This is a genomic window from Enterobacter sp. MGH 33, from assembly GCF_000534535.1.
GTDB classification, from domain to species: Bacteria; Pseudomonadota; Gammaproteobacteria; order Enterobacterales; family Enterobacteriaceae; genus Enterobacter; species Enterobacter hormaechei_C.
Genome location: NZ_KI973212.1, coordinates 401520 through 459190, shown reverse-complemented (window position 1 = coordinate 459190; position 57671 = coordinate 401520). Strand labels below are relative to the sequence as shown.

General features: G+C 56.0%; 54 protein-coding genes, 4 tRNA genes and 2 pseudogenes (3 of these 60 running past the window's edge). 17 read left to right on the top strand and 43 right to left on the bottom strand.

What is annotated here, in order from left to right:
- Positions 1-103, top strand: the 3' portion of a protein-coding gene (gene metR, locus L379_RS21630) for an HTH-type transcriptional regulator MetR (RefSeq protein ID WP_015570000.1). The gene continues 851 nt to the left of window position 1, outside the view; the window shows 103 of its 954 coding nt (coding positions 852-954); the start codon falls outside the window, past its left edge; the stop codon is at positions 101-103.
- Here metR and L379_RS21635 read toward each other — a convergent pair.
- The 3 genes from L379_RS21635 to pldB all read right to left on the bottom strand — a co-directional run.
- Positions 1-890 carry the 5' portion of a carboxylate/amino acid/amine transporter gene (locus L379_RS21635; RefSeq protein WP_023295736.1) on the bottom strand. The gene continues 10 nt to the left of window position 1, outside the view, so 890 of the gene's 900 nt are visible here — the first part of the coding sequence; its start codon is at positions 888-890; its stop codon lies off the left edge, out of view. The genes metR and L379_RS21635 overlap by 113 nt on opposite strands.
- A gap of 82 nt (positions 891-972) precedes the next feature.
- Complete coding sequence (yigL, locus tag L379_RS21640; RefSeq protein ID WP_015570001.1) at positions 973-1773, bottom strand: sugar/pyridoxal phosphate phosphatase YigL; 801 nt, start codon at positions 1771-1773, stop codon at positions 973-975.
- A gap of 31 nt (positions 1774-1804) precedes the next feature.
- Positions 1805-2797: a lysophospholipase L2 gene (gene pldB, locus L379_RS21645; protein WP_015570002.1), complete on the bottom strand. Its 993-nt coding sequence runs from the start codon at positions 2795-2797 to the stop codon at positions 1805-1807.
- A gap of 111 nt (positions 2798-2908) precedes the next feature.
- On the opposite strand from pldB, the gene rhtB reads away from it, so the two are divergent.
- A complete protein-coding gene (gene rhtB / locus L379_RS21650) occupies positions 2909-3529 on the top strand; it encodes a homoserine/homoserine lactone efflux protein (RefSeq protein WP_006812363.1) in 621 nt (206 codons plus the stop codon).
- On the opposite strand, the gene rhtC is transcribed toward rhtB, so the two are convergent.
- The 3 genes from rhtC to pldA form a co-directional block, all read right to left on the bottom strand.
- Positions 3526-4146 (bottom strand): threonine export protein RhtC, encoded by a 621-nt coding sequence (rhtC, locus tag L379_RS21655; RefSeq protein ID WP_006179256.1) that lies wholly within the window; start codon positions 4144-4146, stop codon positions 3526-3528. The genes rhtB and rhtC overlap by 4 nt on opposite strands.
- A 61-nt stretch (positions 4147-4207) precedes the next feature.
- Complete coding sequence (recQ, locus tag L379_RS21660; RefSeq protein WP_032620661.1) at positions 4208-6037, bottom strand: ATP-dependent DNA helicase RecQ; 1830 nt, start codon at positions 6035-6037, stop codon at positions 4208-4210.
- A gap of 90 nt (positions 6038-6127) precedes the next feature.
- Complete coding sequence (gene pldA, locus L379_RS21665; protein ID WP_003860803.1) at positions 6128-6997, bottom strand: phospholipase A; 870 nt, start codon at positions 6995-6997, stop codon at positions 6128-6130.
- A 160-nt stretch (positions 6998-7157) separates the two neighbouring features.
- On the opposite strand from pldA, the gene yigI reads away from it, so the two are divergent.
- Positions 7158-7625, top strand: coding sequence for an acyl-CoA thioesterase YigI (gene yigI, locus L379_RS21670; RefSeq protein ID WP_006812366.1), 468 nt, complete (start codon positions 7158-7160; stop codon positions 7623-7625).
- A 51-nt stretch (positions 7626-7676) separates the two neighbouring features.
- Positions 7677-8573, top strand: coding sequence for an EamA family transporter RarD (rarD, locus tag L379_RS21675; protein ID WP_017694744.1), 897 nt, complete (start codon positions 7677-7679; stop codon positions 8571-8573).
- 84 nt (positions 8574-8657) lie between these two features.
- Here the strand turns inward: rarD and corA are convergent, their stop codons facing one another.
- The 8 genes from corA to L379_RS21710 all read right to left on the bottom strand — a co-directional run bounded on the left by corA (position 8658) and on the right by L379_RS21710 (position 15589).
- A complete protein-coding gene (corA, locus tag L379_RS21680; RefSeq protein WP_032608220.1) occupies positions 8658-9608 on the bottom strand; it encodes a magnesium/cobalt transporter CorA in 951 nt (316 codons plus the stop codon).
- 150 nt (positions 9609-9758) lie between these two features.
- Positions 9759-9815 carry a YsgD/CorL family protein gene (gene ysgD, locus L379_RS26180; protein ID WP_212743980.1) on the bottom strand — a complete coding sequence of 19 codons (57 nt, stop codon included), beginning with the start codon at positions 9813-9815 and terminating at the stop codon, positions 9759-9761.
- Between the two features lie 149 nt (positions 9816-9964).
- A complete protein-coding gene (gene uvrD / locus L379_RS21685) occupies positions 9965-12127 on the bottom strand; it encodes a DNA helicase II (protein ID WP_032652150.1) in 2163 nt (720 codons plus the stop codon).
- Between the two features lie 79 nt (positions 12128-12206).
- Positions 12207-12923: a 5-amino-6-(5-phospho-D-ribitylamino)uracil phosphatase YigB gene (gene yigB, locus L379_RS21690; protein ID WP_017383587.1), complete on the bottom strand. Its 717-nt coding sequence runs from the start codon at positions 12921-12923 to the stop codon at positions 12207-12209.
- Positions 12923-13825 carry a tyrosine recombinase XerC gene (gene xerC, locus L379_RS21695; protein WP_015570006.1) on the bottom strand — a complete coding sequence of 301 codons (903 nt, stop codon included), beginning with the start codon at positions 13823-13825 and terminating at the stop codon, positions 12923-12925. The genes yigB and xerC overlap by 1 nt, the downstream gene beginning before the upstream one ends.
- A complete protein-coding gene (locus L379_RS21700) occupies positions 13822-14529 on the bottom strand; it encodes a DUF484 domain-containing protein (RefSeq protein WP_015570007.1) in 708 nt (235 codons plus the stop codon). The genes xerC and L379_RS21700 overlap by 4 nt, the downstream gene beginning before the upstream one ends.
- Positions 14526-15350 carry a diaminopimelate epimerase gene (dapF, locus tag L379_RS21705; protein ID WP_023295730.1) on the bottom strand — a complete coding sequence of 275 codons (825 nt, stop codon included), beginning with the start codon at positions 15348-15350 and terminating at the stop codon, positions 14526-14528. Before dapF ends, L379_RS21700 begins: the two co-directional genes overlap by 4 nt.
- Before the next feature lie 35 nt (positions 15351-15385).
- Positions 15386-15589: an LPS translocon maturation chaperone LptM gene (locus L379_RS21710; RefSeq protein WP_003860815.1), complete on the bottom strand. Its 204-nt coding sequence runs from the start codon at positions 15587-15589 to the stop codon at positions 15386-15388.
- Between the two features lie 135 nt (positions 15590-15724).
- Between L379_RS21710 and cyaY the strand changes: the two genes are divergently transcribed.
- A complete protein-coding gene (cyaY, locus tag L379_RS21715) occupies positions 15725-16045 on the top strand; it encodes an iron donor protein CyaY (protein ID WP_003860816.1) in 321 nt (106 codons plus the stop codon).
- Between the two features lie 91 nt (positions 16046-16136).
- Here the strand turns inward: cyaY and cyaA are convergent, their stop codons facing one another.
- Positions 16137-18680, bottom strand: a complete 2544-nt coding sequence (cyaA, locus tag L379_RS21720) for a class I adenylate cyclase (RefSeq protein WP_017383591.1) — start codon at positions 18678-18680, stop codon at positions 16137-16139.
- A 350-nt stretch (positions 18681-19030) separates the two neighbouring features.
- Here cyaA and hemC point away from each other — a divergent pair, with 350 nt between their 5' ends.
- Genes hemC through hemY form a run of 4 tightly spaced genes read left to right on the top strand, consistent with a single transcriptional unit; the run spans position 19031 to position 23125 of the window.
- The gene (gene hemC / locus L379_RS21725) at positions 19031-19972 is read left to right on the top strand and encodes a hydroxymethylbilane synthase (protein WP_017383592.1); all 942 of its coding nucleotides are present in this window, start codon (positions 19031-19033) and stop codon (positions 19970-19972) included.
- Positions 19969-20709 carry a uroporphyrinogen-III synthase gene (gene hemD / locus L379_RS21730; protein ID WP_017383593.1) on the top strand — a complete coding sequence of 247 codons (741 nt, stop codon included), beginning with the start codon at positions 19969-19971 and terminating at the stop codon, positions 20707-20709. The genes hemC and hemD overlap by 4 nt, the downstream gene beginning before the upstream one ends.
- Before the next feature lie 20 nt (positions 20710-20729).
- Positions 20730-21923: a uroporphyrinogen-III C-methyltransferase gene (gene hemX, locus L379_RS21735; RefSeq protein WP_032652148.1), complete on the top strand. Its 1194-nt coding sequence runs from the start codon at positions 20730-20732 to the stop codon at positions 21921-21923.
- Positions 21924-21925: 2 nt separating this feature from the next.
- Positions 21926-23125, top strand: coding sequence for a protoheme IX biogenesis protein HemY (gene hemY / locus L379_RS21740; RefSeq protein ID WP_032652145.1), 1200 nt, complete (start codon positions 21926-21928; stop codon positions 23123-23125).
- A 536-nt stretch (positions 23126-23661) separates the two neighbouring features.
- Here hemY and L379_RS21745 read toward each other — a convergent pair.
- The 17 genes and pseudogenes from L379_RS21745 to trxA form a co-directional block, all read right to left on the bottom strand.
- Positions 23662-23738, bottom strand: a tRNA-Pro gene (locus L379_RS21745).
- 44 nt (positions 23739-23782) lie between these two features.
- Positions 23783-23869: transfer RNA gene (locus L379_RS21750), tRNA-Leu, on the bottom strand.
- Between the two features lie 21 nt (positions 23870-23890).
- Positions 23891-23966 (bottom strand) — tRNA-His (locus L379_RS21755).
- 67 nt (positions 23967-24033) lie between these two features.
- Positions 24034-24110 (bottom strand) — tRNA-Arg (locus tag L379_RS21760).
- Positions 24111-24212: 102 nt separating this feature from the next.
- Positions 24213-25598, bottom strand: coding sequence for a bifunctional threonine/serine APC transporter ThrP (locus L379_RS21765; RefSeq protein WP_032652142.1), 1386 nt, complete (start codon positions 25596-25598; stop codon positions 24213-24215).
- A gap of 197 nt (positions 25599-25795) precedes the next feature.
- Positions 25796-26536 carry a lipopolysaccharide N-acetylmannosaminouronosyltransferase gene (gene wecG / locus L379_RS21770; RefSeq protein ID WP_015570015.1) on the bottom strand — a complete coding sequence of 247 codons (741 nt, stop codon included), beginning with the start codon at positions 26534-26536 and terminating at the stop codon, positions 25796-25798.
- Between the two features lie 12 nt (positions 26537-26548).
- The gene (gene wzyE, locus L379_RS21775; RefSeq protein WP_017693948.1) at positions 26549-27901 is read right to left on the bottom strand and encodes an ECA oligosaccharide polymerase; all 1353 of its coding nucleotides are present in this window, start codon (positions 27899-27901) and stop codon (positions 26549-26551) included.
- Complete coding sequence (locus tag L379_RS21780) at positions 27898-28977, bottom strand: TDP-N-acetylfucosamine:lipid II N-acetylfucosaminyltransferase (protein WP_032620664.1); 1080 nt, start codon at positions 28975-28977, stop codon at positions 27898-27900. Before L379_RS21780 ends, wzyE begins: the two co-directional genes overlap by 4 nt.
- Positions 28974-30224: a lipid III flippase WzxE gene (wzxE, locus tag L379_RS21785; RefSeq protein ID WP_017383597.1), complete on the bottom strand. Its 1251-nt coding sequence runs from the start codon at positions 30222-30224 to the stop codon at positions 28974-28976. The genes L379_RS21780 and wzxE overlap by 4 nt, the downstream gene beginning before the upstream one ends.
- A 1-nt stretch (position 30225) precedes the next feature.
- A pseudogene (gene rffA, locus L379_RS0123770) lies at positions 30226-31355 on the bottom strand (dTDP-4-amino-4,6-dideoxygalactose transaminase).
- Between the two features lie 4 nt (positions 31356-31359).
- Positions 31360-32037 carry a dTDP-4-amino-4,6-dideoxy-D-galactose acyltransferase gene (rffC, locus tag L379_RS21790; RefSeq protein ID WP_032652140.1) on the bottom strand — a complete coding sequence of 226 codons (678 nt, stop codon included), beginning with the start codon at positions 32035-32037 and terminating at the stop codon, positions 31360-31362.
- A complete protein-coding gene (gene wecC / locus L379_RS21795; protein WP_015570020.1) occupies positions 32034-33296 on the bottom strand; it encodes a UDP-N-acetyl-D-mannosamine dehydrogenase in 1263 nt (420 codons plus the stop codon). The genes rffC and wecC overlap by 4 nt, the downstream gene beginning before the upstream one ends.
- Positions 33293-34423, bottom strand: a complete 1131-nt coding sequence (wecB, locus tag L379_RS21800; protein ID WP_006812390.1) for a non-hydrolyzing UDP-N-acetylglucosamine 2-epimerase — start codon at positions 34421-34423, stop codon at positions 33293-33295. The genes wecC and wecB overlap by 4 nt, the downstream gene beginning before the upstream one ends.
- A gap of 56 nt (positions 34424-34479) precedes the next feature.
- Positions 34480-35526, bottom strand: a complete 1047-nt coding sequence (gene wzzE, locus L379_RS21805) for an ECA polysaccharide chain length modulation protein (RefSeq protein ID WP_017693953.1) — start codon at positions 35524-35526, stop codon at positions 34480-34482.
- Between the two features lie 13 nt (positions 35527-35539).
- Positions 35540-36643 carry a UDP-N-acetylglucosamine--undecaprenyl-phosphate N-acetylglucosaminephosphotransferase gene (gene wecA / locus L379_RS21810; RefSeq protein WP_001050933.1) on the bottom strand — a complete coding sequence of 368 codons (1104 nt, stop codon included), beginning with the start codon at positions 36641-36643 and terminating at the stop codon, positions 35540-35542.
- Positions 36644-36885: 242 nt separating this feature from the next.
- Entirely contained in the window at positions 36886-38145 is a 1260-nt protein-coding gene (gene rho / locus L379_RS21815; protein ID WP_001054528.1) for a transcription termination factor Rho, read from the bottom strand.
- A 341-nt stretch (positions 38146-38486) separates the two neighbouring features.
- Positions 38487-38816 carry a thioredoxin TrxA gene (trxA, locus tag L379_RS21820; protein ID WP_006812392.1) on the bottom strand — a complete coding sequence of 110 codons (330 nt, stop codon included), beginning with the start codon at positions 38814-38816 and terminating at the stop codon, positions 38487-38489.
- 144 nt (positions 38817-38960) lie between these two features.
- Here trxA and rhlB point away from each other — a divergent pair, with 144 nt between their 5' ends.
- Positions 38961-40229, top strand: coding sequence for an ATP-dependent RNA helicase RhlB (gene rhlB / locus L379_RS21825; RefSeq protein WP_006812393.1), 1269 nt, complete (start codon positions 38961-38963; stop codon positions 40227-40229).
- A 5-nt stretch (positions 40230-40234) separates the two neighbouring features.
- Positions 40235-41719: a guanosine-5'-triphosphate,3'-diphosphate diphosphatase gene (gene gppA / locus L379_RS21830; protein WP_017383602.1), complete on the top strand. Its 1485-nt coding sequence runs from the start codon at positions 40235-40237 to the stop codon at positions 41717-41719.
- A gap of 51 nt (positions 41720-41770) precedes the next feature.
- On the opposite strand, the gene rep is transcribed toward gppA, so the two are convergent.
- A complete protein-coding gene (rep, locus tag L379_RS21835; protein WP_015570023.1) occupies positions 41771-43795 on the bottom strand; it encodes a DNA helicase Rep in 2025 nt (674 codons plus the stop codon).
- 85 nt (positions 43796-43880) lie between these two features.
- Here rep and ppiC point away from each other — a divergent pair, with 85 nt between their 5' ends.
- Positions 43881-44162: a peptidylprolyl isomerase PpiC gene (ppiC, locus tag L379_RS21840; RefSeq protein WP_006812396.1), complete on the top strand. Its 282-nt coding sequence runs from the start codon at positions 43881-43883 to the stop codon at positions 44160-44162.
- Between the two features lie 54 nt (positions 44163-44216).
- Here the strand turns inward: ppiC and cysE are convergent, their stop codons facing one another.
- From cysE to L379_RS21865, 5 genes are all read right to left on the bottom strand, one after another.
- On the bottom strand, positions 44217-45038 hold the full coding sequence (gene cysE / locus L379_RS21845; protein ID WP_022646641.1) for a serine O-acetyltransferase: 822 nt from the start codon (positions 45036-45038) through the stop codon (positions 44217-44219).
- A 75-nt stretch (positions 45039-45113) separates the two neighbouring features.
- A complete protein-coding gene (gpsA, locus tag L379_RS21850; protein WP_006812398.1) occupies positions 45114-46133 on the bottom strand; it encodes an NAD(P)H-dependent glycerol-3-phosphate dehydrogenase in 1020 nt (339 codons plus the stop codon).
- Positions 46133-46600, bottom strand: coding sequence for a protein-export chaperone SecB (gene secB / locus L379_RS21855; protein WP_014168079.1), 468 nt, complete (start codon positions 46598-46600; stop codon positions 46133-46135). Before secB ends, gpsA begins: the two co-directional genes overlap by 1 nt.
- A gap of 31 nt (positions 46601-46631) precedes the next feature.
- On the bottom strand, positions 46632-46883 hold the full coding sequence (gene grxC, locus L379_RS21860; RefSeq protein ID WP_003860837.1) for a glutaredoxin 3: 252 nt from the start codon (positions 46881-46883) through the stop codon (positions 46632-46634).
- An 11-nt stretch (positions 46884-46894) separates the two neighbouring features.
- Entirely contained in the window at positions 46895-47326 is a 432-nt protein-coding gene (locus tag L379_RS21865) for a rhodanese-like domain-containing protein (RefSeq protein ID WP_032646787.1), read from the bottom strand.
- 248 nt (positions 47327-47574) lie between these two features.
- Here L379_RS21865 and gpmM point away from each other — a divergent pair, with 248 nt between their 5' ends.
- The 3 genes from gpmM to L379_RS21880 are packed head-to-tail and all read left to right on the top strand — an operon-like array spanning position 47575 to position 51348.
- Positions 47575-49119, top strand: coding sequence for a 2,3-bisphosphoglycerate-independent phosphoglycerate mutase (gpmM, locus tag L379_RS21870; RefSeq protein WP_032646785.1), 1545 nt, complete (start codon positions 47575-47577; stop codon positions 49117-49119).
- A 33-nt stretch (positions 49120-49152) separates the two neighbouring features.
- Positions 49153-50412 carry a murein hydrolase activator EnvC gene (gene envC / locus L379_RS21875; protein WP_026094345.1) on the top strand — a complete coding sequence of 420 codons (1260 nt, stop codon included), beginning with the start codon at positions 49153-49155 and terminating at the stop codon, positions 50410-50412.
- A 3-nt stretch (positions 50413-50415) separates the two neighbouring features.
- A complete protein-coding gene (locus L379_RS21880; RefSeq protein WP_032620676.1) occupies positions 50416-51348 on the top strand; it encodes a divergent polysaccharide deacetylase family protein in 933 nt (310 codons plus the stop codon).
- An 11-nt stretch (positions 51349-51359) separates the two neighbouring features.
- Here the strand turns inward: L379_RS21880 and L379_RS26225 are convergent.
- The 3 genes and pseudogenes from L379_RS26225 to L379_RS21890 all read right to left on the bottom strand — a co-directional run.
- A pseudogene (locus L379_RS26225) lies at positions 51360-51512 on the bottom strand (glycosyltransferase family 2 protein); the annotation flags it as partial.
- A 148-nt stretch (positions 51513-51660) separates the two neighbouring features.
- Positions 51661-52641, bottom strand: coding sequence for an IS5-like element IS5 family transposase (locus L379_RS21885; RefSeq protein ID WP_001575870.1), 981 nt, complete (start codon positions 52639-52641; stop codon positions 51661-51663).
- A 40-nt stretch (positions 52642-52681) separates the two neighbouring features.
- Entirely contained in the window at positions 52682-53359 is a 678-nt protein-coding gene (locus tag L379_RS21890; protein ID WP_081754683.1) for a glycosyltransferase family 2 protein, read from the bottom strand.
- A 205-nt stretch (positions 53360-53564) separates the two neighbouring features.
- Between L379_RS21890 and L379_RS21895 the strand changes: the two genes are divergently transcribed.
- Both L379_RS21895 and L379_RS21900 read left to right on the top strand, forming a co-directional pair.
- Entirely contained in the window at positions 53565-54770 is a 1206-nt protein-coding gene (locus L379_RS21895) for a glycosyltransferase (RefSeq protein ID WP_017693957.1), read from the top strand.
- A 15-nt stretch (positions 54771-54785) separates the two neighbouring features.
- A complete protein-coding gene (locus L379_RS21900; protein WP_023302890.1) occupies positions 54786-55700 on the top strand; it encodes a hypothetical protein in 915 nt (304 codons plus the stop codon).
- A 27-nt stretch (positions 55701-55727) separates the two neighbouring features.
- On the opposite strand, the gene tdh is transcribed toward L379_RS21900, so the two are convergent.
- Together tdh and kbl are read right to left on the bottom strand one after the other, a co-directional pair.
- A complete protein-coding gene (tdh, locus tag L379_RS21905; RefSeq protein WP_017383610.1) occupies positions 55728-56756 on the bottom strand; it encodes an L-threonine 3-dehydrogenase in 1029 nt (342 codons plus the stop codon).
- A 9-nt stretch (positions 56757-56765) separates the two neighbouring features.
- On the bottom strand, positions 56766-57671 hold the 3' portion of the coding sequence (kbl, locus tag L379_RS21910; protein WP_015570030.1) for a glycine C-acetyltransferase. Its footprint extends 291 nt past the window's final position; the window shows 906 of its 1197 coding nt (coding positions 292-1197); the start codon falls outside the window, past its right edge; the stop codon is at positions 56766-56768.

Below are 57671 nucleotides of genomic sequence, written 5' to 3'. Positions count from 1 at the left end.
AGCGCGGAACCACGCGTGCGACCATCTTCCGTTTGTGCGGAGCGCGGAGCGACCCAGCGGCGATGTACCCACAGCGAAGCCAGGATCACCGTTCCCCCAATAAGGAAACTCGGCCAGTGCGGCTGCTCCTGCCAGATGGCGAGGTTCACCAGTAGCCCCGCCGGCACGTGCACATTGTTCATGATCCCCAGCGTCCCGGCGTCTACCTGCGTAGCGCCGTAGTTCCACATAAAATAGCCCAGCCCCGACGCTACCACGCCCAGCCAGACCAGAACGCTCCACTGCACGGAGGTAGTCGGCAGCTTTTGCGGATTGCCGAGCAGAAACCACGCCGCTACCGCGACAATCGCCGCGCCCATATAGAACCACGCAAACGCGTTATGCTGCGGCATCGGGCGGGTCTCCATCAGACGTTTGTAACCCACCATCCCGATGGCAAAGCTGATATTAGCGAGCTGGACGAACATCAGCCCGGTCCAGAAATGATCGCTTACCTTGTCATAGCGAATAATCGCCGCGCCAATGACTGCCAGCGCAGCGCTCAGCAGATATCCCCAGCGCAAACGGCGCCTGCTGAGCAAGTCATAAATCAGCGTGATGTAGAGCGGCGTCAGCACGGTGAAGAGCAGAAATTCCGAGACGGACAGGTAAACGTAGGCCCGGAAGCTGAACAGGTACATGATGCCGAGCTGCATCGCGCCTACCAGCATGTACAGCAGTATCGTTTTTAGCGACTGCCCGCGGGTACGCAGGAACGGCAGGAACACCAGCGCCGCCAGCCCCACGCGCATCAGCACCGAGAAGTAGCTGTCGACCGATCCGGCAAGGTATTCGCCAATCAGACTAAAGGAGAAGGCCCACAGGATAGTGGTGATAATGAGTAGCGCCACAATGCTTGTCTCTCAGAAAGAAGGAGAGGCATTGTAGCGAACTCTTCAGTTGACATCTGAACAATAAACAATCAATTGAAGATTATTCAAGGAACAGTTTGCGCAGATACTTAGGCACGGCGTTATCGCCGTTGGTGCCGATCACTTCCAGCTCCGGGTGCAGATCTTTCAGGCGCTGGTGCGCGTTCTGCATGATGCAGCCTTTACCCGCCATGGAGAGCATCTCGGCATCGTTCATGCCATCGCCAAAGGCGATACAGTCTTTCAGATCAAAGCCCAGCCGTTTCGCTACCGCTTCCAGCGCGTGACCTTTGGACACCCCGCCCGCCATCACTTCCAGACAGGTCAGCGTGGAGAAGCTCACGTTCACGCGGTCGCCCCAGCGGGCGTTGATCGCCTGCTCCAGCGGCAGTAACTCCTCATGATTTACACAGGTGAAGAATACCTTGCTGATCCCTTCCGGCTCCAGCAGACCCGGCTCGTACAGTGAGTACTGGAATACGGCTTCCTTGAAGAAGCGCATCTCTTCCGGGCGATGGCGGTTCATAAACCACTCGTCGTCGCGGTAAACGTTAGTCACGATATCCGGGTTGTTATGCACAATGCCGAACAAATCGGTGGCGATGTCACGATCGAGATTATGGGTAAAAATCAGGTTGCCGTCCGTGTCATGTACGCGCGCACCGTTAGAGGTGATCATGTACGACTTGATCTCCAGGTTATCGCGGATCTGTCCCACGTCCACGTGGTGGCGACCGGTGGCGAACACAAAGTTCACGCCACGGGCAGTCAGGAGTTTTAGGGTCTCTTTCGCATAAGGCGACAGGGTGTGGTCGGGGGAAAGCAGCGTGCCATCTAAATCAGATGCAACAACCTGGTACATAGGGATTTCAACCTCTGGTGGAAAACAATAATCAGTTATGCCTGTTGAAAAATTCAACAATGGCGTTGAGCGCGACTGAGCGCATAGCGTCCTTTTCAAAAAGGATCTCATGGTACGCACCGTTGATGACCAGCGGTTTACCCCCTTCACAGGGATGGCCCGCAGCGGCGCGAAGTTCACAATAGCGGTCATGCATGCGGTTATCCACCACACGCTCTTCTTCCGCCTGGATCAGGAGCGTCGGCGTGTCATCATCGCCTACGCCCGCCAGCACCTGCTCACCGGCATGAATACCTTCCCGCACCCAGTGCCAGGTGGGGCCGCCGACCCGCAGACGCGGTTCATCGGCATAAAAACGCAGGTTGCGGCGATAACGCTGCCGGCTGTGGGTTAACACGTTGATGGCAAACGGCAATGCCCGCCAGCGTCCTGTTCCGATGGCATAGCCTTCTCGAATGCGCTGATGGCCCTCAGCCCAGTCGAGAAGATGGCGCACCATCCAGTCAGGAAAACGTATCACAATGCCGTACATCGGCGCGGTCAGCGCAATGGCGTCACACTGGTGCTTATGGCGCTGCAAAAACAACGTCGAGATCGCCCCCCCCATGGAGTGGGCAAGAATATAACGCTTGCGCCACGGTCCGGGCTGCACTTCCTGCTGCCAGAACGCGGCCAGATCGTCGACGTAATCGCTGAAGTTATCCACGTGGCCGCGATGGGTATCCGGCAACATCCTGCCAGAAAGCCCCTGCCCGCGATGGTCGATAATTAACACATCAAAGCCCAGATGGAACAGGTCATACGCCAGCTCGGCATATTTGATATAGCTTTCGATGCGCCCGGGGCAGACCACAATCACCCGGTCATTTTTTTCATCACGGAAACGAACGAAGCGTACCGGGATTTCCCCGACGCCCATAAACTCATCTTCCTCACGCTGGCGCCAGAAATCGGTCAGCGGCCCCATGGAGAAAGCAGCAAATGCGTTTTCTCGTGTTTCCCAGTCCTTTTTCTGCTGAAACATTGGGTTTCCACCCCCCGTAATTCAGGGAATATCGTTTTTTTCGTCACCGGTCACAAAATGACTCAACAATAGCGTATTGTGGCATAAAAACAGACGATCCGGGAGTTTCAAATGACCTTCGAATGGTGGTTCGCCTACCTGCTGACATCCATCATCCTCAGCCTTTCACCTGGCTCGGGCGCAATCAACACCATGACCACCTCCATTAATCACGGCTATCGCGGCGCGGCGGCGTCAATCGCCGGTTTACAGACCGGGCTTGGCATTCATATTGTGCTGGTGGGGATTGGTCTGGGCACGCTGTTCTCCCGTTCGGTGCTGGCCTTCGAGGTGTTGAAATGGGCTGGCGCAGCGTATCTTATCTGGCTGGGTATTCAGCAGTGGCGCGCCGCAGGCTCGATTGATCTGCATACGCTCTCCCGGACGCAAACACGCGGCCACCTGTTTAAACGCGCGGTGTTCGTTAACCTGACCAACCCGAAAAGCATCGTGTTCCTCGCCGCCCTGTTCCCGCAGTTTATCGTGCCGCATCAGCCACAGGTGATGCAGTACGTGGTGCTGGGCGCGACCACCATTATTGTCGATATCATTGTGATGATTGGTTACGCGACGCTGGCGCAGCGAATTGCGGCGTGGATCAAAGGGCCTAAACAGATGAAGGCCCTGAACAAAGTCTTTGGTTCGCTGTTTATGCTGGTTGGCGCGCTGCTTGCGTCAGCGCGTCATGCTTAGCGAGAAATGATGAGATGAATGCCGAAGCCGGCGAACAGCGCGCCGGCAAAGCCGTCGATCCACTTCGCGATGCGCTGGTAGCCGCGACGCATCGCCGGTAAGGCAAACAGGCTTGCCACAACGGTAAACCAGGCGAACGTCTCAACAACGATCAGCAGGAAGATCCCCCAGCGCGCGCCCGCGCCGACGTTATCCCCTACAAACAGCGAGAACACAGAGCCGAAGTAGATAATCGCTTTCGGGTTCGCCAGGTTGGTCAGCAGCCCTTTCACAAAGCTACGGCCGCCCGTTGCCAGCTCAACCTTTGGCTCTTCCGGCTTTTTCTCTTCTTTCTTCAGCGCCCCGCGCAGCATCTGGTAGCCCATCCAGCACAGGTACAGACCGCCGCCGACCATGATGATGTTATGCAGCCACGCCATTTTCGCCAGGATCAGGTTCAGACCGAGCAGCGCAACCGCCGCCCAGACCATGACGCCCATGGTAATACCGAGCACACCCATCATTGCCTCTTTGCGGGAGCGGCTGACGGCCGTTTGTGACACGAAGAAAAAGTCAGGGCCAGGGCTCATCAGCGCCACGATGTGCACTAACGCCACGGTGAGAAATAGCATTAACATAATTAGCTCGCGGGGAAATAATACAGTGAGTCACCATCCTGGCACTTTTTCGCCCGGCTGACTACTCCTCATCATCACCATCAGCGTGGGAACGGATGAGCGCCATAAACTCTTTACCGAAGCGCTCCAGCTTACGCGTGCCAACGCCGTTGACGCTGAGCATCTCGCTGGCGCTGAGCGGCATTTGCTCGGCCATCTCGATAAGCGTCGCGTCGTTGAACACCACGTATGGCGGGATGTTCTCTTCATCCGCAATGGCTTTACGCAGCTTACGCAGCTTGGCGAACAGCTTGCGATCGTAGTTACCGCCGTAGGATTTCTGCATCACGCGCGGCTTCAGGGCGACGACGCGCGGAACGGCGAGCTTCAGTTCAACCTCGCCACGCAGGACCGGTCGCGCCGCTTCGGTCAGCTGAAGCGCAGAGTGCTGGGCAATGTTCTGCGTGGCAAAGCCGAGATGGATCAGCTGGCGGATGATACTCACCCAGTGCTCGTGGCTCTGGTCTTTCCCGATGCCATAAACCGGCAGTTTGTCGTGACCCATATCGCGGATACGCTGGTTGTTAGCCCCGCGCAGCACTTCAACGACGTAGCCCATCCCGAAGCGCTGGTTCACGCGTCCGATAGTCGAGAGCGCTTTGCGCGCGTCCATCAGGCCATCGTACTGCTTCGGCGGGTCGAGGCAGATATCGCAGTTGCCGCACGGTGCCTGACGCCCTTCACCAAAGTAGTTGAGCAGCACCAGACGGCGGCAGGTTTGCGCTTCGGCGAAGGCCCCCATCGCGTTAAGCTTGTGGCGTTCGATATCCTGCAACTGCCCCTGCGGTTTCTCCTCGAGACAGCGGCGCAGCCACGCCATATCCGCCGGATCGTAAAACAGCATCGCTTCCGCAGGCAGGCCGTCACGCCCGGCGCGGCCGGTTTCCTGATAGTAGGATTCGATATTGCGCGGAATGTCGAAATGCACCACAAAGCGCACGTTGGGCTTGTTGATCCCCATCCCGAACGCCACCGTTGCGACCACGATTTGCAGGTCGTCGCGCTGGAATTTCTCCTGCACGTCGGCGCGGATATGGTTCTCCAGCCCGGCGTGATAGGCCGCGGCGCTAAAGCCACGGTTTTGCAGACGGGCGGCGGTGTCTTCCACCTTCGCACGGCTGTTGCAGTAGATGATGCCGGACTTACCGCGCTGCTCCTGCACGTAGCGTAAGAGCTGATCCAGCGGCTTGAACTTCTCCATCAGCATATAGCGGATGTTCGGGCGGTCGAAGCTGCTGACCTGAATATACGGGTCGTTTAGCCCCAGCAGGCGAACGATGTCCTGACGCGTGGTGTCGTCCGCCGTGGCGGTAAGCGCCATAAACGGCAGCTCGGGGAAGCGCTGACGAAGCTGGCCAAGAGCGGCGTATTCCGGGCGGAAATCGTGCCCCCACTGGGAGATACAGTGCGCTTCATCCACCGCCAGCAGCACCGGATTCCAGTGCGCCAGATGATCGAGGAAGTTGTCCAGCATCAGGCGTTCTGGCGCGATATACAGCAGGCGGATCTGCCCGGTGCGGCACCCGGTCATTACCTCTTGCTGTTGCTCGCGGGTCTGCGTCGAGTTCAGGCAGGCCGCCGCCACGCCGTTGGCAAGCAGCTGGTCGACCTGGTCTTTCATCAGGGAAATAAGGGGCGATACCACGACCGTCAGGCCATTAAGCACCAGCGCGGGCACCTGATAGCAGAGCGATTTTCCGCCGCCGGTCGGCATGACCACCAGGCAATCGCGGCCTTCCAGCACGGTTTCAATGATGGTTTCCTGGCCAGGGCGGAACTGCTGGTAGCCAAAGGTTTCCTGCAAAACCTGTTTAGCCAGCGATTCCTGATTCAATACTTCCGCCTGCGCCACGTTAACCCCATATGCCAGAAATGAAACAGGCGCTATTTTCAGCGCCTGAGAGAGAAACTTCAACGTTTAACGCAAAAACATTCGAGCAGCTTAGAAAATATCGTTCAGCATGACGCCCACACCGACGCGGGTCTGATTGAAATTGTAGTCGATCAGCGATTCGCCATACCCGCTATACACCTGAGTATAAAGACGAACGTGTTTCGTTACCGGGTAGCTCAGGCCCAGCTCTGCACCGCCGTAGCCGGTATTCCAGTTGTACTGGCCTTTGGCGCTCAGCACCGCGTCACCCAGCTGATAGCCCACTTTAAGCTGATAGTAGCCCATATATTTGGTGATATCCGGGTTGTCATCGGTGCTGCCCACCACGTACCACGGCTTCACTTCCACCATGAAATTGCCGTTCTGCGCCATCAGACGCGTATAGATGCGGTTCCAGCTGCGTGAGGTTGGGTCGGAACGACCGTTGGAATCGTGGTTATAGCCCACCTCCACGTCTCGCAGCGTCCAGCCTGCAAACTCATAATCGGTGGCGAAACCGAGGAACAGCTGCGGTTCATAGTTGGTTTCGCGGAACGGTGAAGATTCCCCGCTGTTGGAGAGCTGCCACCATGACTTCTGCGTGTAAGACGCGCCAAGCACCGAGTTCGGCCCCAGGATGCCGCGCCAGAACGGGAAGGCGAGGCTGAGCTGGAACTTCACCTCATCTTTACGCGCATTATCAGACCAGTTATAGGAGCTTATCGCCTCTTTGTTGAGATCGCTGGTCTGGGTGTAGATCACGTAGTTTGTGTCATACGGGTACAGCGTGAACGGATTGTCATGCTCCTGAAGCATATTGGCGATGATGCTGCCCTTAACGGCAGGTTTATCATGCACCTCTTTGATCGTCGCTTCCTGCGCATATGCTGTGAGGGGCAGCGCAACCGCCGCCAGTAACCAACCCAGATACGTCCGCATCGGTGGTGTTCTCCTGAAATGGTGACATTTAATGAATAGTTTTGTCCGGGCATTCTACAGACTTCTGCGATAACTTCCGCTTCCTCGTTTCTTAAAGTGGCATTCCTTTATCCTGAAGCATAAAATCAACATTTTGTTAACAACAAGGATGCCACGTCAGATGTCAGCCACACTCACCGCCGAAGAAACCTTAAAGCTCGTGGGCGAGATTTTTGTGTACCACATGCCGTTCAACCGTGCACTGGGTCTTGAGCTGGAGCGATACGAAAAAGACTTCGCTCAGCTGAGTTTCAATAATCAGCCAATGATGGTCGGTAACTGGGCGCAAAGCATTTTGCACGGCGGGGTCATTGCCTCCGCGCTGGACGTGGCGGCCGGTCTGGTGTGCGTGGGCAGCACGCTGACGCGCCATGACACCATCAACGAAGATGAGTTACGCCAGCGCCTGTCGCGCATGGGCACCATCGATTTACGCGTCGACTACCTGCGTCCGGGACGCGGAAACCGCTTCACCTGCACCAGCAGTCTGCTGCGCGCCGGGAATAAAGTTGCCGTCGCCCGCGTTGAGCTGCATAACGAAGAGCAGGTTTATATCGCCAGCGCAACCGCCACTTATATGGTGGGTTGAGACGGCAAATTCGGGTAAAATTACTTCACTTTTTTGTAACGGATTTTCCCGATGGATGCTAAACAGACGCGGCAGGGCGTTTTACTCGCCCTTGCCGCTTATTTTATTTGGGGTATCGCACCGGCGTACTTCAAACTTATCGCCTATGTCCCGGCGGACGAGATCCTCACTCACCGCGTCATCTGGTCGTTTTTCTTCATGATTGCGCTGATGAGTATCAGCCGTCAGTGGTCAGGCGTCAAAACGCTGCTGAAAACCCCGAAGAAGGTCTTCCTGCTCGCTCTCTCTGCGGTGCTGATTGGCGGAAACTGGCTGCTGTTTATCTGGGCGGTGAATAACCATCACATGCTCGAAGCCAGCCTGGGCTACTTTATTAACCCGCTGGTCAATATTTTGCTGGGGATGATTTTCCTTGGTGAGCGCTTTCGCCGGATGCAGTGGGTGGCGGTGATTCTGGCCTTCTGCGGCGTGCTGGTACAGCTGTGGACCTTCGGCTCACTGCCGGTTATCGCCCTGGGGCTAGCGTTCAGCTTTGCGTTTTACGGCCTGGTGCGTAAGAAGATTGCGGTGGAAGCGCAGACGGGAATGCTGTTTGAAACCCTGTGGCTGCTGCCTGTCGCCGCGATCTACCTGTTCGGTATTGCCGACAGCGCCACCAGCCACATGGGCAGCAACCCATGGTCGCTGAACCTGATGCTGATGGCCGCAGGCGTGGTCACAACGATCCCCCTGCTGTGCTTTACCGGCGCGGCAACGCGTCTGCGCCTCTCCACGCTGGGCTTCTTCCAGTACATTGGCCCGACGCTGATGTTCCTGCTGGCGGTGGTGTTTTACGGCGAGGTGCCGGGTGCGGATAAGATGGTGACGTTCGCCTTTATCTGGGTGGCGCTGGCCATCTTTGTTGCGGATGCGATTTATACCCAGCGCAGGGTGCGCAAAGGGCTGTAGTGCCTTTTTGCCGGATGGCGGCTGCGCCTTATCCGGCCTACAAGATCTGTAGGCCCGGTAAGCGCAGCGCCACCGGGCGGATTCTCAAAGCCAGTTACGACGCTTAAAGTACAGATACGGCGCCAGCCCGGCGAGGATCATAAAGATAATCGCCCCCGGGTAGCCAAAGCTCCACTTCAGCTCCGGCATAAACTCGAAGTTCATCCCGTAGCTGGACGCCACCAGCGTCGGCGGCAGGAACACCACGGACACCACCGAGAAGATCTTGATGATACGGTTCTGCTCGATGTTGATAAAGCCCATCGCCGCCTGCATCAGGAAGTTGACCTTCTGGAACAGGGATTCGTTGTGCGGCAGCAGGGATTCGATATCGCGTAAGATCTCACGCGCCTGCTCCAACTGACCGCCCGGCAGACGCGCCTTGCGCACCAGGAAGTTCAGCGCGCGCTGGGTATCCATCAGACACAAACGCACCTTCCAGCCGATATCTTCCAGCTCAGCCAGCGTGGACAACGCTTCGTCGTACTCATCGCCCTGATGGCCTTCCATGATCACGCGGCTCAGCTTTTCCAGGTCGCTGTAGATGTTTTCGATTTCATCCGCCAGCTGTTCGATTTTGGTTTCGAACAGATCCAGCAGCAGCTCATAAGCGTTGCCGTCCATCATCGCCTGGCTGCGGGCACGCATACGGTAGAGACGAAACGCAGGCAGTTCGCGCTCGCGCAGGGTGAACAGGCGGCCATCGCGGATGGTAAACGCCACGGTGGAGTTCCCCGCGTGGTCTTCGGCATCTTCGAAAAAGAAGAAGGAGTGAATGTGCAGGCCGTCTTCGTCTTCAAAAAAACGGGCGGATGCTTCGATGTCTTCCAGTTCCGGGCGTGTCGCCAGGCTTTGCCCCAGTTCAGATTGTACGCGAAGGCGCTCATCGTCGTCCGGCTCGACCAGATCCACCCATACGGCATCAATGAGGGGCTGTGACTCTTCGGCTTCAAGCCGAGTCAGTCGGTTATTTTCGAGTTGAAATGCGCTCAACATGACCGGGACTCCCAATGCAAAAAATATCGGACAGTTCGGTGGGCACACAGAAACAAATTGGGTTTCAGACCATTAAACAGCCTGACTCAGCGCGACGGGAATGATGCAGTCGCTGACAACCACTAAGGCCATCAGCAAGAGGAGATAGCCTTAGGAGTTGTTCCTGGATGACAGGGAATTGAGCCAGTATCTACTGGGTGTGTCCAAGGCGAATGTCCTCTTAGCGTAATCGTGCGCGCATGTTACGCCAGCAATAACTGTGGCGTCAACACGCAACGGAACGCTGAAGGGCATTAATTGACCTTCAACGTATAAGGCTAGCAGATTATTACAAAATAGTGATATTTTTCTGAAAGTTACACACTTTCCAGCTTGGCATAGGCTGCCACCAGCCATTTGATCCCCTGCCCCTGGAACGCTACCTGCAAACGGCTGTGCTCGCCGCTGCCTTCCAGGTTGACGATGGTGCCTTCGCCAAACTTCGAGTGGCGCACGCGCTGGCCCAGCTTGTAACCGGTGTCGGTTTCAGAGATCGGCGAGCCCATACGCTGATGGCTGACCGGACGGCTGATGCTGGCGCGCAGGCGCACCTCTTCCACACACTCTTCCGGCAGTTCGCCGATAAAGCGCGACGGACGGTGATACACCTCTTTCCCGTACAGGCGGCGGGTTTCCGCGTAGGTCAGGGTCAGTTTCTGCATCGCACGGGTCACGCCCACGTAGGCCAGACGACGCTCCTCTTCCAGACGCCCGCCTTCATCCAGCGACATCTGGCTCGGGAACATCCCCTCTTCCATCCCGACGATGAACACCTGCGGGAACTCCAGACCTTTTGCGGAGTGCAGGGTCATCAGCTGAACCGCATCCTGCCAGGTATCGGCCTGCCCTTCACCCGCCTCCAGCGCGGCGTGAGAGAGGAATGCCTGCAACGGCATCAGGTCTTCGTCTTCTTCGTTGTAGCTGAACTGGCGCGTTGCCGTCACCAGTTCCTCTAAGTTCTCAATACGGGTCTGGCCCTTCTCGCCTTTTTCCTGCTCGTACATGGTGCGCAAGCCGGAATCTTTGATCACTCGGTCGGTCTGGACGTGCAGCGGCATGTCGGCCGTTTCCTGCGCCAGCGCGTCGATTAACTCCAGGAAGCGCTGCAATGCGCTGGCGGCGCGCCCGGCAAGGGCTTTTTCCTGTAACAGCTCGCGGCACGCCTGCCACAACGTGAGCTGACGATCGCGCGAGGCCTGACGCACCACGTCCAGCGTACGATCGCCGATGCCGCGCGTCGGCGTGTTCACCACGCGCTCAAACGCCGCATCGTCGTTACGGTTGGCAATCAGACGCAAATACGAGAGCGCATCTTTGATCTCCTGACGTTCGAAGAAGCGCATACCGCCATAAATGCGGTACGGCATGCTCACCTGCAACAGCGCCTCTTCCAGCACGCGCGACTGGGCGTTGCTGCGATAGAGAATGGCACACTGCTCCAGCGCGCCGCCGTTCTCCTGCCAGGTTTTAATGCGGTTCACCACGAAGCGGGCTTCGTCGAGCTCGTTGAAGGCGCAGTAAATCGAAATCGGTTCGCCGTCGACGCCATCGGTCCACAGCTTTTTACCCAGGCGCCCGTTGTTGTTCTCAATCAGGGCGTTGGCCGCGCTCAGAATGTTGCTGGTAGAACGGTAGTTCTGCTCCAGACGGATGGTTTGCGCGCCGGGGAAATCGTTGAGGAAGCGCTGGATGTTCTCCACCTGCGCGCCGCGCCAGCCGTAGATAGACTGGTCGTCATCGCCTACGATCATCACCTTGCCGGTATCCCCGGCCAGCAGGCGGATCCAGGCGTACTGGATGTTGTTGGTATCCTGGAATTCGTCCACCAGGATGTTGGTAAAGCGTTCACGGTAGTGTTGCATGATATGCGGTTTGTTCAGCCACAGCTCGTGGGCGCGCAGCAGCAGCTCGGCGAAATCCACCAGACCGGCGCGATCGCACGCTTCCTGATAGGCCTTGTAGACGTTCTGCCAGGTCTGCTCGACCGGGTTACCGAAGCTCTGGATATGATGCGGACGCAGCCCTTCGTCTTTCTGACCGTTGATGTACCACATCGCCTGACGCGGCGGCCACTGCTTCTCATCGAGGTTCATCGCCTTGATCAGGCGTTTCAGCAAGCGCAGCTGATCTTCGCTGTCGAGGATCTGGAAATCCTGCGGCAGGTTAGCGTCCATATGGTGCGCGCGCAGCAGACGGTGCGCCAGGCCGTGGAAGGTGCCAACCCACATGCCGCCCTGGCTGGTGCCCATCAGCTGCGCGATACGGTGGCGCATCTCCGCCGCCGCCTTGTTGGTGAACGTCACGGCCATAATCGAGTACGGCGAGCAGTTCTCCACGCTCTGTAGCCAGGCGATACGGTGAACCAGCACGCGCGTCTTACCACTGCCCGCTCCAGCCAGTACCAGCAGGTTTGTACGCGAGGCGGCAACCGCGTCACGCTGTTTATCATTAAGGCTGTCGAGCAGGTAAGAAACGTCCATTGGCACCGTCACGTCATGTCGGGCAGGCAAATGTTTCCATTCGCCAAAACCCTGTTAATTTATACAGAACAATTGATGATTATATCAGCGTCGTGAGGGATGCCAACCGTGAAATTTCCACGTGCGGCAGAAGACGGCTATCCGGGGTAGTCATCAGATCGGCATTTTCCGGCTTGATCCAGCAGGCCTGCATGCCGCAGCGGATCGCCCCGGCGACGTCCGTGGTCAGGTCGTCGCCCACGTGCAGGATCTCACCGAGCGGCAAATCCAGTTTTTCCGCTGCCAGATGATACATATCGTTGAACGGCTTCGAGCGTCCGTGCGGGCCCGCGCGCAGCACGAACTGAAAATAGTTCCCCAGACCAAACAGTTCAGGCTGAGCGTTGCCGTTGGTGATGGCCACCAGCGGCCACTTTTCGGCGAGCTTCGCCAGCGTGTCGTGGGTCTCCTGCGGCACGTCGATCCGACTGCGCCATTTGGCGAAGTTTTCCATGGCCGCTTCGGCCCCCGTGGCCGCATCCTGCGCGCTCAGGCCGGCGTTGAGCATCGCCTGCTCAACCGCACGGCGGCGCCATTCGGTCACGTCGTGGTAAATCTCCGGTTCGGTTTCCCGCAGGGACTGACGCAGCTGCTGGAAGTCTTTGTTCTGCATCGCTTTCAGCGCAGGATGGTAGTTCTGCACAAACGCCAGCGACTCCTGCTCGGTACGCAGGATCACCGGGCGGTTATCGTAAAGAGTGTCATCAAGGTCAAACGTCAGGGCTGATATCTGACCGAGTGGGCGGTAAAAACGCATTATTTCCCCCGTTTGGCGCGTGGATGCGCCGCGTCATACACCGAGGCAAGGTGTTGGAAGTCTAAGTGGGTATAGATTTGGGTGGTCGACAGATTCGCGTGACCAAGCAGCTCCTGTACGCCGCGCAGGTCGCCGCTTGATTCCAGCATGTGCGTCGCAAAGGAGTGGCGCAGCTTGTGGGGGTGAACGTGGCTGTTCAGCCCCTGCTTAATGCCCCACTCCGCAAAGCGCTTCTGCACGTTACGCGCCGAGATCCGCTTGCCGAGTTTCGACAGGAACAGCGCATCTTCGTCGGCGCCAAACAGCCCGCGAAGGTCCAGCCAGTGCTCAATCCAGGAGACCGCATTGCGGCCGATCGGCAGGCGGCGCTCTTTGCTGCCCTTGCCCATTACCCACACCTCGCCGGATTCCAGATCGAGGTGCTTTAAGTCGAGGTTCACCAGCTCAGAGAGACGCAGGCCCGCGCCGTACATCACCTCCAGCATCGCGCGGTCGCGCACGGCCAGCGGATCGTTAAGATCGATATCCAGCAGGCGGTTTACGTCGTCGACGTCGATATTTTTCGGCAGATGACGCGGGGCTTTCGGCGTGGCGATCCCTTTTGCCGGGTTGGCTTTCAGACCGCCCTGACTGACCAGCCAGTCGAAGAAACTGCGCAGGGCAGAGAGCCGGAGCGCCAGGCTCGCCGGGCTGAGATTTTTTTTACGGCTACGCACGACGAACCCGCGTACCGTGGCGGCGTCACATTGTTGCCAGCTTTTCAGGCCGATTTCATCGGCAATCTGCATGATGGCATCAAGCTGACGCTGATAGTTGAGCAGCGTAATAGGGCTGAGCTGGCGTTCCACGCCCAGATAGCGCAGAAAGCGGTTGACGTCAGTAGCGAGCAGTCCGTCCGTCATACGCGCTCAATCCAGCGCTCCAGCAGCTCAGGCAGCATCAGGGCGATCTCCTGCAACAGTTGCGTGCCCTGCCCCTGTTCATAATGATGCGCGTCGCGGCTGGTAAATAACATCACGCCCAGGTCACCATCGCGCCCCATCAGCGACATCGCCACCGAGCCGATAGCTTTGGCTTCCGGCAGCACCACCAGCAGTTCTGGCCCGTTAAGCGGCCCCAGATAGTGGTGCTCATGGCCCAGACGCTGAATGCGCAGCGGTTCGAACGCCTGACGGCTCAGCGCCAGATGGGTAAACCCGGACGGCGCGCCAATGCGCCAGCGGTCAGGGAAGAGACGGATCGTCGCGCCTGCCAGCCCCAGCTCGCGCGCCCAGCGGTGGAAGCGGTTGAGGAACTCTTCGAGACTGTGTGCGGAAGCCAGACGCGCCTGAAGGTGTAGTAGACGGTAGAACAGGCTTTCGTTATTGCTGGCCTGCTCCATCAGCAGCGTCATGTTCTCTTCGAGCTGATTGATGTGGTTGCGCGAGCGCGCCATGTGCCATTCAACCAGCGACACGGTCTCGCGAACCGGATGCGGCACGCGCATCCGTTCGACGACGCGTGCATTGCGGATAAAAAACTCAGGATTGTGCAGCAGGTAATCCACAACAGCGCTGTCGTCCAGCTCTGATACAGGTTCCCGCAGTTCTTCCCCTGGTTGCTTCATAGATGGATAAACCCGTCATAAACATGTGTCGCCGGGCCAGTCATGTACAGTGGATGACCCGCTCCTTTCCAGGCGATATCAAGACGTCCGCCCGGTAATTCCACGCGAACCTCTTCTGCCAGTAACCCCTGTGAGATACCGACGGCCACCGCCGCACAGGCACCGCTTCCGCAGGCCTGGGTTTCGCCCGCGCCGCGCTCGTAAACCCGCAGGCGAATGTGTTCACGCTTCACCACCTGCATAAAACCGATGTTCGCCCGCTCCGGGAAGCGCTCGTGGCTTTCCAGCACCGGGCCGAGCGTTTCAACCGCCGCGGTTTGCACATCATCCACCTGAATCACGCAGTGCGGGTTACCCATTGAGACGACGCCGCACAATACTGTCTGCTCGGCGGCACGCATAATATAGGTCTTTTCCGCTTTGTTGGCGCGAAACGGCACGGCAGAGGGGTCGAAGTTTGGCTCGCCCATGTTCACGCGCACCAGTTCGTCGTCGGTGACGCTGAGCACCATCCGGCCGTTGGCGGTGCTGACGCGGATATCGCGCTTGTTGGTCAGCCCTTTCAGCCGAACAAAGCGGGCAAAACAGCGCGCGCCGTTGCCGCACTGGGAAACTTCGCTGCCGTCGGCGTTAAAAATGCGGTAGTGAAAGTCCAGGTCAGGATCGTAAGGCGGCTCCACCACCAGCAGCTGGTCAAACCCCACGCCCATGTGTCGATCCGCCAGGCGACGGATCAATTCCGGGGAGAAAAAGACATTCTGCGTTACCGCGTCGACGACCATAAAGTCGTTGCCAAGGCCATGCATTTTAGAGAACTGCATCATTTGCTCCATTGCGCGGGTACAGAACGTAATTGTCAGAGATTGACCTGAGTCGGGCCGCCGTTATTGCCGCGATCGTTGGTATCCGGCGTAGATGACTCGATACCACTTTGCACCGGTTTTGTCGGCGGTGGTGCGTTTTTATCCTCTGGCGGGAAGTACAGTGGTCCCTTCAGTCCACAGCCGGTCAGGCTAAACAGAGTGACAAGAACGACAAGCGTTCGGAAGACGTTTTTCATGTAGAGGTTGCCCGTAAGTTCAAATCTGTTTCTATCATCGCAGGAGAAGACACAAAAGCAAGAGTTTGCCGCTTTCCTGCAACGGGAATTATTTAGCGTTATACTGCCGCCATCACGAAAAACAGGAATAAAACCATGAACGACAGTGAATTTCATCGCCTTGCCGATACCCTGTGGATGACCATCGAAGAGCGTATCGACGACTGGGACGGCGACAGCGATATCGATTGTGAAATCAACGGCGGGATCCTGACCTTAAGCTTCGAAAACGGCAGCAAGATTATTATTAACCGTCAGGAGCCGCTTCACCAGGTGTGGCTGGCGGCGAAACAGGGCGGCTATCACTTTGATCTGAAAGGTGACGAGTGGGTCTGCGATCGCAGCGGCGAAACGTTCTGGGATCTGCTGGAGCAGGCGGCGACGGCGCAGGCGGGCGAGGACGTAAGTTTCAGATAGTTGCGTTGCCCGGTGACGGCTACGCCTTACCGGGCCTACAACGACTCAAACCGTAGGCCGGGTAAGCGATAGCGCCACCCGGCGAAAAGCCTCAGGAAAAATACTGCTGCAACAGCGGCGCAGTTTCCTGGTTAGCGGGCGCCGCAGGGGTAATCGCCTGCGTACGGAACGGGATCACCTGCGCTCGCCCATCCACATTCACAATCTGGTAGAACTGCGGCAGGTTGAAGTTGATAAAGCTTGAGCCGTAGGTAAAGCGATCGTGCGAGGACGAATAGAAGCGGCTGACGTCGCGCACCAGCTCCTCTTTGCTGCCTTCACAGTGGTGATACACCTCGGCACGGTTGGTTTCATCCAGAATGTAGATGTTAAACCCGGCGTTATCGCCCGACTCTTCGAAGAAGAACTGAATAATCCCTTCACTCGCAAAGCCATCCACCACCTGCGGCAGCTTAACGTGATTGGTTTCCACCTGAACCGACAGGCCATGCAGTTTGTTGTGTGAAATCGCGCCGTAGAATTCAATGGCGTTCTCCAGCTTCTGCACCGACACGTTCAGGCGCTCAAAGAACAGCCCCCAGGTCTGGCCGGAGACGCGCAACGCTTTAAAGCGCCCGGTTTCCTGTCGGGTGCTGGAGAGACGCAGTTCGATGCACTCAGACACCAGTTGCTGAACGCGGGTACGAATCAGGCCGCGCAGGTGCTGACTGTAGCAGAACACCTCCACGCTGTCCGGCGGCGCGGCGTCCTGGTGCATCTTGCCGAGGATCGTTTTCAGCGCCTCGATCATCGCCTGCTCGCCGTTAAAGTGCAGGGTACGCACTTCGTTCCACGAGTTGCGGTACAGCAGATCCACGCTGCCCACCAGGCAGTTTTGCTGCTCGCCAAAGCTAAAGACGTCCAGCTTGCGGAAGTCAAAGTGAACCACCTGATTGCGGAAGGCCGCCGTCGGGTCGTATTCCAGGTTGACGATGATCGCCAGATGGCGAATCTCACACGGGCTGTAGAGCGCTTTTGGCGTCGGCGCAGGCAGACGCAGCGGGAAGTGGTGCGAGACATCCGCCACCATCTCCTGCAACTTGGCTAAATCGACCACCTCGTTGCCTTTGATAAACAACCGGGTACGTGAAGTGAGAAGGCCGTTAAACCAGGCCCAGGCCACCAGCTTGTTCAGGTAGCGGTTATACTCCAGCGGCTGATGGCTGATGATCGAATCCATGCTTGGCGCACGGTTGTACAGATACCACCCGGTGCGGTTCGCGCGGCCCGGCGGTACGTAGATAAAGGTCAGATTCGGTTCAGACAGGTCAGGCGAAATCTGTGGGTTAACCAGCGTTACCTTGCCCGGCAACGCTTCAAACGCGGCGTACAGTTTGCGGGTCAGCACCCCGATATCCTGTGGGCTGGCAGAAACGCTAAGGTTGTTACGGCGGGCAAAGCGGATCAGGTTGCGGTAGCTCTGCATCATCGCATCAAGCAGTTCGTTGTGCGCCTCACGCACCTGATCGATCTTCCAGTTGGCGCGGTTGTCGAGCATGGCGAGACGCTCTTCGTCCCATCCCCACTCTTTGACTAACTGGCTGACGACTTCACGACGCCAGCCCACGCAGGCGCGTTCGCGGCTCAGTTTTTCACAGACTTTGAGATAGAAACATCGACGCACCAGGTCAAGACGCGTGGCGTCCTCAATGGCTGTCAGGTATTCGGTGACGCGTTCCAGCATCATGCAGTAGGCATCAAGCCCGTAGGAGACGATCTCCCCGTCGTGCAGACGCTGTTTAATATCTTTCGCCAGCAGGCGCGGCGTGGGGTATTCCCAGGAGTAGGCTTCCAGCAGCAGGGTTTTCAGCACCGCTTTGTACGGTGAATCAATGCTCTTATAAAGCTGCCAGAGGCTTGCGCCAAAGTACTCTTCGGCGGACAGGGAGCTCAGGCCGCCCAGATCCAGCCACTCGTTTGGCGTCAGAACGCCCTGCGAGTAAAGCGACATGACGTAGTCGTCATAATTCTCTTCTTCATCGCACGGCACCATATTCCACAGAATACGTTTCCCGGCCAGGCGAACGGCAGTACGGTAAAACTCATCCAGCAACAGGATGTGCTGAGTCGAGCCGCAGTCTTCACCACCCAGACTGCCGCTTTCGTTATGGCGGAAACGGTTTTCATCAATCAGGAAGAAGCTCACTTCCACGCCGAGCGACGCCGCCCAGCTCTCCAGCAGGCTGCATTTACGCTGCAACAGCTGGCGCTCTTCATTGTCGAGCCAGGACTGATGGCAGACCCAGATATCCAGGTCAGAAGAGCAACTTTGCCCAACCGATGACGTGCTGCCCATGGAGTAAACCCCGGTAATCGGCAGCTCGCCTTTCGGCGAATCCTGCGGCGGCATACCACGGTAGAGTTCAAGTTCAGTCAGGTAATGCTGTTGGGTTTCATCAGGCGTGAAGAGGCAAATGCCCTGGGGAACGTTACCATCAAGGTAACCCGGCATCAGCGGATGGTGATAGTGCAACAATGTTGGCAGTAGACTGTATACCTGCTGGAAAGCAGGGCCCATGGCAGCAAGCGCGCGATCCACACGCAATTGATTGATGGCATCCAGTCTCTGTTTCAGAGTCTCAATATAGAGGTACAAGACGTATCGCCTGATGTTTCCGGGTGTCGCACGCCAGTCAGAACAGAAAAAGCAGCGGACCCGCAGTATTTCAAAAAATAACCGTTACCCTTTTTTCGCCTTTTGCTTTTCTGGTGGTACAGACGAAAAAATGGTCTAAAACGTGATCAATTTAACACCTTGCCGGTTGACCGTAAAGAAAGATGCGCTACATACAAGTGTAGCACCGTTCTTGACGTGTAAATTCCTGAATACGGCGATGGCTGACGAGTACGCCGCCCTGTCCCTCTCACTCTTCATCAACCGTAAAACTGCCATCCGAGTGTCAACAATGTTAGGATGGTTAGCGATTGATAATGACGGTAACAAGCATGTTAGACAATGTTTTGAGAATTGCCACACGCCAAAGTCCTCTTGCACTCTGGCAGGCACATTATGTTAAGCAACGCCTTGAAGCCTGCCACACCGGGTTACGCGTTGAGCTGGTGCCAATGGTCACGCGTGGCGATGTCATTCTGGATACGCCGCTGGCCAAAGTGGGCGGAAAAGGTCTGTTTGTCAAAGAGCTGGAGCTGGCATTGCTTGAGAACCGCGCCGATATCGCCGTGCATTCGATGAAGGATGTGCCCGTTGAGTTCCCGGAAGGGCTGGGGCTGGTGACCATCTGCGAGCGCGAGGATCCGCGCGATGCGTTTGTCTCTAATCGCTATGACTCGCTCGATGCGTTGCCGGCAGGCAGCGTGGTCGGCACGTCAAGTTTACGCCGCCAGTGTCAGCTGGCTGAACGTCGCCCGGATCTGGTGATCCGTTCGCTGCGCGGGAACGTCGGCACACGCCTTGGCAAGCTGGATAACGGCGACTACGATGCCATTATTCTTGCGGTTGCGGGCCTGAAACGCCTGGGGCTGGAAGAACGCATTCGCGTCGCGTTGCCGCCGGAGCTGTCGCTGCCCGCCGTCGGCCAGGGTGCCGTCGGCATTGAGTGTCGTCTGGTTGATGCGCGCACTCAGGCACTGCTCGCGCCGCTGAATCATGACGATACCGCCGTTCGCGTAAAAGCCGAGCGCGCGATGAATACTCGCCTCGAAGGAGGCTGTCAGGTGCCAATTGGCAGCTATGCTGAATTAACTGACGGTGAGCTGTGGTTGCGTGCGCTGGTTGGCGCGCCGGACGGCTCACAGATGGTTCGCGGTGAACGTCGCGGCAAGCCGCAAGATGCCGAGGCACTTGGCGTATCGCTGGCGGAAGAGCTGCTGAATAACGGCGCGCGTGAAATTCTGGCTGAGGTCTATAACGGAGAGCCCCCTGCATGAGCATACTTGTCACCCGCCCTTCTCCCGCAGGAGAGCAGTTAGTGAGCCGTCTGCGCGCACTGGGGCAGGTGGCCTGGAGTTTTCCGCTGATTGAATTCTCCCCCGGTCGCGAGCTGCCTGAGCTCGCTGACCAGATGCGTCTCTTGCAGGAAGGCGATCTGCTCTTTGCGCTGTCGCAGCATGCCGTGGAGTTTGCCCATGCGCAGCTGCAACAGCATGCCGTTAGCTGGCCTCACGCCCCCCGCTATTTCGCCATCGGGCGCACCACTGCGCTGGCCTTACATACCGCGAGCGGAATCGATGTTCGTTACCCGTTAGATCGGGAAATCAGCGAAGTCTTGCTACAATTACCTGAATTACAAACCATTGCCGGAAAGCGCGCGCTCATTTTGCGCGGCAACGGTGGCCGCGAACTGCTGGGCGAAACGCTGCGCGAACGCGGCGCAGACGTGACGTTTGTGGAGTGCTATCAGCGCTGTGCGAAACACTATGATGGCGCGGAAGAAGCAATGCGCTGGCACGCCCGCGGTATTAATACGCTGGTGGTCACCAGCGGTGAAATGTTACAACAGCTTTGGTCGCTGATTCCGCTTTGGTATCGCGAAAACTGGTTACTCCGCTGTCGGCTTCTGGTCGTCAGTGAGCGTCTGGCGAACCACGCCCGGGAACTGGGCTGGCAGGATATTCGGATCGCTGAAAACGCCGACAACGATGCGCTGCTGCGCGCATTACAATAACTCTCAAATGGGAAGCCATAATGACGGAACACGAAAAATCCTCCGCCGTGGTTGAAGAGACCAGGGAGACTGTGGACACCACGTCACAGCCAGAGACGACAGACACAACCGTTGAGAAGAAAAACGGCAGCAACAAAACCAGCCTCACGCTGAGCGTGATTGCCATCGCGATTGCGCTGGCCGCAGGCGTGGGACTCTACGGACTGGTGAAGAAACAAGGCACCAACCAGACGGCCACCAGCGACGCGCTGGTTAACCAAATCACTGCCCTACAGAAAGCGCAGGAGGCGCAAAAAGCTGAGCTGGAAGGCGTGATCAAACAGCAGGCTGCCGCCCTCGCCGACGCGAACAGCAAACGTGAAGAGTTGACCAAACAGCTGAGCGAAGTGCAGGAAAAAGTCGCCACAATTTCGGGAACCGATGCCAAAACCTGGCTACTTTCACAGGCCGATTTTCTGGTGAAACTGGCCGGGCGAAAGCTCTGGAGCGATCAGGATGTCACCACCGCCGCCGCGCTGCTGAAAAGCGCCGACGCAAGCCTGGCGGACATGAACGATCCGAGCCTCATCAACGCTCGCCGCGCTATTACGGAAGATATCGCCAGCCTGTCCGCGGTTTCTCAGGTCGATTACGATGGCATCATCCTTAAGGTAAATCAGCTCTCCAACCAGATTGATAACCTTCAGCTGGCCGATAACAACGACGATGACTCCCCGATGGATTCTGACGGCACCGAGCTGTCCAGCTCCCTGAGCGAATGGCGTATCAACCTGCAAAAGAGCTGGCAGAACTTTATGGACAGCTTTATTACCATTCGCCGCCGTGATGAAACTGCCGTGCCGCTGCTGGCGCCGAACCAGGACGTCTATCTGCGTGAAAACATCCGCTCCCGCCTGCTGGTGGCTGCCCAGGCCGTACCGCGTCACCAGGAAGAGACCTACAAACAGGCGCTGGATAACGTTTCAACCTGGGTACGTGCTTACTACGATACCAATGACGCAACCACGACCGCGTTCCTTGAGGATATCGACAAGCTGAGCCAGCAAAACATCACCATGAACGTGCCGGACAAGCTGGAAAGCCAGCCGATTCTGGAGAAGCTCATGCAGACGCGCGTGCGTAACCTGCTGGCCCAGCCGGGCGTTCCGGCAGAGCGTCCGGCTGAAGCACCTGCCGCCGCGCCAGCGCCTGAAAGCGCGCAGCAAGGAGAGTAATGATGCTAAAAGTCTTCTTACTCTTCATCCTGCTGATCGCCGGGATTGTACTGGGGCCGATGCTCGCGGGTCACCAGGGTTATGTATTGATCCAGACCGATAACTACAATATCGAAACCAGCGTAACAGGGCTGGTAATTATTCTGATCCTGGGTGTGGTCGTTCTGCTGGCCGTGGAGTGGCTCCTGCGTCGTATTTTCCGTACCGGCGTACATACGCGCGGCTGGTTCGTTGGCCGTAAGCGCCGTCGCGCCCGCAAGCAGACCGAGCAAGCGTTGCTGAAGCTGGCCGAAGGCGACTATCAGCAGGTTGAAAAGCTGATGTCGAAAAATGCCGACCATGCAGAACAGCCGGTTGTTAACTATCTGCTGGCCGCTGAGGCGGCGCAACAGCGAGGCGATGAGGCCCGCGCCAATCAGCATCTTGAACGCGCGTCTGAGCTCTCTACTAAAGATCCGATTCCGGTTGAGATCACCCGCGTTCGTCTGCAACTGGCGCGCAATGAAAACCATGCCGCTCGTCACGGCGTTGACCGTCTGCTGGAAATTACCCCTCGTCATCCGGAAGTGCTGCGTCTTGCTGAGCAGGCATATATTCGGACCGGCGCCTGGGGCTCGCTGCTGGACATTATCCCTTCCATGGCGAAAGTCGACGTGGGCGATGATGAACATCGTGATGAACTTCAGCGTCTGGCCTGGATTGGCCTGATGGATCAGGCGCGCGCCGATCTCGGCAGTGACGGCCTGAAAACCTGGTGGAAAAACCAGAGCCGTAAAACGCGCCAGCAGGTTCCTCTTCAGGTGGCGATGGCAGAACATCTGATTGAGTGTGATGACCATGACACCGCGCAGGAGATCCTCCTCGACGGTCTCAAGCGACAGTATGATGACCGCCTGGTGATGGTCATCCCGCGTCTGAAAACCAACAATCCGGAACAAATTGAAAAAGCACTGCGCCAGCAGATCAAAACCGTGGGCGATCGTCCGCTGCTGTGGAGTACGCTGGGCCAGTCTCTGATGAAACACGGCGAGTGGCAGGAGGCGAGTCTCGCCTTCCGCGCCGCGCTGAAGCAACGTCCGGACGCATTTGATTACGCCTGGCTTGCTGATTCGCTGGACAAGCAGCATAAGCCGGAAGAGGCCGCAGCTATGCGCCGTGATGGGCTGTTATTGACGTTGCAAAATAACGGAACGCAGCAGTAATTAACAGGAGGCCAGATGGCCTCCTTTTTTACGCCCATAAAAAAACGCCTGCTATAAAAGCAGGCGTTAAAACAGGTCTGTAAGACAACATATTTGGTGCTTCACTCAACGTTGTGTCCATGGTGTCTGATGAGGCCGAAGCGACATCTGTCAGTGGACGATAAGCACCGTAAACGGCTCTGCGTCATTCCTGAGTTTATGAGGCCTTAAGGCGAACATAAGAGATGGAATGAGCATCTACACGCATATTATTGCATGTAATGTGCCAGGTTTACACGCAGAACTTTTACATCGCGCAACATTTTAAGATAAAAGGAAATTATGCTGTTAAGAACCGCCTGAAGCCATACAACATCGCGCTGAAGGCGGCGATATGTCGTCACCAGGAGACAGGTTAAGAGGTAAAATAATAAATTCTTTAATATTAACGGGTTATATGTCGCTGAATCGCGACAAGGATATAGAGTGTTGTCGGGGAAAGGCTACAGGATAAAAAACGCAGAAAACAAAAACCCCGCCGAAGCGGGGTTCAAAATTGGTCGGCGAGAGAGGATTCGAACCTCCGACCCACTGGTCCCAAACCAGTTGCGCTACCAAGCTGCGCTACTCGCCGATGTACTGCTTTTTTGAATTTTTAGTTCAACTCATTAAAAGTCGTGGTGCGAGGGGGGGGACTTGAACCCCCACGTCCGTAAGAACACTAACACCTGAAGCTAGCGCGTCTACCAATTCCGCCACCTTCGCAATTCACAACTCTTTCAATAATGGGGTGGCTAATGGGATTCGAACCCACGACAACTGGAATCACAATCCAGGGCTCTACCAACTGAGCTATAGCCACCACTGTATTCTTTCACGCGGTTCTGACTACTTCTCAGACCACCGCAGCTCTAGCGCCGGGACTAAAATGGCGCGCCCGACAGGATTCGAACCTGAGACCTCTGCCTCCGGAGGGCAGCGCTCTATCCAGCTGAGCTACGGGCGCTTAGCGCCGTTGCGGGGCTGGATATTACGTACCTCCGTCCCCGCTGTCTAGTGCTTTTTTGAAAAAAATGCGCGTTTGGTTATGGTTTGCACATTTTGCCGCTTATTCCTCCACTTTATGGGCGGAGCCACGGCGGCCCAGGCCAAAAAGTTTATATGCAGCTGTGACGGCAGCCAGGAAGATCATCCCGACAAACAGCGACATGCGGGTATCTTCATTAAAGTACATTCCAATTAATACGCAAATCAGGAACGCCATCGTCAAATAGTTCGCATACGGGAACAGAATGGAGCGGAACGGATGGCTGGCGATCGCTTTTTTGTGCGCCTGTCGGAAACGCAGCTGGCTAATCAAAATGACAAACCACGGTACCATTCCCGGCAGCACGCTGGCGCTATAGACGTAAACAAACACGCGCTGCGGATTCGGGATGATGTAGTTCAGGCAAGAGCCAATCAGCAGAATCACAATCGACACCGCTACGCCCGCCACCGGTACACCCACGCGGGAGACTTTACCCATCACCGCCGGCAGCTGTTTGTTTTGCGAGAGCGCGTAAAGCATACGCCCGCAGCTGTACATCCCGCTGTTACAGCCGGAGAGCGCCGCCGTCAGCACCACAAAGTTGATAATGGCGGCCGCCGCCGTGATGCCAATCTTAGCGAAGGTTAAGACAAACGGGCTGCCGGTGGTGCCGATCTCGTTCCATGGGAAAATGGTCACGATAACGAAGATCGCGCCCACATAGAAAATCAGGATACGCCACAGCACCTTGCCTACCGCGCTACGCAGCGTGACCTGCGGGTTTTTCGCCTCACCTGCGGTAATGCCGATCAGCTCAACGCCCTGATAAGAGGCGACAACGATACAGAGTGCGGTCAGGAAGCCTTTCCAGCCGCCGGCAAAGAAGCCGCCGTGTCCGGTCAGGTTACTGAAACCAATCGCGTGCCCGCCGTTACCGAAACCAAAGAAGATGACACCCAGACCCACAACAATCATCACGATAATGGTGGTGACTTTGATCATCGCAAACCAGAACTCGATTTCACCGTAAAGGCGAACGGCGGCAAGGTTCGCCAGCGCCACAAGCCCTACGGCGATGAGCGCGGGTATCCACTGGGCCATCTCCGGGAACCAGAACTGCACGTAGACCCCGATGGCGGTGATCTCCGAAATCCCGACGGCCATCCACATAAACCAGTACGACCAGGCCGTGAGATAGCCAAAGAACGGGCTCATATAACGGTGGGCGTAAACGGCGAAAGAGCCCGTTACCGGCTCCAGAAACAACATTTCGCCCATTGAGCGCATGATGAAGAAGACGAACAGCCCGGCAATAATATACGCCAGCAGGACGGAAGGCCCCGCCCATTTCAGCGTGCTTGCCGAGCCCATAAACAGGCCAACGCCGATAGTGCCGCCCAGCGCGATCAATTCAATATGTCGAGCTTCCAGCCCACGCTGAAGCTCCGGTTTTTTCTCTGCCATAAATCCTCGGTTGTGTTTGCTGTTTCCCGACTTATTGCCGGGTATTGTTTTGAGGGGTACTGAAATACGGAGCGAATGGTTTCTTAAATTCTGGCAAATGGCAAACAATGCATTAAAAAAATGAATGCATTGTACAGAAATCCAGCAGTTTTACAGGGGGGGTTGCAGCGCGAACAGCAGATCGCGCTGCATATTGATTACATTTTCCCGGTGTAGTGCCAGGCGAGGTAGCGCAGCAGACGAATCTGTCGTTTGATACGCGTCGGTTGAGAGAGCAGGCGGTAGAGCCACTCCAGCCCCAGGTTTTGCCAGACTTTGGGCGCCCGCTTAACGTGGCCGGTAAAGACGTCGTAGGTGCCGCCAACGCCCATATAGAGCGCATCCGGGCTGACCAGACGGCAATCGCGCATCAGAATTTCCTGCCGCGGCGACCCCATGGCGACAGTGACAATTTTCGCCCCGCTGTCGCGCACGCGCTCATATAACGCCTGGCGATCTTCCGGCCTGAAATAGCCATCCTGGCTGCCCACGATGTTAACATTCCACTGGCTACGCAGCTTTTGTTCGGTCTGCGCCAGCACCTCTGGTTTGCCGCCAATCAAAAATACCGGCGTGCCTTCAGCGCCTGCGCGTTCCATAAGCCGCTCCCAAAGGTCAGCACCCGCCACGCGAGACACATTAGCGTCAGGAAACTTTTTACGAATTGAACGCACCACGCTAATACCGTCGGCGTATTTAAACTCCGCGGCTTCAATCAGGCTTTTCACTTCCGCATTATCTTCAACCGCCAGCATTTTTTCTGCGTTGATGGCCACCAGCGTGCCCGATTTCATCTGCCCGTCCGCGAACAGGAAATCCAGCGCGTGTTGCATGTCACGCCAGCCAATAAGCTGTAGCCCACGCAGCGCATAACGCGGGGCTGAAGTTGTATCCGTCATGATAATCCCTACTCAGACTTGCGACAGCGTTGTGCTGCCCTGTGGCTCACGTCTGTGCACAAGCCCTGCACTGTCAAACAACCAGTACAGCAGTTTTGCCAGCAGCAGACAGAGACCGAAAACGACCATAAAAAACACCACGCGTGAGACGAACGAATCCAGCCCCTCGCGCGCCAGAACGATCATATTGAAAATGGCACCGAAACAGAAACTGTGCAAAACAGCGGCTTTGTAGCGGTTGGTCTCTTCGTTACCCAGCGTATATAGCCAGTCGAACCATTTTATTATCAACCCGACCGCGATCGCGCCCGGCAGGATAAACCACGTTCCGCCCATCACTACCAGCGAGCCAATCAGGGTTGGGGAAATCGCCAGGCCCGAATGGTTGTTCAGCACTTCCCAGGTAAAGTAGTTCGCCGTGTTCAGGACAATACCGGGACGGTCAGGCCACAGCCACGTCGGTATAAAGACATAGAAATCGCGAACAATCGGCGCCAGCCCCTGGAATTCGATTTTGTCGTAGTTTTGCAGCAGTAAAGCCAGGTTTTCCCACGGAGAGAAGGTATCGCGCGTCAGATACAGGAAGGTATAAAACGCTTCGTCGCCGGCCACGTTCAGTCCGTAGCGCTTCAGCGCCAGCCAGAACATCCCCACAATGCCAAAGACGCCTGCCGCCGCCAGCATCCACAGCGAGATCCAGCCGCGAATAATGCCGATAAACAGGAAAATCGCGAAGGCGATAATGATGTTGGCGCGGGTGCCGCCGACGATCATGTAGGTCAGAATGCCAAATGCGACGGTGCTGACCAGGAAGAACAGCCAGGCTTTACTGTCCTGACGCAGGAAAAAGACCACCAGCATCGCCGGAATGAAGAAATAGAAGAAACGCTTGAGCGCGACGCCGGAGACTTCGGCGGAGAAAATCTGGCTATAGGACTGCAACTTAAACAGTAAAAAGCCGTTATGCATGAAGAAAATCGCCACGCTGACGAGGGCGATGGTCATCAGCATAACCCACGTCAGATGGGTTTCTACCCGGTTCATGGTAAACAGCGGACGACGGGGTGTGGTGTCTTTCGCCGCGCGCAGGCGCGTTTTATAGGTGACGTAATACACCGCGTAGAAGCAGGTCGCAGAGAGCAGCGCCTGCAACAAGATTTCCGGCGGAGCGACGCCAACATCAAAGCGGAACACGAGGATGCTGGTCAGCGGGAAGCCAAAGAAAAAGGTCAGCAAAAACAGCAGCGAGAAGAATACGTTGAAGTTAAAACGTACGCGCCGGAACTCAAACCAGGTGAGCGTGGCGATAAACAGCGTACTCAGCAGCCAGACCACCAGCAAGCCACTAAATTGCAACTGGCTCATGCGTTGTCTCCTGAAGCAATACGCAGCGCGCGGTGCCACGGCGTGAGATAGTTCGGGCTGAAAAAGTCGATGCTATTTTTATCCACCAGCGTGAGCTGACGCTGCGCTTCCCGTACCACCTCGACATTAAGCGTGTCAGAGGTAAACAGCACCGGAATATGCTGTTCGGCCATGTCCTGCCAGAACGGGTTTTCGCGGTTGAGCACGCACGGTACGCCCGCCTGAATCAGCAGACACAGCGTACCAATCCCCTGCTGACGGGCAAAGATGAAATAGCCCAGATCGCATTTTCGCAGCAGCGCGAGATAGTCATCAAATTCCAGCTTATCGCTGAGAATGTGCAGATTTTCCGCGCTAAACAGCCCAAGCCCCTGCTGGCGAACGTCATCGATGTAGGCGTCGTTATTGGCGGGATAGCCCATCGGCACCACCACGTTCACCGTATCGCCAAACTGTTGATGCACCGCCCGCAGCGCCGCGACATGCTCGTTACTGCGATCGCCGGAATTTCCCACCAGGATGGTCAGTTTGCCTTCACGAACCGCGTCATTCGCCATGGTATTCAGTGCCGGATCCATACGGGTCGGAAAATAGAGCAGTTCCCCGCGAACCTTCGGGTGCTGTTTAGCAAAATAGTTGAGGTCGCCACGGGTAGCAAAAACGCAGCCCACGCGCGCCTGCGCCAGACGACGCAGCGGATAGAAAAGACGGAACTTCCAGCCGTGGGAGACTTCGTAGAGATCCGCTCCCCAGATATGCCAGCTGAACTGGGAAGGTTTTATCCCGCCGCTTAACAGCGCCAGCCACAGCCCGGTATTGAATTGTCCGTGGAAGAAGAAACGCTGGCTTCGGTCCGCTTTGGCTTTCGCGACAACGGCTTTGGTCAGGGCCGCTTTGTCTGGCCAGAAGGTGATGTGCAATGCCGGACACGCCGCGCTCAGTCCGTTATCGCGTCCAACGACCATAAACTCGCGCGCATCGGGCGTGCCGGATGCCAGTTCATCGTTGAAGAACCGCAGAACGGTCTGGTTATGATGCGGGATATCCGATCCCAGTATGTGTATCAGTGCAGTCATGCGCGTTTACGCCAAAGTAAAAATACGCCGCAACAGGCAGCGAAATAAACGATATAAGTTGCCATATAGGCCTGAGCCGCCCCCAGCGCACCGTGGGTGGGGATCAGCCAGTGAGAAAATGCCGTCAGCAGCGCAAACTGGCCGATCTCTGCCAGGATATACAACCGCAGCGAAGCCTTCGCAATCACCAGATAGCCGAAAACGTATGCCCCCACTTTCAGCACATCGCCGACCAGTTGCCAGGCAAACAGATCGCGCATGGCGGTAAACTTCGCCGAAAACAGCAGCCAGATGGCGAAATCACGCAGTAACCAGACGGTAAAACTGGCGATCGCAACCGCCGGCAATACAAAACGCAGGGAGCGAAAAATCTCGCGGGTAATATCCTGCCTGGAAGTCAGGCGCGATAAGGTTGGCAGTAAATAGACGCTAAAGGAAGCCGTAATAAATTGGAGGTAAGCATCTGAAATGCTGCTCACGCCCTGCCAGATCCCCACTTCATCCCAGCTGTAATGCGCTGCCAGCAGGTTTCGCATCATCACGTAGGCAACGGGAAGCGTTACTGAAGTGATGAGCGCCATCAGGGTAAACTTTCCTAGCTGCCCCGCCAGCATCTTGTCCCACTGCGGTTTCAGGTAATTCAGCGGGACATTGCCTCTGCGCATCAGCATAAACGCTGCCGGAATGACAACGAGCGCAGGCACCAGCGCCAGCCCCAGCAGCGCGCCTTCATAGCCGCCCAGCCGATAGCAAAAGTAGTAGGCGATAACGCCGATGATGCTGCCGAGGATCAGCGCCAGCGCATTCCCGGCGGCATCACGGAAGCCTTTCATCAGCGCCAGCAGCAGGTTTGCCCAGGCGATCCCCATCTGAACGAGCGCCACCAGGCGCACCAGCCCCTGATAGTGCGTGTGTCCGAACAGTCCCTGGCTGATGGGTGCCGCCGCCAGCAAAAAGACGACGGCCAGCAACGTAGAAAAGCCCAGCACCATAGCAGAGGAGGTGCCCACCACCGTGCGGAGCTTTTCGGCATCGTCATGATGCTGCGCGACGTATTTGGTGACGCCATTGAATATCCCGGCACCCGCCAGCACGCCAAGCACCGTGACCAGCTGGCGGAAATTCCCTGCCAGCCCAACGCCTGACGGACCAAATGAGACGGCCAGCAGCTTGACGACCAGTAACCCGGCGCCAATTTTTACAAGCGTGGACGCTGCCGTCCACACCGACGCTTTTGCCAGAGACATATCAGGCGAAATAACTCAGAAGCGAATTGATCACCGTACGCTGGTTCACCGGCGCGAGGTTGTAGAACAGGGGCAGGCGGAGCAGACGTTCGCTCTCTTTGGTGGTGTAGCGGTCTTCACCGGCAAACATCCCGAAGGCTTCGCCAGCCGGGCTGGAGTGCAGCGGAATATAGTGGAATACCGCCATAATTTCCGCCTCTTTCAGCCAGGCAATCAGCTTGCTGCGATCGTCGTTATCGCGCAGCTTGATGTAGAACATGTGAGCGTTGTGGATACAGTCTGCCGGAATAGTCGGCAGTTCAATACGTCCGGCTTTTGCCAGCGGCTCCAGCGCGTCGTAGTAGGTTTGCCACAGGGAGAGGCGTTGCAGATTGATGCGCTCTGCCGCTTCCAGCTGCGCCCAGAGATACGCGGCCTGCAAATCCGCCATCAGGTAGCTTGAGCCGATATCGCGCCAGGTGTACTTATCCACTGACCGCGAAAGAACTGGCTGCGGTTGGTCCCTTTTTCACGGATCACTTCCGCACGCTCTACCAGGGCACGATCGTTAATCAGCGTCGCGCCGCCTTCGCCGCCTGCGGTGTAGTTTTTGGTTTCGTGGAAGCTAAAGCAGCCGATATGACCAATGGTGCCCAGCGCGCGCCCTTTGTAGGTGGACATCACGCCCTGCGCGGCGTCTTCCACCACAAACAGGTTGTGCTTTTTAGCGATGGCCATGATGGTGTCCATCTCACAGGCCACGCCCGCGTAATGCACCGGCACAATCGCCCGCGTTTTATCGGTGACCGCCGCTTCAATCAGCGTTTCGTCGATGTTCATAGTATCCGGACGGATATCCACAAACACGATTTTCGCCCCGCGCAGGACAAACGCGTTCGCCGTGGAGACGAAGGTGTAGCTCGGCATGATCACTTCATCGCCGGGCTGGATATCCAGCAACAGCGCCGCCATCTCAAGCGATGCGGTACAGGACGGCGTCAGCAGTACCTTGGCACTGTGAAAACGTTGCTCCATCCACTGCTGGCAGCGGCGGGTAAAACCGCCATCGCCACAGAGCTTGCCGCTGCCCATAGCAGACTGCATGTAATCAAGTTCAGTGCCCACAACGGGAGGCGCGTTAAATGGAATCATCTTGTCACCTGTATAACCAGTAGGCGGTGGCGTCGATGCTGGCACCACTCGCAATATAACGTTTAAGCGCAGCGGTGTTGCCCATCTGGGTTGCGACCCGCAGCGTCGATACCTGTTGTTGCTCCGCCCAGTGCAGCGCCGCCTGCATGAGTTTCTCGCCCATGCCGCGCCCGGCTAACAAACCGATGCGCGCCTCGTACTCGTTGAGCCTGCGAAGCGAAACAAAACCCTGAATCTGCCCCCCGGCAGTACGGAACACCAGACAGACGTGGTCAAACGTGCCTTTGACCGCATTCTCTATCCACTGGGCATAAAAGCGGCCGCTGTCATCGGGCGCATACCAGGGCGCCCGGAAACGGCTCTGAGCGAAGGCCAGCGCCGCCATCTTACGCAGCGCGGGGATATCCTGCTCCGTTGCAATTTCCGCGCCCGGTGAGGCGTGGAGAGCCACGGTAACAGAGAGATCAACCTCACCCTCGACCAGCCGGAATCCGTGCTGCTGGAGGGCGTCCAGCAGATCGGCTCGGTCCGCCGGGATCTTAGCCTGTACGCGCTGCCAGGCGCTGAAGTCTGCTTCCTGCAACGCAGGGGCATTGTCGCGCAGACGCACTATCGCTGAGGGACGCGCAAAGAATGCGCTTTCCCACTCAAGGGCCTCCAGCACGCCGTTGAGGATACTCAACGCCACACGCCTTTGGTATCAACAACATACTGCTGACGTACGGCATCACCGGAAACCGCTTTGAACGCATTGTGATCCACCAGCAGCACCAGCACATCCGCCGTCGCCAGCGCGTCATCCAGGGCGGTAAGGGTGCAGTGACCGGCAAGTTTTGCCGGCAGCGCATGAATATTCGGCTCAACCACCAGCGTTTCACCGCTGTGCCAGGCAGCGATCATTTCGGCAATTTCCATCGCCGGGCTTTCGCGCAGATCGTCAATATTCGGTTTGAATGCCAGACCAAAGCAGGCAATTTTCAGCTCACTGGCGCGTTTGCCGCTGTCGGCCAGGCAATCCGCGACCGTGGCTTTGACCTGGTTGATAACCCAGTGCGGTTTGTGGTCGTTTACTTCGCGCGCGGTGCGAATCAGGCGTGCCTGTTCCGGGTTCTGCGCCACGATAAACCACGGATCGACCGCGATGCAGTGCCCACCCACGCCCGGCCCCGGCTGAAGGATGTTCACGCGGGGGTGACGGTTGGCAAGACGAATAAGTTCCCAGACGTTAATCCCCTGATCGGCGCAAATCAACGACAGTTCATTCGCAAACGCGATGTTAACGTCGCGGAAGCTATTTTCGGTCAGTTTGCACATCTCGGCGGTGCGGGAGTTGGTCACCACACATTCGCCTTCAAGGAAAATTTTATACAGCTCGCTGGCGCGCGCGGAGCAGACTGGCGTCATGCCGCCAATCACGCGGTCATTTTTAATCAGTTCCACCATCACCTGGCCGGGCAGTACGCGCTCAGGACAGTAGGCGATATTGATATCGGCCTGGTCGCCCGCCTGCTGCGGGAAGCTAAGATCGGGACGCGCCTCGGCCAGCCACTGCGCCATCTGCTCGGTAGCCCCAACAGGTGAAGTGGACTCAAGGATAACCAGCGCCCCTTTCTTCAGCACAGGCGCAATGGATTTTGCCGCCGCCTCGACGTAAACCATGTCAGGCTCATGATCGCCTTTAAAGGGCGTTGGAACCGCAATCAGGTACGCATCGGCTTCTACCGGCGTGGTGCTGGCGCGCAGGAAGCCACCGTCCACCGCCTTTTTCACCACACGATCGAGATCGGGCTCCACGATATGAATTTCGCCACGGTTGATGGTTTCCACCGCGTGCGCGTTGATATCTACGCCAACGACCTGCTTTTGACGAGAGGCAAAGGCCGCCGCAGTAGGCAGCCCGATATAGCCAAGACCAACAACAGAGATGGTAGAAAAACTCATAGCGTTACCCGATTGTGTTTAAGTGCGTGCAAAATACGACCACAAGCCTGCCCGTCACCGTATGGATTGTGGGCCCGGCTCATCGCCTGATACTCTTCATCGTCATGCAGTAAGCGCGTGACCTCTTCGACAATACGACGCGGATCCGTTCCCACCAGACGCACGGTACCGGCAGTAACCGCTTCCGGGCGTTCGGTGGTTTCACGCATCACCAGTACCGGCTTACCGAGGGAGGGCGCCTCTTCCTGAATGCCGCCAGAATCGGTCAGGATCAGCCAGGCGTGGTTCATCAGCCAGACAAATGGCAAATAGTCCTGTGGCTCGATCAGGAGCACGTTTTCCACGTGGCCCAGGATACGGTTGACCGGTTCGCTGACGTTCGGGTTGAGGTGCACCGGATAGACAATCTGCACATCCTCGTTCTGCGCGGCGATTTCAGCCAGCGCGTGGCAAATTTGCTCAAAGCCACGGCCAAAGCTTTCGCGGCGGTGGCCCGTCACCAGAATCGTTTTCTTGCCGTTGTTCAGGAACGGATAGCGCGCAGCAAGTTCTGCCTGAAGCTCGCTGTTAGCCAGCACGCGGTCACGCACCCAAATCAGCGCATCAATGACCGTATTGCCGGTGACGAAGATCTTGCTGTCGCTGATATTTTCGCGCAGCAGGTTCTGACGTGAGTTCTCGGTTGGCGCAAAATGGTACATCGCCAGGTGACCGGTGAGCGTACGGTTGGCCTCTTCCGGCCACGGGGAATAGAGATTGCCGGTACGCAGACCCGCTTCAATATGACCAACGGGGATACGCTGATAGAACGCGGCCAGGCTGGTCGCCACGGTGGTGGTGGTGTCGCCGTGCACCAGCACCACATCCGGCTTGAACGACTCCAGAATAGGCTTTAATTCTTGCAGAATACGGCAGGTGATTTCCGTCAGTCCCTGTCCCGGTTTCATTATATTGAGATCGTAATCCGGGACGATAGAAAAGAGGGTTAAGACCTGATCGAGCATCTCACGGTGCTGGGCAGTCACGCACACTTTCGCTTCAATATCAGGATCTCTGGCCAGCGCATGAACCAGAGGCGCCATCTTGATGGCCTCCGGCCTGGTGCCAAATACGGTTAGTACTTTCACATCGATTCTCTTCGATTAGACGATGAAGGCCGCAGCCTTCATCGTAGACGGCGTTCTTAGTTTGTGCGGCGACGCAATAACGCTACGCCAGCGCCAGTCAGTGCGCCCACAATCCCCCACATGATCATCAGGAATGCGCGACGCGGACTATCGCGTTTTACAGGCTCTTCAGGCGTTCTTAAATAACGATAGGTCTGAAAACGCGGGTCCAGCGTTGGACCGACGTTGAGCGTATTGAGCATGGCGCGGTTTTGGTCGTAATCAAGGTCAAAGTCAGGGCCAACGGCCTGGATATTTTCCAGACGTGCCTGAAGCATTGGGCGACCAAGAAGGAACATTTCTGAATCCGGGAGTTCGTCAGCCGGAACATCCGTTTCGCTACGGGAAATATTGTGCTGTTCCGCAATCTTCAGCGCCTGCTCAATATTATGTACGCGACGGGCGAAGATAGCCTTAGCGACCTCTTCCTGACGTTTGACCTGCGCTTTCATCTGAATAGTACGCGCAGCCCAGGCGCCTTTCAGCTCGTCATTCAGATGACTGGCCGCGCGCTGGCTGGCAAAAGCAACGTACTGACGCAACAGGTTATTGGCGTCCGGCGCCGTTTCCGCAATCAGCTTCACGCTGTCGCTAACGTTACGGAGCACATCGCCAGGCATAAACTGAATGTTATTAATCAGGTCATCCAGCAGCGCGGCATCCGCTTTGCTGTTACCGACCATGCGCTGCTTGTAGTAGTCCGTCTGGGACCAGAAATCGCGACGTGTATCCCACGACGCCAGCTGCATCACAAACTCTTTGTAGGATTCATCCATCACCGAAGCCTGATCCGGGGTCGCCAGATTGGCCTTGATATCAAGATTACGCAGGAATTGCTGCTGGGAGTAGTAGCCTCCAAGCATATTCACCGTTGGTCGGTCTGTGATCGCCGTGGCGCTCCACTCTTGTTTTGCAAAGAAGGTGTAGGCAAGCGCTAACAGCGCGAACCCCAGGGCAATCCCCACAATCCACAGTTTGCCCTGCCATAACACGCGAAACAAACCACGAATATCCAGCTCGTTCTCAGTGCCCACTGATTTCGCTCCCGCCAACGGTTGAGTCATCATAGTCCCGGTTTTACTTAGTTAATGTTGTGTTTTTGCCACTGTTCCGACGCATCCTGCGTTTTAAACGTTTAATAAAACGCGCGACTTTCCATGCACGCTTGATGCAGTAACCGTACATGAAAAATGCTAGCAAGAATAATACCAACATTACCCATTCAGGAATGAAATGTGCGTATTCCGCGGCAACGCCAATCGCAGCCAGAATAGCAGCCGCAAGCGTAATCAACACAAATGCCTGACGAGACGTGAAGCCGGCGCGCATAATCAGGTGATGAATATGCTGCCGATCGGGAGAAAACGGGCTCATCCCTTTACGCAGACGGCGGTACATTATAGCGACCATGTCCATCAGCGGGATGGCGATAATCCAGAGAGCCGTTACCGGGCTGATAGGGTGCGTTTTACCCTGCGTGGTTTCCAGCAGGACCCAGATAACCGTAAAGCCAATCAGGGTACTGCCCGCATCGCCCATAAAGACTTTATAGCGACGCCCTAACACACCCAGATTCAGGCAGATGTAAGGCAGGATGGCGGCAATCATGGCAAAGCACCACATTGACAGGCTGTACTGGCCGTCAAACCATAAGATGATGCCGATAGCGCCAAACGAAACAGAGGACAGCCCACCGAGCAGACCGTCTATACCGTCAACCATGTTAAAGGCGTTGATAGCCGCCCACACGGCAAACAGCGTCAGGAAGAAGCCGAATGGCCCAAGCACCAGCTCCCAGGGACCAAACACGTAGCCCAGGCTTCTGAGATAGAGGCCGCCTACCACCATCATAATGATGCCAATGGCCGCCTGTACCGTCGCGCGGAACTTCACGCTGATATCAAAACGATCATCAAGGGCGCCGACCAGTACCAGCACACCGGCACATGCCAGGTAGAGTGCGGCATGGGGGATATAGTAATCCGCGATCCCGAATGTGAAACAGATGCCTGCGTATACCGAAATGCCGCCCACCAGCGGAATAAGCCCCTGATGACGTTTACGGAAGTTCGGTTTGTCCACTAACCCAATTCTTTTTGCTACCTTGCGCGCAATGAACAAAAAACAGGTTGTGAATAAAAAAATACTGATCAGCTCAGTTACAGCAGTGAGTAGATTCACAATGGATTGCTCTCAACAAATGTTAGTCCCGGAAGTATAACCATGAAGCCTCTGCCTCAGAAGGATTAAAGATGGCTCATCACAACTCCCTTTGTATGTTTTTCAATCAATTATTTCTTTGACTGTGCAAACCTTCTTATTGTCGCACCGACAGGTCTAAATTGGGAGTGTGTGGTAATAGCGTATAGTCCATAAATAAAAAACGCCACGTAAAAACGTGGCGTTTACTGGGATTATTTGCGTTACGAGCGTTTCATCATGTCGAAGAAATCGTCGTTCGTTTTGGTCATCGCCAGTTTGTTAATGAGGAATTCCATTGCGTCGATTTCGCCCATTGGATGGATGATTTTACGCAGGATCCACATTTTCTGAAGCTCTTCCTGAGTGGTAAGCAGCTCTTCTTTACGGGTACCGGAACGGTTGTAGTCGATCGCCGGGAAGACGCGTTTTTCTGCGATTTTACGAGAAAGGTGCAGTTCCATGTTGCCTGTACCTTTAAACTCTTCGTAGATAACTTCGTCCATTTTGGAGCCGGTATCGATCAGCGCCGTCGCGATAATGGTCAGGCTACCGCCCTCTTCCACGTTACGCGCCGCACCGAAGAAACGCTTCGGACGATGCAGGGCGTTAGCATCCACACCACCGGTCAGTACTTTACCGGAAGCCGGCACCACGGTGTTGTAGGCACGCGCCAGACGGGTAATGGAGTCGAGCAGGATGATCACGTCTTTCTTGTGCTCAACCAGGCGTTTCGCCTTCTCGATGACCATTTCCGCAACCTGAACGTGGCGAGAAGCAGGCTCGTCGAAGGTAGACGCAACCACTTCCCCTTTCACCAGACGCTGCATCTCGGTTACTTCTTCCGGACGTTCGTCAATCAGCAGCACCATCAGCACACAGTCTGGATGGTTGTAAGCAATGCTCTGCGCGATGTTTTGCAGCAGCATGGTTTTACCGGCTTTTGGCGGCGCCACAATCAGACCACGCTGGCCACGACCAATTGGCGATGCCAGATCCAGCACACGAGCGGTTAAGTCTTCAGTAGACCCGTTACCACGCTCCATGCGCAGACGAGAGTTAGCGTGCAGCGGCGTTAAGTTCTCGAACAGGATCTTATTGCGGGAGTTTTCCGGTTTGTCGTAGTTAACTTCGTTAACCTTCAACAGCGCAAAGTAGCGTTCACCCTCTTTTGGAGGACGAATCTTACCTGAAATGGTGTCACCAGTGCGGAGGTTGAAACGGCGGATTTGGCTAGGGGATACGTAGATGTCGTCAGGGCCGGCGAGGTAGGAGCTGTCTGCGGAGCGGAGGAAACCAAATCCGTCTTGCAGTATCTCCAGCACACCGTCGCCAAAGATATCTTCGCCACTCTTAGCGTGCTGCTTCAGGATGGCGAAAATGATGTCCTGCTTGCGCATACGAGCCTGGTTTTCCAGTCCCATATTTTCGCCGAGAGTGATCAGCTCAGAAACCGGCGTATTCTTTAATTCGGTAAGATTCATAATGGTGTGGGTTCTTAAACTCGGGGTGATTCTCGAACTTAATGTTGTGAATGGTATGGCAGGGTCATCCATGCCTGTTTAGCGGCCATCACCTCATGTCTGTTCGCTGTCTGGTCACAGGGAAAGAACGCAGAACTGAAACGACAAGACGGATTGAGTGACAAGCCCGGAATCTAGCAACTTCACGCACTGTTTAAGTTAACAACGGGAAGTATCGGGTAAAACAAGATTCAAACAACAAGATATGTTTAAAACGTAGTCATAGCTAACTTAGCACGACTAAAGCCGGGCGTCCAGAGCTCGCCGTTAATTAGGCGTTCTGGACGCTCGGCTGAGAAACCTTACGCCAGGTTAGCGTCCAGGAACTCTTTCAGTTGACCTTTGGACAGTGCGCCCACTTTGGTCGCCGCCACGTCACCGTTCTTGAACAGCAGCAGGGTCGGGATGCCACGGATACCGTATTTTGGCGCGGTGCCCGGGTTCTGGTCGATGTTCAGCTTGGCAACGGTCAGTTTGCCCTGATATTCGTCAGCGATTTCATCCAGAATCGGAGCGATCATTTTGCAAGGACCACACCATTCAGCCCAGAAATCAACGAGGATCAGCCCGTCAGCTTTAAGTACGTCCGTGTCAAAACTGTCGTCAGTCAGGTGAATAATTTTATCGCTCATATATAACTCCACAGGAATAAGCCTGGTACGTTGGTTTTGTCTCCACCAACGACGTGTTGATGTCGCATTAACCAACTAAAGGTTGACTTTATTTCACCGGATACGCTTTCGTAAAGCAATAGTAAGCTGATATTCTACCACACTATGAGCAAAACACATTTAACAGAACAGAAGTTTTCCGACTTCGCCCTGCACCCAAAGGTGATCGAAGCCCTTGAAACTAAAGGGTTTCATAACTGCACGCCCATTCAGGCTCTCGCCCTGCCGCTGACGCTGGCGGGTCGCGACGTTGCAGGGCAGGCGCAAACCGGTACTGGCAAAACGATGGCGTTTTTAACGTCAACGTTTCATTATTTACTTTCTCACCCGGCGATTGCAGACCGCAAAGTTAACCAGCCGCGCGCGCTAATTATGGCCCCGACGCGAGAACTGGCGGTACAGATCCACGCAGACGCTGAGCCCCTGGCGCAAGCCACCGGCCTGAAACTTGGCCTGGCCTATGGCGGCGACGGCTACGATAAACAGCTGAAAGTGCTGGAAAGCGGCGTCGATATCCTGATTGGGACCACCGGCCGTCTTATCGACTACGCCAAACAGAACCATATCAACCTCGGCGCAATCCAGGTCGTGGTGCTGGATGAAGCAGACCGCATGTACGATCTGGGCTTCATTAAAGACATCCGCTGGCTGTTCCGCCGTATGCCTGCGGCAAACCAGCGTCTGAACATGCTGTTCTCCGCTACCCTGTCATACCGCGTACGTGAACTCGCATTCGAGCAGATGAACAATGCGGAATATGTGGAAGTAGAACCGGAGCAGAAAACCGGGCACCGCATTAAAGAAGAGCTCTTCTATCCTTCGAATGAAGAGAAAATGCGCCTGCTGCAAACCCTGATCGAAGAAGAGTGGCCGGATCGCGCGATTATCTTCGCGAACACCAAACACCGCTGTGAAGATATCTGGGGTCACCTGGCGGCAGATGGGCACCGTGTGGGCCTGCTGACCGGCGACGTGGCGCAGAAAAAACGCCTGCGCATTCTCGACGAATTTACTCGTGGCGACCTTGATATTCTGGTCGCGACCGACGTGGCGGCCCGTGGCCTGCACATTCCAGCCGTGACGCACGTCTTTAACTATGACCTGCCAGATGACTGTGAAGACTATGTACACCGTATCGGACGTACCGGTCGTGCCGGCGCAAGCGGTCACTCCATCAGCCTTGCGTGTGAAGAGTATGCGCTGAATCTTCCGGCCATTGAGACCTACATCGGTCACTCTATTCCACAGAGCAAATACAATCCGGACGCGCTGTTGAGCGAGCTGCCGCCACCTAAGCGCCTTACCCGTCCACGCTCCGGCAATGGTCCGCGTCGTTCCGGCGGTGCACCGCGTAATCGTCGTCGTTCAGGTTAAAAAATATGCTCAGCTCCACCTCGCTTTATGCGGCAATTGATCTCGGTTCGAATAGTTTTCATATGCTGGTTGTGCGCGAGGTGGCGGGAAGCATACAAACGCTGACGCGCATTAAGCGCAAGGTCCGCCTCGCGGCGGGCCTGAGCAGCGATAATCACCTCTCCCCGGAAGCCATGGAACGTGGCTGGCAGTGTCTGCGTCTGTTTGCAGAACGTTTGCAGGATATCCCGCTCAGTCAAATTCGCGTTGTTGCCACGGCGACCCTTCGTCTGGCGGTTAACGCTGGCGATTTCATTGCCAGAGCACAGGAAATTCTGGGCTGCCCGGTGCAGGTCATCAGCGGTGAAGAAGAAGCGCGTCTGATTTATCAGGGTGTGGCGCATACGACCGGCGGCGACGATCGTCGTCTGGTGGTCGATATCGGTGGCGCCAGTACCGAACTGGTCACGGGCACAGGCGCGCAGGCGACGTCACTGTTCAGCCTGTCGATGGGCTGTGTGACCTGGCTGGAACGCTACTTTACCGATCGAAACCTTGCCAAAGAGAATTTTGACGAGGCGGAAAACGCGGCGCGTGCGGTCCTGCGCCCGGTTATGGACGAACTGCGCTATCACGGCTGGAAAGTGTGTGTCGGCGCGTCCGGAACCGTTCAGGCGTTGCAGGAAATCATGATGGCACAGGGAATGGACGAGCGGATCACGCTTGCCAAACTCCAGCAGCTTAAACAGCGCGCCATCCAGTGTGGTCGTCTGGAAGAGCTTGAAATAGAAGGGCTGACGCTCGAACGCGCGCTAGTTTTCCCCAGTGGGCTCGCCATTCTGATCGCCATTTTTACTGAACTGAATATCCAGTGTATGACCCTGGCAGGCGGTGCGCTGCGCGAAGGTCTGGTCTACGGAATGCTGCACCAGTCGGTCGATCAGGACATCCGTAGCCGTACGCTGCGTAACGTTCAGCGCCGCTTTATTGTTGATATCGACCAGGCACACAGAGTGAGTCAACTGGCGTCACTGTTTGCCGATCAAGTGAAAAAAAGCTGGGATATTGAACCGTTAAGCCGCGATCTGCTGCTAAGCGCCTGTGCGCTACATGAAATTGGTCTCAGCGTGGAGTACAAGCAGGCACCGCTGCACGCGGCCTGGCTGGTGCGTAATCTCGATTTACCGGGCTATACGCCCGCCCAGAAGAAGCTGCTGGCCACCCTGCTGCTAAATCAGACTAACGCCGTCGATCTCTCTTCCCTTCACCAGCAGAACGCTGTACCGCCGCGCGTGGCGGAGCATCTGTGTCGTCTGCTTCGCCTGGCGATCCTGTTTGCCAGCCGGCGTCGTGATGATTTGCTGCCAGCCATTACGCTGGCGGCAGACGATGAGAAACTGACGCTGACGCTACCGGAAAACTGGCTTGAGGATCATCCGCTTGGGGCGGAACTGATTGAGCAGGAGTACCAGTGGCAGAGCTATGTGCACTGGGCGCTTGATGTGAAGTGACCCTTTGAAGCGTGCCGGGTGGCGGCTTCGCCTTACCCGGCCTGCAAATAGTTATCCCTTCTCTTTGGCTTTTGCCAGCATCGCGCGAATGTTTGCCACGTTTGCCTGCCCTTTGTGCATACGCTCTTCAGCGGTAATGACTTTACGCTCCTGCTCCCAGATAAGATCGTCCTGAGGCAACTCCAGCAGAAAACGGCTCGGCTCCGGGCGCACCAGCTCACCATACTGACGGCGCTCTTTGCACAGCGTAAACGTCAGCTCTTTCTGCGCACGTGTGATCCCCACGTAGGCCAGACGGCGCTCTTCGTCGACGTTATCTTCATCAATGCTGCTCTGGTGCGGCAATAAGCCCTCTTCCATTCCCACCAGATAGACATAGGGGAACTCCAGCCCTTTCGAGGCATGTAACGTCATTAGCTGAACCTGATCGGCCTCTTCTTCGCTTTCGCCGCGCTCCATCATATCGCGCAGCGTGAAGCGGGTGACCACCTGCGTCAGGGTCATGGGCTCGTCAATCTCAGATCCTTCAAGCATTTCGGTCATCCAGCTGAAGAGCTGGTTAACGTTTTTCATCCGCATCTCGGCTGCTTTCGGGCTGGCAGAGGTTTCATACAACCAGGATTCGTAATCAATGCCGTGGATCAGATCGCGTACTGCCGCCACAGGCTCGCGCTCTGCCAGACGCTGTACCTCACCCAGCCAGTGGGTAAAGCGGGTTAAGGCGTCATAGCCGCGCCCGGTCAGGGTCTGGCTCAGCCCCATATCGAAGCTGGCGGTGAACAGGCTTTTGTTGCGGGTCATCGCCCATTCACCCAGTTTTTGCAGCGTCGCAGAGCCAATCTCGCGTTTCGGCGTATTCACGATGCGCAGGAAAGCGCTGTCGTCATCCGGGTTGGTCAGCACGCGCAGATAGGCCAGCAGATCCTTGATTTCGGGACGCGAAAAGAACGACGTACCGCCGGAGATTTTGTAGGGGATGCGGTTCTGCATCAGCATCTTTTCAAAGACGCGCGACTGGTGGTTTCCGCGATAGAGGATCGCGTAATCCTTGTATTCAGTTTTGTTGACGAAGTGATGGGCAATCAGCTCGCCCGTTACGCGCTCCGCTTCGTGCTCTTCGTTGTTGGCGCTGAGCACTTTCAGCTCGGTGCCGTAACCCAGTTCGGAGAACAGGCGCTTCTCAAAGACGTGCGGGTTATTGGCAATCAGGATGTTCGCCGCCTTCAGGATACGCCCGGAAGAACGGTAGTTCTGCTCCAGTTTAATCACCTGCAACGCCGGGAAGTCTTTGCTCAGTAGCACCAGGTTTTGCGGACGCGCGCCACGCCATGAGTAAATCGACTGATCGTCATCGCCTACGACGGTAAAGCGTGCACGCTGCCCTACCAGCAGCTTCACCAGCTCGTACTGGCTGGTGTTGGTATCCTGGTATTCATCCACCAGCAGGTAACGAATTTTGTTCTGCCAGCGCTCGCGTACCTCTTCATTCCGCTGAAGCAGCAGCGTCGGCAGCAGGATCAGATCGTCGAAATCCAGGACGTTACAGGCTTTCATATGCGCGTCGTACAGACCGTAGCAGTGGGCAAAGATGCGGTCGCGCTCGCCTTTGGCGCTTGCCGCTGCCTGGGCCGGCGTCATCAAATCGTTTTTCCAGTTCGAGATCGTCGAGATCAGCTGTTGCAACAGCACTTTGTCATCTTCGATCAGCCCTTCCGTCAGCTCTTTAAGCAGCGCCACCTGGTCGGTGTCATCGAAGAGAGAAAAGTTGGACTTCATGCCCAGCGCCGCGTATTCGCGCTTGATAATATCCAGACCCAGCGTGTGGAAGGTGGAGATCATCAGCCCGCGCGCCTCTTTACGGCCCAGCGTCTGGCCGACGCGCTCTTTCATCTCACGCGCCGCTTTGTTGGTAAAGGTGACCGCCGCGATATGGCGCGCCTGGTATCCACAACCCCGAATTAAGTGGGCGATTTTGTTGGTGATCACGCGTGTTTTACCGGATCCCGCTCCCGCCAGCACCAGGCAGGGTCCGGTGACGAATTCGACAGCTTGTTGTTGTCCGGGGTTTAAACGCATAAATGGTCACTCAATGAAAGTCGGGAGAGGAGGAAAAACGCGTGGTAGTATACCGACCGTAAACTAGTCGACTCAAGGCACGATCATGGCAAAAACAGCAGCAGCACTGCATATCCTTGTTAAAGAAGAGAAACTGGCACAGGATCTGCTCGAACAGATTAAAAACGGCGCCGACTTCGGCAAACTGGCGAAGAAACACTCGATTTGCCCGTCAGGCAAACGCGGTGGTGACTTAGGCGAGTTCCGCCAGGGCCAGATGGTCCCGGCGTTTGATAAAGTGGTCTTCTCCTGCCCGGTGCTGGAGCCAACTGGCCCACTGCACACACAATTCGGCTATCACATTATCAAAGTGTTATACCGCAACTAATCAAAAGCCCGGTGCATTGACTCACCGGGCTTTTTTATTTAGGTGTTCCGGCGTTCAGATACCGTCGCCGTATTCGAAGGTGTGATGAATACCGTTGAAGTGCTGATCCATATCCATCGACGGCTTATCGCTGTCTGGCTTACCGACGATGCGCGCCGGGACGCCAGCGGCGGTGGTGTGCGGCGGTACAGGCTGGAGCACAACCGACCCCGCGCCAATCTTCGCGCCGCGTCCGACTTCAATATTGCCGAGGATTTTAGCGCCCGCGCCAATCATCACCCCTTCACGGATTTTCGGATGGCGATCGCCGCTGGTTTTACCGGTACCGCCCAGCGTAACGGATTGCAGGATCGACACGTCATCTTCGATCACCGCCGTTTCCCCGACAACAATGCCGGTGGCGTGATCGAGCATGATCCCGCGGCCAATTTTCGCCGCCGGGTGAATATCGACCTGGAAGGTCACGGAAACCTGGTTTTGCAGGAAGATGGCCAGCGCGCGGCGTCCCTCATTCCATAACCAGTGGCCGATGCGGTACGCCTGTAAGGCGTGGAAGCCTTTGAGATACAGCAGCGGCGTGGAGTATTTATCCACCGCCGGGTCTCGCGTGCGCACAGCCTGGATGTCGCAGGCGGCAGAAGCAATCATCTCCGGATCTGCGGCGTAGGCCTCTTCCACCACCTCGCGAATCGCAATAGCAGGCATGATAGGGGAAGCCAGTTTATTGGCGAGCATATAGCTCAGGGCGCTGCCGAGATTTTCGTGCTTAAGTAGCGTCGCGTGATAGAAACTGGCCAGCATGGGCTCACAGTCGGCCAACGCTCGGGCTTCGGCTTTAATATTATTCCAGACGATATCCAGTTCTTCACACGGCATTGCTTGCTCCAGACGATAGTTAATGACCAGCCAGTTCTGCGCTGGCTGGGTCATTCAGGTGACGATACTTCCCGGCTAATTGCTACTGCGCTCGTCCTTGCGCGCACGACCTAATAAGGTCAATGCTGCCTCGCGCGCATTTTTTCCGCAATACAATACCTGATAAATTTCCTCGGTTATTGGCATTTCGACACCGAAACGGTGCGCCAGTTCGCGAACTTCTTTGGTATTGCGATAGCCTTCAACCACCTGACCAATCTTCTCCTGCGCGCTTTTTACATCGCTGCCCTGTCCGAGCATCATGCCAAAGCGGCGGTTACGCGACTGGTTATCGGTGCAGGTCAGCACCAGGTCGCCCAGCCCTGCCATTCCCATAAAGGTGGCCGGATCGGCACCCAGCGCTTCGCCCAGGCGGGACATTTCGGTCAGGCCACGGGTGATCAGCGCAGTACGCGCATTCGCGCCGAAACCGATGCCGTCAGACATCCCGGCCCCGATGGCAATGACGTTCTTCACCGCGCCGCCCAGCTGCACGCCGATAAAATCGGGGTTGCTGTACACGCGGAAGCTTTTGCCGCAGTGCAGCAGTTGCTGAAGATCGTCGGAAAATGCCTGGTCGGTGGACGCCAGCGAAATCGCCGTCGGCAAGCCCGCAGCCAGCTCTTTGGCAAACGTCGGCCCGGAGATCACCGCCAGCGGGATCGCTGTTCCCAGCGCTTCGCGGGCAACGTCCTGCAACAGACGTCCGGTTTCCGCTTCCAGCCCCTTCGTCGCCCACACAATACGCGCATCCGCACGCATCAGCGGCTTAATCTGACGCAGGACTTCGCCAAACACATGGCTTGGCACCACAATCAAAATATTGCGGCTGGCCGCCAGCGCGGTCGCGAGGTCGCTTTCCAGATACAGGGAGTCAGGGAACGGAACGTCCGGGAGAAACGCCACATTGCAGCGGTCGTGTTGCAACGTCGCGATATGTTTTGGATCGTGGCCCCACAGGACCACGTCGTGACCATTTCTTGCCAGGGTGATGGCAAGAGCGGTGCCGTAAGAGCCGGCACCGATCACAGTCATTGACGCATTAACAGTGCTCATCAGGCATCCTGATGTTGTTCGGTACCTTCGCCAGCCTGCTGCTGTAGATAGTTCATGAACAGCGCATCAAAGTTTACTGGCGCAAGGTTCAGTTGCGGGAATGTACCGCGAGAAACCAGGCTGGTGATGCATTCACGGGCATACGGGAACAGGATGTTCGGGCAGTATGCACCCAGGCAATGCGCCATCTGGTTGCCTTCGATGCCGCCGATGGAGAAGATACCGCCCTGCTGAACTTCGCACAGGAATGCGGTTTCTTCGCCCAGAGAGGCGGTCACGGTGACACGCAGTACGACTTCATACACATCATCCGCCAGCTGGGTGGATGCGGTATCCAGATCAAGTTTAACCTCTGGCTGCCAGTCTTTCTGGAAAACGTGCGGCGCATTTGGCGCTTCGAAAGAGACATCCTTGGTGTAGATGCGCTGGATCTGGAAAGTCATCTCGGTGTTGTTTTGTTCTGACATGGAAAAACCCTTTTTAATTGTCCTAAAGTCTCTAGCTCAGCAGCGGATCGAGTCCGCCACGAGCGTCGAGCGCATACAAGTCATCACAGCCGCCAATGTGCTGCGCATCAATAAAAATCTGTGGAACCGTTGTGCGACCACTGCGTTGGATCATCTCTTCGCGTTTAATCGCGTCACCATCGATCGGCAGTTCCTTGAACGTTACGCCTTTGCTGGACAGCAGCGCTTTCGCTCGGTGGCAGAACGGGCACGTTGCTTTGGTGTAGATCTCAATATTGGCCATCACTTAACTCCTTATTTACCGCGCACTAAAGGAAGATTCTCCCCGCTCCAGCCGGAGATGCCTTCTTTCAGCACCATTACGTTTTCAAAGCCTGCTTTATGCAGTGCGCTGGCAGATTCCTGCGCCTGCATGCCAGTGCCGTCAACAACAATAATCGGCTGGGCTTTATGCTTCTCCAGCTCACCAATGTTGTTCGCTTTAATTTCCGCGGGCAGCAGGTTGATAGCACCTGCGATGTGGCCCTTGCGGAAATCGTCGCGCTGACGCAGATCGACAACCACGGCGTCCTCTTTGTTGATCAGACGTGTCGCTTCACCGCGGGTGATCACCTTAATTTTAGACGTCAGTCCCTTAAATGTGGTGAACAGTACAGCGACCAGCAGGCCAATCCACGCGATGCTCAGAACCGGGTGGCGGCTAACGAATTGCATAATTTCTTGCATGGGGGGTAACAACTCCCGACTAAGTGATTAAAAAAACCAGGACAGGAGTATACCTGTGCGCTGTGGCAAATACAGCCAGCGACATAAAGCTAATCTATTTTCTGCGGCATGCCACGTAAAAAAAGCCTCAAAATGGCTTGAGAACAGCATTGCCCCCGCGCTTTCTTTGATCTTCTGCGGCTATTTTATCGATTCAGCTGTAGTAAAATTACGCAAATTTTTTGTCTCTTGAGCATGAGGTTGTCGCAATGTCGGTTTCTAAAAAACCTATGGTACTGGTGATTCTGGATGGCTATGGCTACCGTGAAGATCAACAGGATAACGCCATTTTCAACGCCAAAACCCCGGTTATGGATGCGCTATGGGCAAAACGTCCCCACACCCTGATTGATGCGTCTGGCCTGGAAGTGGGTCTGCCAGATCGTCAGATGGGCAACTCTGAAGTGGGTCACGTTAACCTGGGTGCGGGCCGTATCGTTTATCAGGACCTGACGCGCCTGGACGTTGAAATCAAAGAACGTACATTCTTTGCCAACCCAACGCTCACCGGAGCGGTTGATAAAGCCGTTGCCGCAGGCAAGGCCGTTCACATTATGGGTCTGCTCTCTGCGGGCGGCGTTCACAGCCACGAAGATCACATCATGGCGATGGTAGAACTGGCCGCCGAGCGCGGTGCGGAAAAAATCTATCTGCACGCCTTCCTGGATGGTCGCGATACGCCGCCACGCAGCGCAAAAGGTTCTCTTGAAGCGTTTGAAGATAAATTTGCCGCACTGGGCAAAGGCCGCGTGGCGTCCATCGTTGGCCGTTACTATGCCATGGACCGTGACAACCGCTGGGACCGCGTTGAGCAAGCCTATGATCTGCTGACCCTGGCAAAAGGCGAGTTCCAGTTCCCGACCGCCGTTGAAGGCCTGGAAGCAGCTTACGCGCGTGATGAAAACGACGAATTTGTGAAGGCAACCGTGATCCGCGCTGAAGGCCAGGCCGATGCCGCCATGGAAGATGGCGATGCGCTGATCTTCATGAACTTCCGTGCTGACCGCGCGCGCGAAATCACCCGCGCCTTCGTCAACAGCGATTTCGACGGTTTCGCCCGTAAGAAAGTGGCGAAGATCGATTTCATCCAGTTGACCGAGTATGCAGCGGATATCAAAGCCCCATGCGCGTATCCACCCGCTTCCCTGGAAAATACCTTCGGCGAGTGGATGGCGAAAAACGATAAAACGCAGCTGCGCATCTCCGAAACTGAGAAGTATGCGCACGTGACCTTCTTCTTTAACGGCGGCGTAGAAGAGCCGTTTAAAGGCGAAGACCGCATCCTGATTAACTCGCCGAAAGTCGCCACTTACGATCTCCAGCCAGAAATGAGCTCTGCGGAGCTGACCGAAAAACTGGTGGCCGCGATCGAAAGCGGTAAATACGACACCATCATCTGTAACTATCCGAATGGCGACATGGTGGGCCACACCGGCGTGATGGAAGCAGCCGTTAAAGCTGTTGAAGCGCTGGACCACTGCGTTGAGCAGGTCGCGAAAGCGGTTGAATCCGTGGGCGGCCAGCTGCTGATCACTGCTGACCACGGTAACGCAGAACAGATGCGTGATCCGGCAACCGGTCAGGCGCATACCGCCCATACCAACCTGCCTGTTCCACTGATTTATGTAGGTGATAAATCAGTGAAAGCTGTGGAAGGCGGCAAGCTTTCCGACATCGCGCCAACCATGTTGTCGCTGATGGGTATGGAAATCCCTGAAGAGATGACTGGCAAGCCGCTGTTCATCGTGGAATAATCGCTCCCCATGAGGGGAAAGGCGATTTTTTCAATCACATGGGTCGTGAAGCCGCTTCGGTTATCAGTCAGACCTCTGCTTTGCGCCAGCGCACTCAGCGCTGGCGTATTGCTGTGCGCCGCATCCGCCCACGCGGATGACCGCGATCAGCTTAAATCCATTCAGGCCGATATCGCCGCCAAAGAGCGTGCGGTACGTCAGCAACAGCAGCAGCGCGCCACCCTGCTCGCCCAGCTTAAAAAGCAGGAAGAGGCCATTTCCGCCGCCGCGCGTAAGCTGCGTGAAACACAAAACACCCTTGCCCAGCTCAATAAGCAAATCGATGAAATGAACGCGTCGATTGCGAAACTGGAGCGTCAGCGCGATGCCCAGGAGCGGAACCTTGCTGCACAGCTTGATGCTGCTTTCCGTCAGGGTGAGCACACAGGCCTTCAGCTGATCCTCAGCGGTGAAGAGAGCCAGCGTGGTCAGCGTTTACAGGCCTATTTCGGCTATCTAAACCAGGCGCGTCAGGAGACCATTGCGCAGCTGAAACAGACGCGCGAAGAAGTCACCACGCAAAAAGCCGAGCTGGAAGAGAAGCAGAGCCAGCAGCAAACGCTGCTCTACGATCAGCAGGCGCAGCAGGAGAAGCTTGAGCAGGCGCGCAATGAGCGTAAGAAGACGCTCGCCGGGCTGGAGTCCTCTATCCAGGCAGGACAAAGCCAGCTGAGCGAAATGCGCGCCAACGAATCCAGACTGCGTAACAGCATTGCCCGGGCAGAAGCCGCGGCCAAAGCGCGCGCCGAAAAAGAAGCGCGCGAAGCGCAGGCGGTGCGTAATAAGCAGCAGGAAGCCTCCCGGAAAGGCACCACCTACAAACCGACTGAAAATGAACGTTCCCTGATGTCGCGTACCGGCGGCCTCGGCTCCCCGCGTGGTCAGGCTTACTGGCCCGTTCGCGGTACGATCCTGCATCGCTATGGCGAACAGTTGCAGGGTGAGCTACGTTGGAAGGGGATCGTTATCGGTGCGTCTGAAGGTAGCGAAGTGAAAGCCATCGCCGATGGCCGCGTGATCCTGGCCGACTGGCTACAGGGTTATGGGCTCGTGGTGGTGGTTGAACACGGTAAAGGCGATATGAGTCTTTACGGCTACAACCAGAGCGCGCTGGTCAGCGTTGGCACCCAGGTGCGCGCGGGTCAACCCATTGCCCTTGTGGGCAGCAGTGGCGGTCAGGGCCGCCCGTCACTCTATTTCGAAATTCGTCGTCAGGGTCAGGCGGTCAATCCACAGCCGTGGTTGGGAAGATAGGTTTTGCTTCAATTTCGTCGAATTGTTGTTTCCGTAGTCAGCGCACTGGCGCTGGCTGCACCGGTTTATGCAGGCAAACTCGCGATTGTGATTGATGACTTCGGTTATCGACCACACTATGAAAATCAGGTGCTGGCGATGCCGCCAGCCATCTCTGTCGCCGTCCTGCCTAATGCGCCTCACGCGCATGAAATGGCGACCAAAGCGCACAATGGCGGCCATCAGGTCCTCATCCATCTGCCGATGGCCCCCCTCAGCAAGCAGCCGCTGGAAAAAGATACCCTGCGCCCGGACATGAGCAGCGACGAGATCGATCGCATCATCCGCGATGCGTACAATAAAGTGCCGTATGCCGTGGGTCTGAATAACCATATGGGCAGCGCGATGACCTCCAGCCTGTACGGTATGCTGAAAGTGATGCAGGCGCTGGAGCGTTACAATCTCTATTTCCTCGACAGCATGACCATCGGCAACAGCCAGGCGATGCGTGCCGCTCAGGGGACAGGTGTAAAAGTCATCAAGCGCAAAGTATTCCTGGACGACTCCCAGAACGAAGCGGATATCCGCGTGCAGTTCAACCGCGCGGTACAGCTGGCGCGCCGTAACGGTTCGGCGATTGCCATTGGGCATCCGCATCCGTCTACCGTTCGCGTTTTGCAGCAAATGTTGTCGGGCTTACCCGCCGATATTACGCTGGTGCGTCCGAGCGATCTGCTCAATGAACCTCAGGTGGATACTTCTCGTCCGGGTAGCACGCAACCATCCGCAACGCAGCCGCGTAATCCATTCCGCGGCGTGAAGAACTGCACGCTGAAACAGCCGCCTGAACCGGTCTATGCAACCCGCTTCTTCTCGGTGATTGGCGAAAGCATCAGCAGCAGTACACTGGTTAAATACGTCCAGCAACAGTGGCAGGGTTGGGGAAAAAAAGCCTGATCGGCTAACGCCTATTCTGCCAGATAAGAGTCCGACCGCTCTTTTGCAACGGACTCTCTCTTTTCCCGATCCTGATACCAGGCCTTGAAATACTTCAAAAAACTGTACGCCGTGGCATAAAACCCTGTCACCACACCTACTTTGCCCTGACGCCAGGCACCGCTAAGGAAGGTGCGAATAAGCGGGGAAATTCTTCTCGGCTGACTCAGTCATTTCATTTCTTCATGTTTGAGCCGATTTTTTCTCCCGTAAATGCCTTGAATCAGCCTATTTAGACCGTTTCTTCGCCATTTAAGGCGTTATCCCCAGTTTTTAGTGAGATCTCTCCCACTGACGTATCATTTGGTCCGCCCGAAACAGGTTGGCCAGCGTGAATAACATCGCCAGTTGGTTATCGTTTTTCAGCAACCCCTTGTATCTGGCTTTCACGAAGCCGAACTGTCGCTTGATGATGCGAAATGGGTGCTCCACCTTGGCCCGGATGCTGGCTTTCATGTATTCGATGTTGATGGCCGTTTTGTTCTTGCGTGGATGCTGTTTCAAGGTTCTTACCTTGCCGGGGCGCTCGGCGATCAGCCAGTCCACATCCACCTCGGCCAGCTCCTCGCGCTGTGGCGCCCCTTGGTAGCCGGCATCGGCTGAGACAAATTGCTCCTCTCCATGCAGCAGATTACCCAGCTGATTGAGGTCATGCTCGTTGGCCGCGGTGGTGACTAGGCTGTGGGTCAGGCCACTCTTGGCATCGACACCAATGTGGGCCTTCATGCCAAAGTGCCACTGATTTCCTTTCTTGGTCTGATGCATCTCCGGATCGCGTTGCTGCTCTTTGTTCTTGGTCGAGCTGGGTGCCTCAATGATGGTGGCATCGACCAAGGTGCCTTGAGTCATCATGACGCCTGCTTCGGCCAGCCAGCGATTGATGGTCTTGAACAATTGGCGGGCCAGTTGATGCTGCTCCAGCAGGTGGCGGAAATTCATGATGGTGGTGCGGTCCGGCAAGGCGCTATCCAGGGATAACCGGGCAAACAGACGCATGGAGGCGATTTCGTACAGGGCATCTTCCATGGCACCGTCGCTCAGGTTGTACCAATGCTGCATGCAGTGAATACGCAGCATGGTCTCCAGCGGATAGGGCCGTCGGCCATTGCCCGCCTTGGGATAAAACGGCTTGATGACAGCGGTCATATTCTGCCATGGCAGAATCTGCTCCATGCGGGAGAGGAAAATCTCTTTTCGGGTCTGACGGCGCTTAGTGCTGAATTCACTATCGGCGAAGGTGAGTTGATGGCTCATGATGTCCCTCTGGGATGCGCTCCGGATGAATATGATGATCTCATATCAGGAACTTGTTCGCACCTTCCCTAAACAGATACCATTTGAAAAATGCGCCGATAGCGCTGATCGCGCCGCGACCAAGAGAGGGACGTATCGTCTGATATTGAACCAGGCGAGTGGTATATCCGTTTAATTTATTAAAAAGTTCATGCAGCGAATGAAACGTCTCATGTCTGACATAACCTGGAATACGTTCAGAACGGAGAAAACCTTCAACCTGATCGTCTACTGGCCGGTTATTAAATCGCGACTGCGTACGGTTAAAAAGACGCACCGGATAATCCGGTGATGAGACGGGATAAATCGTTCGGACATTTTCTCCCAAAACAAACCAGTGACGACATATCCGCCACGCCATATCCAGTTCGGGTTCATCGCCCATTTTTAATTCTAAAATAGCATCAACGGTTTCTTGATCGAGTATTTCGTCACTGTCCATGCACAGCACCCAGTCGTTATGCGCATGGGATACGGCATGGTTCATCTGCTCGCCGTGCCAGCTATATTTTTTGAATATGGGCGACAATCCATAACTCTGGCAAATATATATCGTCGAGTCTGTACTTCCGGAATCCACTATAACGAATTCATCTGCTATTTTTAAAAGAGGAGGAATAACATCGTGCAACGTTCTTTCGGAGTTAAACGTTAATAAGCAGACCGTTATTTTAAACATATTTTCACTCTCTCAATAACGACATAAAATTTTTCACTCATACTATCGAATTGAGAAGAGGCGATTAAAGTCTTAAATCGCACTTTTAAAATAAGCGCGTTTAAAATGTTTTCTTGTAAAAAGACAAAGAAATACAAAAAATCTATTTTATTTCAGTAAATTCTTTATAATGCGGTCAGATGAAGGGTAGCATACGGATTCAGACATGCCGCAAAAACGTAAAATCCTCCTCCTGGACACGGGCAAAGAATGGGGGGGAGGTACCAACAGTATGCTTGAGCTTCTGAAGCGAATCAACCGCGACAAATTCGACATTACTTGTTGTTTTTACAGTGATTATAGTCGTGCTGAAGGTCAAACGATTGGCCAGGTGCTCAATAGCATTGGGATCCCGCTACTCGTTATCCCTCAACGTAAGCAACCGGCATGGGCAAAACTACTGAAAGAAGCGGGACGTGGTCTGCTGTTTTTCTCGCGTTCAGCGCGCAAAGCATTTACGCGGCATATCGATACCCTGTGGCGCATTCGCCCCAACGTCAGCAAGATCGAGACCATTTTCAGGGAAGGTGGATTCGATACGCTGTATATGAACAACCAGCCAGGCTCTAACGAAGAAGGGTATCTGGCGGGCGCAAACCTGCATGCGCGGATAATCCAGCACTGCCGGATTGAACCGGTGCTGACCCCGCCGCTGGTGAAGCTGGTCAATGCCCATGCCACAAAAATCATCGCCGTCTCGCACGGCGTTGAACGCGTGTTGCTTCAGCATGGCGTCCGGCCAGCGCTGTGTACCACGGTCAACAATGCTATCGACATCCACCAGCCTTTGCCCGACCGACGCGCGATGCGCCAGCGTCTGAACATTGATGACGACACGTTTGTGTTCGGCAGCATTGGCTCGCTAATCCCTCGCAAAGCCAACCACCATACGCTGGAGGCGCTGGCACAGTTCAGCCAGAGGCACCCGCAGGCAAAATGGAAGATGGTGCTGGTCGGTGAAGGGGCGGAGCGCGGCGCACTGGCGGCACAGGCTGACGCGCTGGGTATTGCTGAGCACGTCATTTTTACCGGTTTCCAGAACACGCCTTTTGACTATCTCGCCACCTTTGACGCATTTATTCTGGCCTCGAAGAGCGAAGGCCTGCCGCGCGTCGTGCTGGAGGCAATGCTGCTGAATATTCCCGTGATTGGTTCAAAGGTGACCGGCACGGCAGAATTGATCGATCATGAGTCGACCGGCCTGCTGTTTCCCTGGAGCGACGTGTCGCAACTTGCTCAACATCTGGATAATATCTGGCAGGATCCTGCTCTGCGCGCCCGGCTCGCCGCTGCCGCACACCAGAATGTCTGCAACATGTATGCCATTGAAAGCTATGTTAACGGTGTCGAGGCCGTTCTTGGCGCGCAATAACCAAACGAGAAGAACATGTTTAAATTCCTGAATGCTCGCTACCGCCACATTACCGGGCGTCATAACATTCCTTACGCTTCCCTTCCGGTCACGCGCGATCTCGTTGCGGTGGATTCCATTGTGATCCCGTGTACGGGCGCGGATTTCGTCGAAGAGGCGTTATTGTCAGCGACCTTTGCAGAGCGTTATGCCACCGACGTCAGCGAGATTGTTATCGTCAGCGATCAGCCTGAATCCGCTTTCGGCGAGCTGCCGCCAAAAACCCGCGTTGTTACCCTCACGCTTCCAAAACGTGAAGAAGGTTACCGCTATAAGCAGATCTACCTCAGTCGTCTGGTGAAGCTTAACGCTCCGTTGCAGGCGCGCGGTGAAGGTGTGCTGATGATCGACTCCGATCTCAACCTGCTTAAAATGCCAGAGATCAACATGGCGGATATGCACATCTACTCCAGCTTCCGTCAGGGCAAAATGATTGCCAAGCTGGACGGCGCGCCAGCGGAGAAAGTGCCGGCATATTACAAAGAAACGGTGCGTCCGTATCTGGTCGATCACGTTAACGGCGCGTTTCTTGCCGCCACCAAAAAGACCTGGCGCCGTATCTGCCCGCTGTGGCTGACGCTGTTCCAGGATACCTGGGAGCTGATGGACGACACGCAGCCGCCGACCGATCAGCTGCCGCTCGCTGCGCTGCTGGACATGCTGGATGTAAAAACGGTTAACCTCGGTGACTGGATGAACTGGCCGGTCTCCAAGAAGATCGGCGGTCAGGAAGCCGTTGTGCCGAAAGAGGTGATTGGCGCGCACGGTGGTTTCCCGCTTTCCGAATGGCAGAAGTATCTGGAATCGCCGGATAACAGGCTGCTGTTCAAAGGCCAGGATTACACCCGCAAGGTGCGTTACCTGACGGACGAAGAGAAAAAGAATCAGTAAAAAAAGGGGCCGCTGGCCCCTTTTTAATTACTTATCCCAGCTCAGGATCACTTTCCCTGACTGGCCGGACCGCATTGCGTCAAAGCCCTGCTGGAACTCATCGATGGAGAAACGGTGAGTGATAATCGGGGACAGATCCAGACCGGACTGGATCAGCGCGGCCATCTTGTACCAGGTTTCGAACATCTCACGGCCATAGATGCCCTTAATGAACAGCCCCTTGAAGATGACTTTGTTCCAGTCAATGGACATATCTGACGGTGGAATACCCAGCATCGCGATACGGCCACCGTGGTTCATGGTGTCGAGCATGGTGCGGAACGCCGGTGGCGCGCCGGACATCTCCAGACCCACGTCAAAGCCTTCGGTCATGCCCAGCTCTTCCATCACATCGGTCAGGCTCTCTTTCGAGACATCCACCGCGCGGGTGACGCCCATTTTGCGCGCCAACGACAGGCGGTATTCGTTCACGTCGGTGATCACCACGTTGCGCGCACCCACATGCTTCGCCACGGCTGCCGCCATAATGCCGATGGGGCCCGCGCCGGAAACCAGCACGTCTTCACCCACCAGGTCGAAGGAGAGCGCCGTGTGTACCGCGTTGCCGAACGGGTCGAAAATGGAGGCCAGATCGTCAGAGATATTGTCCGGGATTTTGAAGGCGTTAAACGCCGGGATCACCAGATATTCCGCGAAACAGCCCGGACGGTTCACGCCCACGCCGACGGTGTTGCGGCACAGGTGGGTACGCCCACCGCGACAGTTACGGCAGTGACCGCAGGTAATGTGGCCTTCACCGGAGACGCGATCGCCAATGTTGAAGCCTTTTACTTCCTGGCCGATACCCACCACTTCGCCGACATATTCGTGACCGACAACCATCGGTACCGGAATGGTTTTCTGTGACCACTGGTCCCAGTTGTAGATGTGAACGTCAGTACCGCAGATGGCGGTTTTACGAATTTTGATCAGCAGATCGTTATGACCGACTTCCGGCTCCGGCACGTCGGTCATCCAAATCCCTTCTTCCGCTTTCAGTTTGGATAACGCTTTCATCATACGTCCTCAGGCAATGACGCCCAGCTGTTTGCCGATGCGGGTAAAGGCTTCCACCGCACGTTCAATTTGTTCAGGCGAGTGCGCCGCAGACATCTGGGTGCGGATACGCGCCTGACCTTTTGGTACCACCGGGAAGAAGAACCCGGTCACGTAAATCCCTTCTTTCTGAAGCTCACGAGCAAATTTCTGCGCGACAACCGCGTCGCCCAGCATCACCGGAATGATCGCGTGATCGGCACCGGCCAGGGTGAATCCTGCGGCACTCATTTTTTCACGGAACAGGCGGGCGTTAGCCCACAGGCGGTCGCGCAGCTCAGCCCCGGATTCCACCATCTCCAGCACTTTAATGGAGGCAGCCACAATCGCCGGCGCCAGGGAGTTGGAGAACAAATACGGGCGGGAGCGCTGGCGCAGCCACTCGACCACCTCTTTACGCGCGGCAGTGTAGCCGCCAGACGCGCCGCCGAGCGCTTTGCCCAGCGTACCGGTGATGATATCCACGCGGCCCATTACGTCGCAGTATTCGTGGGAGCCACGACCGTTTTCGCCGACAAAACCGACCGCGTGAGAGTCATCCACCATCACCAGCGCGTCGTATTTATCCGCCAGATCGCACACGCCCTTCAGGTTGGCGATCACACCGTCCATGGAGAACACGCCGTCGGTGGCGATCAGGACGTGGCGAGCCCCTGCTTCACGGGCCTCTTTCAGGCGCGCTTCCAGCTCCACCATGTCGTTGTTGGCGTAGCGGAAACGCTTCGCTTTGCAAAGGCGTACGCCGTCGATGATGGAGGCGTGGTTCAGGGCGTCGGAGATAATCGCGTCTTCTGCGCCGAGCAGGGTCTCAAACAGACCGCCGTTGGCGTCGAAGCAGGAGGAGTACAGAATCGCGTCTTCCATTCCGAGGAAGTT

What these genes read in the sequence shown, in the direction of transcription:
- yigL (WP_015570001.1), bottom strand. Translation starts at nt 1,773, where the DNA reads ATGTACCAGGTTGTTGCATCTGATTTAGATGGCACGCTGCTTTCCCCC.
- pldB (WP_015570002.1), bottom strand. Translation starts at nt 2,797, where the DNA reads ATGTTTCAGCAGAAAAAGGACTGGGAAACACGAGAAAACGCATTTGCT.
- rhtB (WP_006812363.1), top strand. Translation starts at nt 2,909, where the DNA reads ATGACCTTCGAATGGTGGTTCGCCTACCTGCTGACATCCATCATCCTC.
- rhtC (WP_006179256.1), bottom strand. Translation starts at nt 4,146, where the DNA reads ATGTTAATGCTATTTCTCACCGTGGCGTTAGTGCACATCGTGGCGCTG.
- pldA (WP_003860803.1), bottom strand. Translation starts at nt 6,997, where the DNA reads ATGCGGACGTATCTGGGTTGGTTACTGGCGGCGGTTGCGCTGCCCCTC.
- yigI (WP_006812366.1), top strand. Translation starts at nt 7,158, where the DNA reads ATGTCAGCCACACTCACCGCCGAAGAAACCTTAAAGCTCGTGGGCGAG.
- rarD (WP_017694744.1), top strand. Translation starts at nt 7,677, where the DNA reads ATGGATGCTAAACAGACGCGGCAGGGCGTTTTACTCGCCCTTGCCGCT.
- corA (WP_032608220.1), bottom strand. Translation starts at nt 9,608, where the DNA reads ATGTTGAGCGCATTTCAACTCGAAAATAACCGACTGACTCGGCTTGAA.
- uvrD (WP_032652150.1), bottom strand. Translation starts at nt 12,127, where the DNA reads ATGGACGTTTCTTACCTGCTCGACAGCCTTAATGATAAACAGCGTGAC.
- yigB (WP_017383587.1), bottom strand. Translation starts at nt 12,923, where the DNA reads ATGCGTTTTTACCGCCCACTCGGTCAGATATCAGCCCTGACGTTTGAC.
- xerC (WP_015570006.1), bottom strand. Translation starts at nt 13,825, where the DNA reads ATGACGGACGGACTGCTCGCTACTGACGTCAACCGCTTTCTGCGCTAT.
- L379_RS21700 (WP_015570007.1), bottom strand. Translation starts at nt 14,529, where the DNA reads ATGAAGCAACCAGGGGAAGAACTGCGGGAACCTGTATCAGAGCTGGAC.
- dapF (WP_023295730.1), bottom strand. Translation starts at nt 15,350, where the DNA reads ATGCAGTTCTCTAAAATGCATGGCCTTGGCAACGACTTTATGGTCGTC.
- L379_RS21710 (WP_003860815.1), bottom strand. Translation starts at nt 15,589, where the DNA reads ATGAAAAACGTCTTCCGAACGCTTGTCGTTCTTGTCACTCTGTTTAGC.
- cyaY (WP_003860816.1), top strand. Translation starts at nt 15,725, where the DNA reads ATGAACGACAGTGAATTTCATCGCCTTGCCGATACCCTGTGGATGACC.
- hemC (WP_017383592.1), top strand. Translation starts at nt 19,031, where the DNA reads ATGTTAGACAATGTTTTGAGAATTGCCACACGCCAAAGTCCTCTTGCA.
- hemD (WP_017383593.1), top strand. Translation starts at nt 19,969, where the DNA reads ATGAGCATACTTGTCACCCGCCCTTCTCCCGCAGGAGAGCAGTTAGTG.
- hemX (WP_032652148.1), top strand. Translation starts at nt 20,730, where the DNA reads ATGACGGAACACGAAAAATCCTCCGCCGTGGTTGAAGAGACCAGGGAG.
- hemY (WP_032652145.1), top strand. Translation starts at nt 21,926, where the DNA reads ATGCTAAAAGTCTTCTTACTCTTCATCCTGCTGATCGCCGGGATTGTA.
- L379_RS21765 (WP_032652142.1), bottom strand. Translation starts at nt 25,598, where the DNA reads ATGGCAGAGAAAAAACCGGAGCTTCAGCGTGGGCTGGAAGCTCGACAT.
- wecG (WP_015570015.1), bottom strand. Translation starts at nt 26,536, where the DNA reads ATGACGGATACAACTTCAGCCCCGCGTTATGCGCTGCGTGGGCTACAG.
- wzyE (WP_017693948.1), bottom strand. Translation starts at nt 27,901, where the DNA reads ATGAGCCAGTTGCAATTTAGTGGCTTGCTGGTGGTCTGGCTGCTGAGT.
- L379_RS21780 (WP_032620664.1), bottom strand. Translation starts at nt 28,977, where the DNA reads ATGACTGCACTGATACACATACTGGGATCGGATATCCCGCATCATAAC.
- wzxE (WP_017383597.1), bottom strand. Translation starts at nt 30,224, where the DNA reads ATGTCTCTGGCAAAAGCGTCGGTGTGGACGGCAGCGTCCACGCTTGTA.
- wecC (WP_015570020.1), bottom strand. Translation starts at nt 33,296, where the DNA reads ATGAGTTTTTCTACCATCTCTGTTGTTGGTCTTGGCTATATCGGGCTG.
- wzzE (WP_017693953.1), bottom strand. Translation starts at nt 35,526, where the DNA reads ATGACTCAACCGTTGGCGGGAGCGAAATCAGTGGGCACTGAGAACGAG.
- rho (WP_001054528.1), bottom strand. Translation starts at nt 38,145, where the DNA reads ATGAATCTTACCGAATTAAAGAATACGCCGGTTTCTGAGCTGATCACT.
- trxA (WP_006812392.1), bottom strand. Translation starts at nt 38,816, where the DNA reads ATGAGCGATAAAATTATTCACCTGACTGACGACAGTTTTGACACGGAC.
- rhlB (WP_006812393.1), top strand. Translation starts at nt 38,961, where the DNA reads ATGAGCAAAACACATTTAACAGAACAGAAGTTTTCCGACTTCGCCCTG.
- gppA (WP_017383602.1), top strand. Translation starts at nt 40,235, where the DNA reads ATGCTCAGCTCCACCTCGCTTTATGCGGCAATTGATCTCGGTTCGAAT.
- rep (WP_015570023.1), bottom strand. Translation starts at nt 43,795, where the DNA reads ATGCGTTTAAACCCCGGACAACAACAAGCTGTCGAATTCGTCACCGGA.
- ppiC (WP_006812396.1), top strand. Translation starts at nt 43,881, where the DNA reads ATGGCAAAAACAGCAGCAGCACTGCATATCCTTGTTAAAGAAGAGAAA.
- cysE (WP_022646641.1), bottom strand. Translation starts at nt 45,038, where the DNA reads ATGCCGTGTGAAGAACTGGATATCGTCTGGAATAATATTAAAGCCGAA.
- gpsA (WP_006812398.1), bottom strand. Translation starts at nt 46,133, where the DNA reads ATGAGCACTGTTAATGCGTCAATGACTGTGATCGGTGCCGGCTCTTAC.
- secB (WP_014168079.1), bottom strand. Translation starts at nt 46,600, where the DNA reads ATGTCAGAACAAAACAACACCGAGATGACTTTCCAGATCCAGCGCATC.
- grxC (WP_003860837.1), bottom strand. Translation starts at nt 46,883, where the DNA reads ATGGCCAATATTGAGATCTACACCAAAGCAACGTGCCCGTTCTGCCAC.
- L379_RS21865 (WP_032646787.1), bottom strand. Translation starts at nt 47,326, where the DNA reads ATGCAAGAAATTATGCAATTCGTTAGCCGCCACCCGGTTCTGAGCATC.
- gpmM (WP_032646785.1), top strand. Translation starts at nt 47,575, where the DNA reads ATGTCGGTTTCTAAAAAACCTATGGTACTGGTGATTCTGGATGGCTAT.
- L379_RS21885 (WP_001575870.1), bottom strand. Translation starts at nt 52,641, where the DNA reads ATGAGCCATCAACTCACCTTCGCCGATAGTGAATTCAGCACTAAGCGC.
- L379_RS21890 (WP_081754683.1), bottom strand. Translation starts at nt 53,359, where the DNA reads ATGTTTAAAATAACGGTCTGCTTATTAACGTTTAACTCCGAAAGAACG.
- L379_RS21895 (WP_017693957.1), top strand. Translation starts at nt 53,565, where the DNA reads ATGCCGCAAAAACGTAAAATCCTCCTCCTGGACACGGGCAAAGAATGG.
- L379_RS21900 (WP_023302890.1), top strand. Translation starts at nt 54,786, where the DNA reads ATGTTTAAATTCCTGAATGCTCGCTACCGCCACATTACCGGGCGTCAT.
- tdh (WP_017383610.1), bottom strand. Translation starts at nt 56,756, where the DNA reads ATGAAAGCGTTATCCAAACTGAAAGCGGAAGAAGGGATTTGGATGACC.